This window comes from Methylophaga lonarensis MPL (assembly GCF_000349205.1).
GTDB classification, from domain to species: Bacteria; Pseudomonadota; Gammaproteobacteria; order Nitrosococcales; family Methylophagaceae; genus Methylophaga; species Methylophaga lonarensis.
The window spans coordinates 1-46,380 of sequence record NZ_APHR01000005.1; the positions used below are offsets into that span (position 1 = coordinate 1).

General features: G+C 49.7%; 44 protein-coding genes, 1 tRNA gene, 1 rRNA gene and 4 pseudogenes. 28 read left to right on the plus strand and 22 right to left on the minus strand.

The annotated features are described in order from the left end of the window. From MPL1_RS00990 to pilG, 5 genes and pseudogenes are all read right to left on the minus strand, one after another. Positions 1 to 2,053, minus strand: a pseudogene (locus tag MPL1_RS00990) (hypothetical protein); the annotation flags it as partial. Positions 2,054 to 2,086: 33 nt separating this feature from the next. Beyond that, the gene (locus MPL1_RS00995) at positions 2,087 to 3,349 is read right to left on the minus strand and encodes a methyl-accepting chemotaxis protein (RefSeq protein ID WP_009725269.1); all 1,263 of its coding nucleotides are present in this window, start codon (positions 3,347 to 3,349) and stop codon (positions 2,087 to 2,089) included. 24 nt (positions 3,350 to 3,373) lie between these two features. Next, the gene (locus tag MPL1_RS01000) at positions 3,374 to 3,922 is read right to left on the minus strand and encodes a chemotaxis protein CheW (RefSeq protein ID WP_009725270.1); all 549 of its coding nucleotides are present in this window, start codon (positions 3,920 to 3,922) and stop codon (positions 3,374 to 3,376) included. 4 nt (positions 3,923 to 3,926) lie between these two features. Then, positions 3,927 to 4,289 (minus strand): twitching motility response regulator PilH, encoded by a 363-nt coding sequence (gene pilH / locus MPL1_RS01005; protein WP_009725271.1) that lies wholly within the window; start codon positions 4,287 to 4,289, stop codon positions 3,927 to 3,929. A 6-nt stretch (positions 4,290 to 4,295) separates the two neighbouring features. Further along, positions 4,296 to 4,706 (minus strand): twitching motility response regulator PilG, encoded by a 411-nt coding sequence (gene pilG, locus MPL1_RS01010; RefSeq protein WP_009725272.1) that lies wholly within the window; start codon positions 4,704 to 4,706, stop codon positions 4,296 to 4,298. A 362-nt stretch (positions 4,707 to 5,068) separates the two neighbouring features. Between pilG and gshA the strand changes: the two are divergent. Further along, positions 5,069 to 6,345 (plus strand): annotated as a pseudogene (gene gshA / locus MPL1_RS01015) (glutamate--cysteine ligase). Positions 6,346 to 6,355: 10 nt separating this feature from the next. Here gshA and MPL1_RS13980 read toward each other — a convergent pair. From MPL1_RS13980 to MPL1_RS01030, 4 genes are all read right to left on the minus strand, one after another. Continuing rightward, positions 6,356 to 6,763 carry an FIST C-terminal domain-containing protein gene (locus tag MPL1_RS13980; RefSeq protein ID WP_235045489.1) on the minus strand — a complete coding sequence of 136 codons (408 nt, stop codon included), beginning with the start codon at positions 6,761 to 6,763 and terminating at the stop codon, positions 6,356 to 6,358. A gap of 17 nt (positions 6,764 to 6,780) precedes the next feature. Beyond that, entirely contained in the window at positions 6,781 to 7,494 is a 714-nt protein-coding gene (locus MPL1_RS13985) for an FIST signal transduction protein (protein ID WP_235045490.1), read from the minus strand. 447 nt (positions 7,495 to 7,941) lie between these two features. Beyond that, positions 7,942 to 9,384 carry an Asp-tRNA(Asn)/Glu-tRNA(Gln) amidotransferase subunit GatB gene (gatB, locus tag MPL1_RS01025; RefSeq protein ID WP_009725273.1) on the minus strand — a complete coding sequence of 481 codons (1,443 nt, stop codon included), beginning with the start codon at positions 9,382 to 9,384 and terminating at the stop codon, positions 7,942 to 7,944. Between the two features lie 47 nt (positions 9,385 to 9,431). Then, entirely contained in the window at positions 9,432 to 10,088 is a 657-nt protein-coding gene (locus tag MPL1_RS01030) for a histidinol-phosphatase (protein ID WP_009725274.1), read from the minus strand. A 101-nt stretch (positions 10,089 to 10,189) separates the two neighbouring features. On the opposite strand from MPL1_RS01030, the gene MPL1_RS01035 reads away from it, so the two are divergent. Further along, a complete protein-coding gene (locus MPL1_RS01035; RefSeq protein ID WP_009725275.1) occupies positions 10,190 to 10,741 on the plus strand; it encodes an RNA pyrophosphohydrolase in 552 nt (183 codons plus the stop codon). 72 nt (positions 10,742 to 10,813) lie between these two features. On the opposite strand, the gene argA is transcribed toward MPL1_RS01035, so the two are convergent. After that, positions 10,814 to 12,112: an amino-acid N-acetyltransferase gene (argA, locus tag MPL1_RS01040; protein ID WP_009725276.1), complete on the minus strand. Its 1,299-nt coding sequence runs from the start codon at positions 12,110 to 12,112 to the stop codon at positions 10,814 to 10,816. A gap of 183 nt (positions 12,113 to 12,295) precedes the next feature. Between argA and ilvD the strand changes: the two genes are divergently transcribed. Continuing rightward, positions 12,296 to 14,149, plus strand: coding sequence for a dihydroxy-acid dehydratase (gene ilvD, locus MPL1_RS01045; RefSeq protein ID WP_009725277.1), 1,854 nt, complete (start codon positions 12,296 to 12,298; stop codon positions 14,147 to 14,149). A 42-nt stretch (positions 14,150 to 14,191) separates the two neighbouring features. Here ilvD and MPL1_RS01050 read toward each other — a convergent pair whose 3' ends face one another. The 5 genes from MPL1_RS01050 to MPL1_RS01065 all read right to left on the minus strand — a co-directional run bounded on the left by MPL1_RS01050 (position 14,192) and on the right by MPL1_RS01065 (position 18,744). Next, positions 14,192 to 15,604 (minus strand): ABC transporter ATP-binding protein, encoded by a 1,413-nt coding sequence (locus tag MPL1_RS01050; RefSeq protein ID WP_327036627.1) that lies wholly within the window; start codon positions 15,602 to 15,604, stop codon positions 14,192 to 14,194. Beyond that, the gene (locus MPL1_RS13990) at positions 15,532 to 15,972 is read right to left on the minus strand and encodes a hypothetical protein (RefSeq protein ID WP_009725279.1); all 441 of its coding nucleotides are present in this window, start codon (positions 15,970 to 15,972) and stop codon (positions 15,532 to 15,534) included. Before MPL1_RS13990 ends, MPL1_RS01050 begins: the two co-directional genes overlap by 73 nt. Before the next feature lie 62 nt (positions 15,973 to 16,034). Continuing rightward, on the minus strand, positions 16,035 to 16,802 hold the full coding sequence (locus MPL1_RS01055) for a heme ABC transporter ATP-binding protein (RefSeq protein WP_009725280.1): 768 nt from the start codon (positions 16,800 to 16,802) through the stop codon (positions 16,035 to 16,037). Then, complete coding sequence (locus MPL1_RS01060) at positions 16,799 to 17,830, minus strand: FecCD family ABC transporter permease (RefSeq protein WP_009725281.1); 1,032 nt, start codon at positions 17,828 to 17,830, stop codon at positions 16,799 to 16,801. Before MPL1_RS01060 ends, MPL1_RS01055 begins: the two co-directional genes overlap by 4 nt. Positions 17,831 to 17,841: 11 nt before the next feature. Then, positions 17,842 to 18,744, minus strand: a complete 903-nt coding sequence (locus tag MPL1_RS01065; RefSeq protein ID WP_009725282.1) for a heme/hemin ABC transporter substrate-binding protein — start codon at positions 18,742 to 18,744, stop codon at positions 17,842 to 17,844. Between the two features lie 149 nt (positions 18,745 to 18,893). Here MPL1_RS01065 and MPL1_RS13150 point away from each other — a divergent pair, with 149 nt between their 5' ends. Genes MPL1_RS13150 through MPL1_RS01080 form a run of 4 tightly spaced genes read left to right on the plus strand, consistent with a single transcriptional unit; the run spans position 18,894 to position 21,864 of the window. Beyond that, positions 18,894 to 19,760: a TonB-dependent receptor plug domain-containing protein gene (locus MPL1_RS13150; protein ID WP_083859185.1), complete on the plus strand. Its 867-nt coding sequence runs from the start codon at positions 18,894 to 18,896 to the stop codon at positions 19,758 to 19,760. A 38-nt stretch (positions 19,761 to 19,798) separates the two neighbouring features. Then, positions 19,799 to 20,914: a TonB-dependent receptor domain-containing protein gene (locus tag MPL1_RS13155; protein ID WP_051056954.1), complete on the plus strand. Its 1,116-nt coding sequence runs from the start codon at positions 19,799 to 19,801 to the stop codon at positions 20,912 to 20,914. Positions 20,915 to 20,931: 17 nt separating this feature from the next. Continuing rightward, positions 20,932 to 21,330, plus strand: coding sequence for a heme utilization cystosolic carrier protein HutX (gene hutX, locus MPL1_RS01075; protein WP_009725283.1), 399 nt, complete (start codon positions 20,932 to 20,934; stop codon positions 21,328 to 21,330). Between the two features lie 9 nt (positions 21,331 to 21,339). Further along, complete coding sequence (locus tag MPL1_RS01080) at positions 21,340 to 21,864, plus strand: HugZ family pyridoxamine 5'-phosphate oxidase (protein WP_009725284.1); 525 nt, start codon at positions 21,340 to 21,342, stop codon at positions 21,862 to 21,864. Between the two features lie 35 nt (positions 21,865 to 21,899). Here MPL1_RS01080 and MPL1_RS01085 read toward each other — a convergent pair whose 3' ends face one another. After that, complete coding sequence (locus MPL1_RS01085; RefSeq protein WP_152417538.1) at positions 21,900 to 22,544, minus strand: TIGR04211 family SH3 domain-containing protein; 645 nt, start codon at positions 22,542 to 22,544, stop codon at positions 21,900 to 21,902. Between the two features lie 172 nt (positions 22,545 to 22,716). Between MPL1_RS01085 and MPL1_RS01090 the strand changes: the two genes are divergently transcribed. After that, positions 22,717 to 23,160: an arsenate reductase ArsC gene (locus MPL1_RS01090; protein ID WP_040576742.1), complete on the plus strand. Its 444-nt coding sequence runs from the start codon at positions 22,717 to 22,719 to the stop codon at positions 23,158 to 23,160. Positions 23,161 to 23,185: 25 nt separating this feature from the next. Here the strand turns inward: MPL1_RS01090 and MPL1_RS01095 are convergent, their stop codons facing one another. The 3 genes from MPL1_RS01095 to MPL1_RS01105 all read right to left on the minus strand — a co-directional run bounded on the left by MPL1_RS01095 (position 23,186) and on the right by MPL1_RS01105 (position 27,543). Next, a complete protein-coding gene (locus MPL1_RS01095) occupies positions 23,186 to 24,979 on the minus strand; it encodes a GGDEF domain-containing protein (RefSeq protein ID WP_009725287.1) in 1,794 nt (597 codons plus the stop codon). An 87-nt stretch (positions 24,980 to 25,066) separates the two neighbouring features. After that, positions 25,067 to 26,032 (minus strand): ParB/Srx family N-terminal domain-containing protein, encoded by a 966-nt coding sequence (locus MPL1_RS01100; protein ID WP_009725288.1) that lies wholly within the window; start codon positions 26,030 to 26,032, stop codon positions 25,067 to 25,069. A gap of 98 nt (positions 26,033 to 26,130) precedes the next feature. Next, complete coding sequence (locus tag MPL1_RS01105; protein WP_009725289.1) at positions 26,131 to 27,543, minus strand: OprO/OprP family phosphate-selective porin; 1,413 nt, start codon at positions 27,541 to 27,543, stop codon at positions 26,131 to 26,133. A gap of 286 nt (positions 27,544 to 27,829) precedes the next feature. Here MPL1_RS01105 and MPL1_RS01110 point away from each other — a divergent pair, with 286 nt between their 5' ends. From MPL1_RS01110 to groL, 3 genes and pseudogenes are all read left to right on the plus strand, one after another. Then, entirely contained in the window at positions 27,830 to 28,288 is a 459-nt protein-coding gene (locus MPL1_RS01110; RefSeq protein ID WP_009725290.1) for an FxsA family protein, read from the plus strand. 123 nt (positions 28,289 to 28,411) lie between these two features. Next, positions 28,412 to 28,702 carry a co-chaperone GroES gene (gene groES, locus MPL1_RS01115; protein ID WP_009725291.1) on the plus strand — a complete coding sequence of 97 codons (291 nt, stop codon included), beginning with the start codon at positions 28,412 to 28,414 and terminating at the stop codon, positions 28,700 to 28,702. 48 nt (positions 28,703 to 28,750) lie between these two features. After that, positions 28,751 to 30,380 (plus strand): annotated as a pseudogene (groL, locus tag MPL1_RS01120) (chaperonin GroEL). A gap of 117 nt (positions 30,381 to 30,497) precedes the next feature. Here groL and MPL1_RS01125 read toward each other — a convergent pair. The 3 genes from MPL1_RS01125 to MPL1_RS13160 form a co-directional block, all read right to left on the minus strand. Continuing rightward, the gene (locus MPL1_RS01125) at positions 30,498 to 30,860 is read right to left on the minus strand and encodes a DUF6164 family protein (RefSeq protein ID WP_009725292.1); all 363 of its coding nucleotides are present in this window, start codon (positions 30,858 to 30,860) and stop codon (positions 30,498 to 30,500) included. Beyond that, complete coding sequence (locus MPL1_RS01130; RefSeq protein ID WP_009725293.1) at positions 30,860 to 31,492, minus strand: alternative oxidase; 633 nt, start codon at positions 31,490 to 31,492, stop codon at positions 30,860 to 30,862. The genes MPL1_RS01125 and MPL1_RS01130 overlap by 1 nt, the downstream gene beginning before the upstream one ends. Before the next feature lie 161 nt (positions 31,493 to 31,653). Further along, complete coding sequence (locus tag MPL1_RS13160; protein WP_009725294.1) at positions 31,654 to 32,115, minus strand: PepSY domain-containing protein; 462 nt, start codon at positions 32,113 to 32,115, stop codon at positions 31,654 to 31,656. A gap of 170 nt (positions 32,116 to 32,285) precedes the next feature. Between MPL1_RS13160 and glnE the strand changes: the two genes are divergently transcribed. The 17 genes and pseudogenes from glnE to MPL1_RS01225 form a co-directional block, all read left to right on the plus strand. Further along, positions 32,286 to 35,108 (plus strand): bifunctional [glutamate--ammonia ligase]-adenylyl-L-tyrosine phosphorylase/[glutamate--ammonia-ligase] adenylyltransferase, encoded by a 2,823-nt coding sequence (gene glnE, locus MPL1_RS01145; RefSeq protein ID WP_009725295.1) that lies wholly within the window; start codon positions 32,286 to 32,288, stop codon positions 35,106 to 35,108. Positions 35,109 to 35,131: 23 nt separating this feature from the next. Further along, entirely contained in the window at positions 35,132 to 36,067 is a 936-nt protein-coding gene (locus tag MPL1_RS01150) for a branched-chain amino acid transaminase (RefSeq protein ID WP_040576744.1), read from the plus strand. A 40-nt stretch (positions 36,068 to 36,107) separates the two neighbouring features. After that, a complete protein-coding gene (locus MPL1_RS01155; protein ID WP_009725297.1) occupies positions 36,108 to 36,851 on the plus strand; it encodes a YebC/PmpR family DNA-binding transcriptional regulator in 744 nt (247 codons plus the stop codon). A 15-nt stretch (positions 36,852 to 36,866) separates the two neighbouring features. After that, positions 36,867 to 37,404, plus strand: a pseudogene (gene ruvC / locus MPL1_RS01160) (crossover junction endodeoxyribonuclease RuvC). Continuing rightward, positions 37,401 to 37,997, plus strand: coding sequence for a Holliday junction branch migration protein RuvA (gene ruvA / locus MPL1_RS01165; protein ID WP_009725300.1), 597 nt, complete (start codon positions 37,401 to 37,403; stop codon positions 37,995 to 37,997). Before ruvC ends, ruvA begins: the two are co-directional and overlap by 4 nt. Before the next feature lie 2 nt (positions 37,998 to 37,999). Beyond that, on the plus strand, positions 38,000 to 39,013 hold the full coding sequence (gene ruvB, locus MPL1_RS01170) for a Holliday junction branch migration DNA helicase RuvB (protein ID WP_009725301.1): 1,014 nt from the start codon (positions 38,000 to 38,002) through the stop codon (positions 39,011 to 39,013). A 3-nt stretch (positions 39,014 to 39,016) separates the two neighbouring features. Beyond that, positions 39,017 to 39,421 carry a tol-pal system-associated acyl-CoA thioesterase gene (ybgC, locus tag MPL1_RS01175; RefSeq protein ID WP_009725302.1) on the plus strand — a complete coding sequence of 135 codons (405 nt, stop codon included), beginning with the start codon at positions 39,017 to 39,019 and terminating at the stop codon, positions 39,419 to 39,421. After that, a complete protein-coding gene (gene tolQ / locus MPL1_RS01180) occupies positions 39,411 to 40,079 on the plus strand; it encodes a protein TolQ (protein ID WP_009725303.1) in 669 nt (222 codons plus the stop codon). The genes ybgC and tolQ overlap by 11 nt, the downstream gene beginning before the upstream one ends. Before the next feature lie 14 nt (positions 40,080 to 40,093). Then, positions 40,094 to 40,543: a protein TolR gene (gene tolR, locus MPL1_RS01185; RefSeq protein ID WP_009725304.1), complete on the plus strand. Its 450-nt coding sequence runs from the start codon at positions 40,094 to 40,096 to the stop codon at positions 40,541 to 40,543. Positions 40,544 to 40,547: 4 nt separating this feature from the next. Next, positions 40,548 to 41,720, plus strand: a complete 1,173-nt coding sequence (tolA, locus tag MPL1_RS01190) for a cell envelope integrity protein TolA (protein ID WP_009725305.1) — start codon at positions 40,548 to 40,550, stop codon at positions 41,718 to 41,720. A gap of 11 nt (positions 41,721 to 41,731) precedes the next feature. Continuing rightward, positions 41,732 to 43,030: a Tol-Pal system beta propeller repeat protein TolB gene (tolB, locus tag MPL1_RS01195; RefSeq protein WP_009725306.1), complete on the plus strand. Its 1,299-nt coding sequence runs from the start codon at positions 41,732 to 41,734 to the stop codon at positions 43,028 to 43,030. A 29-nt stretch (positions 43,031 to 43,059) separates the two neighbouring features. After that, on the plus strand, positions 43,060 to 43,635 hold the full coding sequence (pal, locus tag MPL1_RS01200; RefSeq protein WP_009725307.1) for a peptidoglycan-associated lipoprotein Pal: 576 nt from the start codon (positions 43,060 to 43,062) through the stop codon (positions 43,633 to 43,635). Position 43,636: 1 nt separating this feature from the next. Next, positions 43,637 to 44,470, plus strand: coding sequence for a tol-pal system protein YbgF (gene ybgF / locus MPL1_RS01205; protein ID WP_009725308.1), 834 nt, complete (start codon positions 43,637 to 43,639; stop codon positions 44,468 to 44,470). Between the two features lie 34 nt (positions 44,471 to 44,504). Next, on the plus strand, positions 44,505 to 45,137 hold the full coding sequence (gene queE, locus MPL1_RS01210; RefSeq protein ID WP_009725309.1) for a 7-carboxy-7-deazaguanine synthase QueE: 633 nt from the start codon (positions 44,505 to 44,507) through the stop codon (positions 45,135 to 45,137). A gap of 6 nt (positions 45,138 to 45,143) precedes the next feature. Then, positions 45,144 to 45,821, plus strand: a complete 678-nt coding sequence (gene queC, locus MPL1_RS01215; protein ID WP_009725310.1) for a 7-cyano-7-deazaguanine synthase QueC — start codon at positions 45,144 to 45,146, stop codon at positions 45,819 to 45,821. Positions 45,822 to 45,978: 157 nt separating this feature from the next. After that, positions 45,979 to 46,054, plus strand: a tRNA-Lys gene (locus MPL1_RS01220). A gap of 254 nt (positions 46,055 to 46,308) precedes the next feature. Beyond that, positions 46,309 to 46,380: ribosomal RNA gene (locus MPL1_RS01225) — 16S ribosomal RNA — on the plus strand; the annotation flags it as partial.

A 46,380-nucleotide genomic window follows, 5' to 3' on the forward strand; every position in this document is an offset into this window, starting at 1 on the left:
CTTCCGCGATGTCAGGTCTATGCCTCCTGCGAAGCCTTGCGATGGCGGTGTTTGAATCAGATTCCGTATCAACAGTGAGGACGGTCTCTGATTCGTCAACGCTTAGTACTGCCGGTTCAGTGGGTGCTTCGTTTGGCTGTTCTAGATCAATCTGGAAATCAGTCAGCTCATCAGAAGCCGATGGCGTTTCAAAGTCGATAGAGAATTCTGGCAATTCAGAAAAGTCATCCTCATCATCAGTGATTACCAGCAGCTCATTTTCTTCATTGTTGTCTTCACTCGCTGACGCCAGCCAGTCAAGTGACAGCGATTCTTCGTCAGCTTCCCCGGCTGGCAGCTCAGGGAGTTGCTGTTCAATATCAATTTCCAGTGAGTCGTTAGTTATCTCTGAGGATTGTTGATATGAACTATCCTCTAGCGTGGTGGTGTTTTGCACCATAGCAGGGCGTTCAGCGCCGAAGTTTTGCAGGATCTGTTGCGCTTGCAGGACAAGTTCAGATTCGGTCTGACCATGCTGGCGCAGTCCATCCATGAATATTTCCATGCAGGCGAAGATTTCAGCCAGATCTTCTACTTCCTGTTCGGAAAGCGGGCGGTGAATTTGCATCAGTGTATTGGCAGTTGATTGCAGTAGAGACTGAGCCTCAGACTGATTCAACATGTCCAGGCTGCCCGCTATTTTGCCAATTCTGTGGGCAATCTCCTGATTGAGATCAGACTCAAGCGCCTGCTGACTGGCGATGGTAATTTGTTCCTTGATGTCTGATAACTCGATCAGGCTTTCAGTGAGCACCTTGTTTTGCAGCTCAAGCAGAATGACGTGTGACTGGCCGGGTTTGTCATGCAGCTTTTGCTCAATATTCAAAAGAGCATCGGCCAGTGCATTCAATTCTTCGGCATCAAGTTCCTGTTCATTCAGCAGCGCGGACTGAAGCTTTTGATGATGTTCACGAAGCAGGCCTGCAGTATCGTCTTCTGACAGCAGACTGAGCGTGTCAGCCATCTGTCCAATCTGCGAATTGATGAATTCAAGCTGCTCGCTGGCGGTCTCAGCGTGGGGCTGGTACTCGTCGATCTGACCTTTAAGTTCTTGTAACTGATCCAACAAGGCATGATGCGCATCTTGCAAGGCATTGTCGCTCATGCTGTAAATCTTGCGTTGCTGATCAAAGAAATGAAGATTGAAGTGCTGTTTGAGCAGGCTGACTTTTGGACCCTGACTGTTGGAGCGGGCAACACACAACAGCAGTTTATCGAGCAATTCATCTGGGAATTGTCCCAGCAGTGCTTGCTCATCCTGTTCGGTCATCAGTCGTAGTGGATGTGCCAGTCGTCCCAGTAACACATTCGCTTCGTGAGCTGATGCGAGGCCTTTGTGGGCAAGCGCTTCCAGCAAGGCATCGGCCGCCCACCATAACAGCGTAGTTTTTTCCTGTTGGCAGCTGAGTCTCAGAAAGTGTGTGATGCCACGCAGCTTTCTTAACGAAACAATTTCCTGGTCACGTAACCAGCTGAGTAGCAGTACCTGAAATACATGAGCAATTCTTGATTTTTCCAGCCCGATATCGGGAGCCGCCCGGTGGGGATCCGGGTTGATCAGATCCGGTAGCGGAATGGACTGTCGCGTTTTGAAAAGATCCGACTCATCAAGCGGGGTTTTCTGCTGTTGTTGACGAAGCTCATTAATCGTATCGATGAGACATAAGGGGTGATCAGGAAATTGTTGGCTGAGCATGCCAAGGTAATTGGGAAGTAACAGCAGGGCTCTAACCAGGGTATCTTCCGCCGCTTGTTCATCGCTGAGCTTTTGTTCCCGGAGCATGACTGTCAAGCCTTGCATTTCCTGCCCCAGTTTTTGTGCGCCAGCAAGATTGAGCATTTCAAGCGTGCCGTTGACTTGCTGCAGGGCGTCGATCACTTGATTCAGTTGTGGATAGTCCCTATCGGAGTCGATAAAGCTTTCCATGGCTTTCAACGCGCCCTCTAAAGCCTTCTGGAGTTCATCCTGAACCCAGGTGAGCGCGTTGTAATTGCCTTTTGCTTGTTCTGCCATGCGGAAACTCCGGCTAGTTGCAGCTATTCAGAATCAAGGCAGTTTGAAGCCGGATACTGACTTACGAAGCTCGTTGGTTAAATCCAGCAGCCGCCCGATAGCTGCGGCACTTTCATTGGTACCTGTCGAAGTTTGCATGGTAATTTCCTCAATGACACTCATACTTTGTGAGGTACTTACCGCAGCCGTTGCCTGTTGCTTGGCATTTTCGGAAATATTGTTGATGAGTTCTGCCAGTTGCTGTGAAACCGTTTCAATCTGCTCCAGCGATGCCCCGGCATCCTGAGACAGTCGGGCACCAGAAACAACCTCCGAGGTACTCTGTTCCATAGAGCTGATGGCTTCACCGGTATCACTTTGAATCGTTTTCACCAGCGCGTCGATCTGGCGGGTTGCGTTACTTGAGCGTTCTGCCAGTCGTTGTACTTCGTCAGCAACCACCGCAAAGCCGCGTCCTGCCTCACCCGCCATGGCCGCCTGAATGGCAGCGTTGAGGGACAGGATGTTGGTTTGTTCGGCGATGTCGTTAATCAGTTCAACAATCTCACCGATTTGTTGTGAGCTTTCACCGAGACGTTTCATCCGTTTTGAGGTTTCCTGGATTTGCTCACGGATGGTGTCCATACCATTGATGGCTTTTTTCACCGCGCTGTTACCTTGAACGGCGAGTTGCACCGATTGACGTGCTACTTCAGAAGACTGGCTGGCGCTGTTTGATACTTGTTCGATGGACGCCGCCATTTGGTTGATCGCAGCGGATACGTCTGTGATCTGTTGCGCCTGATGGTCACTGGCATCGGTCAGATGCAATGCAGTAGCCTGTGTTTCCTGGGCAGCAGAGGCGACCTGCAAGGTAGTCGAGTTGATTTGTTCAACCAGGCTGCGCAGTGCATCAATGGTGTAGTTAACCGAGTCGGCAATTGCACCGGTAATGTCTTCAGTGACTGTTGCAGAAACAGTCAGATCACCATCGGCAAGGTCGCCCATTTCATCAAGCAGACGCAGAATTGCATCCTGGTTATGTCGATTTTGCAGCTCCATATCATCAAGCGACTGCTTGAGTTTTTTCACCGGGGCATAGGCTATTCTGAAAGCCATGATCAGTGACAGCAAGAACAACACCCCTGTGCCAGCGGCAATCATCAAGATATCAGGATGTATCATGCTGTACTGGCCTGTCACCATCAGGAAAACCCCGGCAATGGTCAGCCCCGTAAACAGCAGGCCTACTATCAGATTGGCCAGGTTTTGTCTGGCAAAAATCGAGGCTAAAAAGAGTTTACTGGTGGCATTCATATCGTCTGTCCTGACAAAAAAATTCTATGCGGCTGCGTTGATAAATCTCGGATCTTCGGCGAGCTTTTGAAAGCTCATGACCAGCCATTGCGTTCCTTGCTGAAAAACACTGCCGGTCAAGTAGGGTATTAAATTCAAATGTTGGGTCGGATCATGTGTTTCTGGTTGACGACCATAATGTTTCAGGCCAAACACCTCATCAACCAGCAATCCAGTGAAATATTCTGGGTGGTTCAGCACCAGAATTCTGCTGCGTTTATCGAGTTTACTGGGCTTTTCCATCAGGAAGTGCTGCAGATCGACAATCGGTAGTAAATCACCCCTGAGATTGGCGATGCCGAATACCCAGGCTTGTGACTTGGGAACGCGAGTGATTTCCTCGGGCACTGGAAACATTTCACGAGCATGATCAAGCGGGATAAGCATGTGATGTTTGCCAATGCGAAAACCAATCGCACTCCATGCCCCCTCAGGATTATCTTTCTGACTTAGCCCCGCTGCTCCTTGCTGGCTCCTTCGCTCGATGTCCTGGAGCAGGGTGATGATTTCAGCGGGACGATGCAGTGTTGCCATCAGCTTAACTCAGGAGTTGGTTGATTTGGTCGAGTAGTTCCTGTTCGCTAACAGGTTTACCCAAATATCCTTTTGCCCCTTGCCGGAGCCCCCACATCTTGTCAGTTTCCTGATTTTTTGATGAGACGATAATGATGGGGATATGGGCCGACGCGGGATCCTTGCTAAGTTTGCGTGTGGCCTGAAAACCATTGAGGCCGGGCATGACAACGTCCATAAGTATCAAATCCGGTTTTTCGGCAAAGGTCATCGCAACGGCTTGTTCACCATCTTCAGCAATGATGACTTGGTGCTGGTGTTTTTCCAGCATTTTTCGAAGTACAAACACCTCTGTCGGCGAGTCGTCTGCGATCAGAATTCTGGCCATGGCGAGTTAACTGTCCTTGTTGTTATGAGTGTTGCGATGTGTGCGAATGGCGCCAAGCAAGTCTTCTCTGGTGAAAGGTTTGGTCAGATATTGTTCTGCACCGACGACACGTCCCTTGGCGCGGTCAAAAAGCCCATCTTTGCTCGAAAGCATAATCACGGGAATATCACGATATTTAGCATTCTGTTTCACTAAAGCGCAGGTCTGGTAACCATCCAGCCTCGGCATCATGATATCGATAAACAGGATATCGGGATGCTCAGCGCTGATAATTGGTAACGCCTCAAAACCATTGTCCGCCGTCAGCACCTCGCAGCCCGCCTTCTTTAGCAGGGATTCTGCGCTGCGTCTGATGGTGTTGCTGTCATCAATCACCATGACCTTTAGACCTGAAAATTCTGTACTGCTGTCACTCACAATGATGCGTTACCTGAAGTTGAAGTTATCGATTTCAATCATGCAGCGAAGATAACGCATTTTTTTCACTCAGGCTAGTCAGCTACGTCCCTGTCGCTACAACGATTACCTTGGTAATTTCTCACAGTGCTGAGTATGGAGGACTTGAAAAGCTCAATCTGTGTCCCATATCACACAATAACGGCTTACCAAGGGCTGTTGTTCTTTCACCAGCACACGCATGATGCCGATGAAAGATCAATACACCCTGGGGCAGGCGATGCTGATTTCAGCTAAGCTGTTCGATACTACAAATCCATAACTATTGTTTGGATGCGTTTTGAGTGCGAATCCACCAATCCATCTCTATTAAAGAGGCACCTATGACCGCAGGCGTTCCCCATCTTACAACCGCATTGACAGGACCACTGCTCAAACTAGAAGCCCATCTATTGGAGCGTCAGGCTGAGGTGGAGTGCTGGTTCAGGGAGCAATGGCTTCAGACGCCCGCGCCTTTTTATGCTTCGGTGGATTTACGCAATGCCGGTTTCAAGCTTGCGCCGGTCGATACTAATTTGTTTCCTGCTGGATTTAACAATCTCAATCCGGCATTTATGCCTTATGTATCCAGGCCGCGCAGGCAGCAGTGGAGCGGCATTGTCCGCGCGCCCGACGCATTTTGATCATCGCTGAAAACCACACGCGTAATCTGTTTTATCTTGAAAGTCTCGAAACGCTCAGAATGATTTTTGAAAAGGCGGGCCTTGAAGCTCGCCTTGGCAGTTTGCGTGACGACATTACCGAAAACCTCTCGGTTGAATTACCTTCTGGCAGGGTGACTCAGCTCTCGCCATTGCGGCGTGAGGGTGTCAGGGTCAGTCTGGATGATGATTTTTCACCCTGCCTGGTATTGCTCAATAACGATCTCTCTGCCGGGATTCCCGCCATTTTGCAGGGCATCGAACAACAATTGGTGCCTCCTTTGAAGGCAGGCTGGTCAACCCGCAAGAAGTCAGATCACTTCAATCATTATCATGCTGTTGCCAAGGATTTCGCCTCTCGAGTAGATATTGACCCTTGGCTGGTGTCACCTTTGTCTTTGCAATGTGGTCAAGTGAATTTCATGGAAAAGTCAGGCGGAGAATGTCTGGCCAGAAACGTCACCAGCTTGTTGGGCATGATTCAGCGCAAGTATGACGAGTATGGTATCGATCGTGAACCTTTCGCGGTAGTCAAGGCAGACTCAGGCACCTACGGCATGGGTATCATGATGGTTAAAAGTGCTGACGAGGTTTTGAATCTTAATCGCAAACAACGCAACAAAATGGCTTCAGCTAAAGAGGGGCTGGTCGTAGATAATGTATTGATTCAGGAGGGTGTTTATACCTTTGAAACCATCGGCCCGGATCAGGCGGTCGCCGAGCCAGTGATATACATGATGGATCACTATGTGGTTGGCGGTTTCTATCGGGTGCACACCGGACGTGGCGTCAATGAAAATCTCAATGCCCCAGGCATGCACTTCGAGCCATTGGCATTTGCACAATCCTGCATCAGCCCTGAAAAATGTGAAAACCCAGATGCTGAGCCCAACCGTTTTTATGCCTACGGTGTCATAGCAAGACTGGCCTTGTTAGCCGCTGCTAGAGAATTGGCCTGAGTCTATGCTGCTAAAGGTGTTCACTCAGATAGGCAATGGTCATGGTCTGGTTATGAAGCAGGCTGTGACTGTCGTCTTCACCGGAGCAGATCTCGCCATTTGAATAAAAACCGGTAATGCCAGTCTGCATGCCCAACAGTCGTTGCACGGCATAGACTTCATCTGAAACCTGGTTTTCCATGACCAGCTTGCGGCCTACACAGCTCACACAAATCGCCAGCGCCTTGTCATTGAGATCGACATTTTTATTAAGGATCTGCCGCGCGGCCTCGCTGGCACCTGCTACCAGTTCATCGTGATCAGATTTGAGGAATCGAACGGTTGTGCCCTGTGCAATATTGCCGGCGAAGGTGAGACTGTTGTCTTTTTCGTTGATGGCCAGCAGAGTTCGAATGACGTTAACGTTCTTGTCATCCATGATGGCAAATGGAAAATTTAGACCTGAGGCGGGCAGTTGATTGGCATAATAGCAATGTACATTTTATAGAGTGGCAGGGCGGGCTTATTGTCCAGTTCATACACTACATTCTTAATCGCCTTGGTGATCCTTCTCGGGGGACCATATGGCTTCCAGCCGCCCAGAGCGCCACTGGTTACGATGGCTTTGTCGCCATAAATACCAACTGCGATGACACTACGGTCCTGAATCTTGTCATTATTCAGTAACAATGTCTTGCTAAATTTGGCATCGTCGCCGGCCAGTCCGCCGGTAATTGGCACGTTAGTTAAAACTTCCTGTAAGCCCTCGACCAGCTCCGAGCCATTGACATTCAATCCGTCGCTCAGCACAAACACACCTTTCAAATCATCCGCCATCAGCTCCTTGGCCAGTTGCGCCCCAACGGCATGTGACTGCTCCATGCTGCTGATAGGTTTTGTGATGAACTTGAGTGTGCTTTGCTCCCACTGCATTGCCGTAATGTGAACACTGTCATCAAACACACCATCGCCGGTTATTTCTCCGGAGGTAGTACAGCCAATGATATGGGCTTGCGGGTAGCGTTTTTGAATCTGACTGGCAAAATTGCGCTCGCTGAAGCGATTGACTGAGCCAAACACTAGAACCCAGTTGGCATCCTTCAATGGAGACTCATTGCTGAGTTTGTTGAAACCTGTTTTGGCGGGTAAATGTTCTTGAGCAAACTTCATTGTATTGTTCCGGCATCCTGTTTAATTGCATGGTCTTGACATCCATGTAGTCAATCTCTGCTTCGAGACTACCGCCCGATAGTACATCAGCGAATCACATGTAGGAAAGCGCAACACACAAAATGTGAATGACTTGGCAAAAACTCGTGCAAAAGCATCAGGCTGTACCGAGGGCATTATTAATGCTTTATTTGCAGTATTGCTGTCGATTATTTTTCTGTGTGGTTAGGTGGAAATGGTGAGTTCAAGTGAGGTGACAAGTGCCAGTTGTTGTGCCGATGGCATGTTATGAAGTCGGCCTGATACTGCCGCCGTTCAAGTTGATAGTTGAGAAGAGTCTGCCTTTACGAGGCTTCAACATGGACATGCTTTGCCTTGGCAAAGCATGTCTGTGCAGTATGGTTTCGAATGGTTTGCTATTGACGCCGGAGTTTGACGCAAGCGTTTTTAACCGTTGATTTTATTCTTCAGTAATTCGTTCACTTGTGCTGGATTGGCTTTACCTTTTGAGGCTTTCATCACCTGACCCACAAAGAAGCCTAACAACTGTTCTTTGCCTTCACGAAATTGTTGAAATTGTTCTGGATGATTGGCGATGACCTCATCCACCATGGCTTCAATCGCACCAGTATCGGTGACTTGTTTGAGTCCTTTGGCTTCAATAATCGCGTCGGCATCATCGCCTTCTCCGTTCCAAAGTGCTTCGAAGACAGTTTTGGCAATCTTGCCTGAAATAGTGTTATCGCTGATACGCAACAAGACACTGGCCAGCTGCTTGGCGGAGACAGGCGACTCTGTGATTTCAAGACCTGCCCGGTTCAATGCGCCGGACAGTTCAACTGTTACCCAGTTGGCACACTGTTTGGGATCCTTGTTGCCTGTTGCGGCAACAACCGCCTCGTAATAATCGGCTAATTCACGGCTGCTGGTGAGTATTGACGCATCATAAAGCGACAAGCCCAGCTCATTGATAAAGCGATCTCGTTTCTGATTAGGCAGCTCCGGCAGGGTTTCACGGATTGCATTGATCAACTCGGCATCAATGACCAGCGGCAATAAATCCGGATCCGGGAAGTAGCGGTAGTCATTGGCTTCTTCCTTGCTGCGCATGGAACGTGTTTCGTTCTTGTCAGCATCGTATAAGCGGGTTTCCTGGATCACTTCGCCACCTGATTCGAGCACGTCAATTTGTCGTTCAATCTCAATGTTGATAGCTCGCTCGACATTACGGAAAGAGTTGATGTTTTTCAGCTCAGTACGGGTGCCGAATTTTTCCTGGCCTTTGGGACGAATCGACACGTTGGCATCACATCGGAAAGAGCCTTCCTGCATGTTGCCATCGCATATTTCCAGGTAGCGAACCAGAGAGTGGATTTTTTTCATGTAGGCCACCGCTTCCTTGGCGCTACGCATATCCGGTTCAGAGACAATTTCCAGCAACGGTGTGCCCGCACGATTTAGATCGATACCGGTTTGGCCATGAAAATCCTCATGTAGTGACTTGCCGGCGTCTTCCTCAAGGTGGGCTCGGGTGATACCAATGCGTCTTTCAGTGCCGTCTTCGAGCTCGATATCAATATGGCCTTTGCCGACAACCGGTAACTCAAACTGACTGATTTGGTAGCCTTTGGGTAAGTCTGGGTAAAAGTAATTTTTTCGGGCAAAGACGCTTCGTTCTGCGACCTCAGCATCCACGGCCAGTCCAAATTTGACCGCCATGCGAACAGCTTCCTGATTTAATACCGGCAACACGCCAGGCAGACCAAGATCAACTGCACAGGCTTGAGTGTTGGGCTCTGCGCCATAGGCTGTGGCGGCGCCAGAGAAAATTTTACTTTTGGTTGCAAGCTGGGTGTGAATTTCCAACCCGATAACAACTTCCCATTCCATAATTAGCTGGCCTGAATTTGAGGTGTAAAAAGCGTGGATTGTAGCAATTATTCGCGCAGACTGAGAATTTTCCAGCCGCGTTGCTCAGCGGTGGTCTTGAGGATATCGTCTGGATCGACAGCGACAGGGGTCTCCACTTGCTCAAGTAGCGGCAGATCATTGTGTGAATCACTATAAAAAAAGCTGCCCTCTAAGTCATAGTGATGTTGCTGCAACCAGTCACCCAGCCGAGTGACTTTGCCTTGCTGAAATGAGGGGACGCCATGCACTTCGCCGGTATATCGACCATTGATGAAAGCCGGTTCAGTTGCGATCAGATGCTCAATGCCTAGCAATTCCGCTATTGGGGTGGTGATGAAGCTGTTGGTGGCGGTAATAATCAGTGGTACATCGCCCTGCGCGCGGTGGTGGGCAATCAGCTGTAAACCTTTTTCCAGGATGATGGGTTTGATTTTCTGTTCCAGATAATCAGCACGCCAACGCAGTAAATCATCCATTGAGTTATCAGCGAGCGGTTGAAAGACAAAACGCAGAAAAGCATCAATATCAAGTTTGCCGGCCTGGTAGTCATGATAAAAAGCCAGATTGGTGTCGTGATAGACCTCGGGGTCAACGATATGATTTTCCGCCAGATAGCGGCCCCACAAATAATCGCTGTCGCCAGCAAGTAAGGTATTGTCCAGATCAAATATTGCTAAAGCCATCGTTTCACTAAGATTCCCGTTAAAAGCAGCGCTTATTGTATGACAAAATCCGTTGCAAGCTCAGATGGCTTTGACTAATCTTAGCCTAACGATGAATTAACATGCCGACAGCTCACGATGGGGTTGCTCGGACAGAGACCAATACTGTGATCGATAAAGATGGCTTCAGAGCCAACGTAGGTATCATTCTCTGCAATGATCAGAATCAAGTGCTATGGGCGCAGCGCGCGCAACACGATTCCTGGCAGTTTCCGCAGGGAGGGATCAAGCCTGATGAGACTGCAAAACAGGCAGCCTACCGTGAGCTCATGGAGGAAGTAGGCCTGCTTCCCAAACACGTAGAAATTCTGGCGGTCAGCCGAGGCTGGCTCAGATATCGTTTGCCTAAACGATATCTTCGCTACGGTAACAAACCGCTATGTATTGGCCAGAAACAACGCTGGTTTTTGATGCGGTTTACTGGCCAGGAAGAAGATGTTCGACTGGATCTGCATGACAAACCGGAGTTCGATGACTGGCGCTGGGTGGACTACTGGACCCCGGTAGAAGAAATTGTCTTTTTCAAGCGTCGGGTTTATGAGCGCGCCTTACACGAGTTTGCGCCGATTTTGTTTCCTGAATATCGAAAAAAGAATACCAGCAATGTCGGTTGAGCCTGGCTGACCGTGGCTGCGGTGAAAGCCAGGTAGTGCCGGACACTCGGTAATTACCCTAAATAACCGAGATTACAGTTGTTTGCGAAACACTCGCGAGTTTCGCTGGTAGTTGTACATGGCCTGTTTCTCGACTGGTAATTGTCCGATTTCAGTCTGGACAAAACCGTGTTCCAGAAACCAGTGTGCGGTCTGTGTGGTGAGCACATAAAGTGCATTTAATCCCATTTGTCTGGCTTGCTGTTCGATATTGGCTAACAGTTCTTTGCCGCGTCCTTTGTTCCGATAATCCTGTGACACTGCCATGCAGGCCAGTTCACCCACCTGATTACTACGATAGGGATAGAGTGCAGCGCAGGCGATCACCGTGCCATCTCGCTCCATCACGGTGAAGTGATCAATTTCTCGTTCCAGTAATTCGCGGGAGCGTTTGACCACAGTGCCGTTTTGTTCCAGCGGTTGGATCAATTCCAGAATGCCGACCACATCTTCGATAGTGGCCCGCCGTGTGGTTTCGAACGATGAAGCACTCACCAAGGTGCCAGCACCATCACGACTGAACAGTTCCTGTAGCAACGCGCCATCTATGTTGCGATCCAACAGGTGAACCCGATCAATGCCCGCCAGACAGGCATTGATTGCGGCGGGCAAGGCTGGGTGTTTGTTTTGCATGGCTTGAGCTTCGTTGATGGTCAGCTCTCTGGGCAGGCCATCGTTGCTTTCGCCAATAAAAATCAATTTATCCGCCTGCAATGTAATCGCGGCTGCGGTGGCAATCGCTTCTGCAGACAAGTTAAAGATTTCGCCGGTCAGTGAATATCCCAGTGGTGGCAGGAGGACCAGATTGCCAAGTGATAATTGCTGGCGGATGCCTTGTTCATCAATACGTCTGACTTCACCAGTGTGCCCCAGATCCACGCCGTCAAGAATACCGGCAGGACGGGCGGTGACCAGATTGCCACTGGTGCAGCGAATTCTTGAATCTGCCATCGGGGTGTGCGGCAGACCAAATGATAGCTTGGATTCAATTTCAATGCGTAACTCGCCAATCACGCGACGCGCGACGACCAGAGTGGCTTCATCGGTGACTCTGAGTCCCTGATGAAATTGCTGCGGAATGTTGAGTTGTTGGCATTGCTGTTCAATTTGCATGCGGGCCCCGTAGACCAGCACAAGCTGAATGCCAAGGCTGTTTAGCAGCGCAAGATCGTGGAGCAAATTGTCAAAACCGGCACTGGCGATTGACTCGCCATCAAAAGCCACGACGAAAGTGGCACCCCCGTGTGCGTGAATGTACGGGGCCGCTGCCCTAAACCAACTGGTCGTGGTTTTGAAATGCTGGTCAAGTTCGTTGTTTTGCAGATCGCTCATATGCGCCTTTTTATCGCAGCTCGGCACGCTTGCCAAGTTAAGTGTAAAATTATGCGGATAACGTGTCCCTTTGGCCTGTTGATCTTTTCATATTCACTGCTGTTACGACGGCGGTGTAAAGATCAAAAGACCCTGGTTTGTTAAGGACAGACCCTAGCATACTGAATTATCCGGAGTGTCATCATGCCTGAATATCGTTCAAAAACCTCAACTGCTGGCCGTAACATGGCCGGAGCTCGCGCGCTTTGGCGAGCGACGGGTATGAAAGATGAAGATTTCAGCAAACCGATTATTGCTATCGCCAACTCGTTCACTCAGTTTGTACCGGGCCATGTTCACCTCAAGGACCTTGGTCAACTGGTTGCGCGGGAAATTGAAAAAGCTGGCGGCGTTGCCAAGGAATTTAACACTATCGCGGTCGATGACGGTATTGCCATGGGGCATGGCGGCATGCTCTACAGTTTGCCCTCACGCGACATTATCGCGGATTCAGTTGAATACATGGTCAATGCGCACTGCGCGGATGCCTTGGTGTGTATATCTAACTGCGACAAAATTACCCCCGGCATGTTGATGGCGGCATTGCGGCTGAACATTCCGGTGATTTTTGTCTCTGGCGGTCCGATGGAAGCAGGCAAGACCAAACTGGCAGGAAAGGATGTCAAACTGGATCTGGTTGATGCCATGGTTCAGGCGGCCGATGAAAATGTCAGTGATGAAGATGTTGCACAGGTTGAACGCAGTGCCTGTCCGACCTGTGGTAGTTGTTCCGGCATGTTTACCGCTAACTCAATGAACTGCTTGACCGAAGCATTGGGTTTGTCGCTGCCTGGCAATGGTTCACTTCTGGCGACACATGCCGATCGCAAGGAACTGTTTCTGGAAGCAGGCCGTAGAATCGTCAGCATCACCAAACGCTACTACGAGCAGGGTGACAGCAGTGTCCTGCCTCGCTCGATTGCCTGCAAGGCGGCTTTTGAAAATGCTATTGCGCTGGATATCGCCATGGGTGGTTCAACCAACACCGTGCTGCATTTGCTGGCCGCGGCTCATGAAGGACAAGTGGATTTCACAATGAGCGACATTGACAGAATGTCTCGCAAGATTCCCAACTTGTGCAAAGTGGCACCGGCGACCGCGCTCTATCACATGGAAGATGTGCATCGTGCCGGTGGCGTAGTGGCAATTCTGTCAGAACTGGCTGCGGCGGGTTTGTTGCATACCGATGTTTCGACGGTACACAGCCTAACGCTGGCGGATGCCTTAGCTGAATGGGATGTCAAACGAAGCAATAGCGAACAGGCAAAACTGCGTTACATGGCTGGCCCAGCGGGCATTCCGACTCAGCAGGCTTTCAGTCAGGATTGTCGTTGGCCAGATCTGGATCTTGACCGGGAAGCGGGTTGTATCCGCGATATTGAACATGCCTACAGTCAAGATGGTGGCTTGGCAGTGTTGTTCGGCAATTTGGCTCAGGACGGTTGTATTGTAAAAACAGCCGGGGTCGATGAATCGATTCTCAAGTTTTCCGGTCCGGCAAGAATTTACGAATCTCAAGATGCTGCGGTGACGGCAATTTTGACCGAGCAGGTACAAGCGGGCGATGTCGTGTTAATTCGCTATGAAGGTCCAAAAGGTGGTCCGGGCATGCAGGAAATGCTCTACCCGACCAGCTACCTGAAATCAAAAGGGCTGGGCAAAGCCTGTGCTTTGCTGACTGATGGTCGTTTTTCTGGTGGCACATCCGGCTTGTCGATTGGTCACGTATCACCGGAAGCCGCCGAGGGTGGCAACATTGGCCTGATCGAAGAGGGCGATATCATCGACATTGATATTCCGAATCGTACCATCAATGTCAGACTGACGGATTCGGAACTGGCTGAGCGACGTCAAGCTATGGAAGCCCGTGGTGACAAAGCCTGGCAACCAGTGAACCGCCAGCGTCAGGTAAGCCTCGCTTTACAGGCCTATGCCGCATTGACAACCTCTGCTGCCAAAGGCGCCGTACGCGATTTGGAACAGCTCAAAACCAAATAATCTATCCGCAACAGGCTGTTGCCAGTGATTGGTAACAGCCTGCTATATCTGCTTGGCGTAGAGTTTTTGATAGATACCTTGCTGGCTGATCAGGCTGTCATGATCGCCATCCGCGATAATCTCGCCACCATCAAACACGATAATACGATCTGCCTGTCGCACGGCACTGAGTCGGTGGGCAATAATGATCGTGGTTTTGTTGGCCAGGAATGCGTTCAAAGCTTCATGCAGTTGATATTCAGTGTCACTGTCCAGTGCTGAGGTGGCCTCATCAAGCACTACGATACAAGGATTGATCAGCGCCATTCTCGCGACGGCAAGACGCTGCCGCTGACCACCAGAGAGTTTGACACCTGAGCGACCAATTACCGTATCCAGTCCTTCGGCCATGTCTCTAACAACTTGATCAAGCTGAGCGATTTTCAGCGCCTGCCAGATGTTCTCGTCTGGATAAACCCGCCCCATAGTGATATTTTGCCGCACGCTATCATTGAACAGCGCCGGGTGTTGCAGCACGGTAGCCACATGCTCTCGGACTTCTGCCAATCCGATTTCGCTGACTGGAATATCGTCAAAATAAACCATGCCCTGATCAGCCGGGTACAAGCCGAGCAAGACATTAACCAATGTCGATTTACCTGCACCACTGGCACCCACCAGTGCCACTTTTTCTCCAGCCTTGATATCAAGTGATACGCCGTTGAGAATCTTGCTGTCGGGACCATAGGAAAAGTGCAGATCACGAATACTGATGCTGACGGGATCGCCGTTTTTGAATGGCGTTTTCAGTGCGGGATAAGCAGTTTCTTTCTTGAGCGAGAACAGGCTGTTGATACGGTTTACGGCAGCTGCCGCTGAATAATAGGCGTACTGGATGTTTAACACTTCCTGTACGGGTCCCATCATGAACCACAGGTAACCATAGACAGCAAACATTTGACCGATAGTCAGATCGGAAAATACCACCATCAGCATGCTGACAGCACGGAACAAGTCAAAACCAAACAGAAAAATCACAAAGGAGATGCGGTTAGCCGCGTCGCTTTTCCAGGCGTACTCGCCTGCATGGTTGCGCACGTTGCGTGCGGCATCCATCACCCGCAAAAAATAATGGCGTTCACGATTGGCTGCACGTATCTGCTGAATGGCATCCAGCGTTTCAGTCAGGCTCTGCTGAAAGATTTCGACCGCCTGATTTTCATTTTTTTTGAGATGTTTGACCTTGCTGCCCACCTTCATGGTGAAGTAAATCACCAGAGGATTCATGAACAGAATCAGCAGCGCCAGTTGCCAGTGCAACCATAGCAAAATAACGGCGGTGCCGATAATGCTCAGCACTGCGACGATAAACCGGCTGATGGTATTGGAAATAAAGTTGTCGATCACCTCGATGTCGGTGACAAAGTGTGACGCGATACCACCGCTGCCACGGGTTTCGTATTCACTGATGGTGATCTGCCTAACTGTTTAAGCAGCCTTTGCCGGATGCGATAGGTCAGTCGTTTGGCGATCAGCGTGAAATAGCGGGTTTGCGCGACGTTAAGCACCAGAGACGCCAGTCGCAGCAGTAAGGTCAGCAACAGCATCACACTGATGAAAAGCACCGGTCCATGCCAGCTTGTCGGAGTTAGACTGGCGATAAAATTCACCGAGGCACCGGGCTGATCCAGCAGTACTTCGTCTACCATGATGGGTAACAGCAAGGGCACGGGGACTGCACACAAGGTGGCAATCAAGGCCAGCATGTTAGCCTTGAGCAAATGACTTTTGTAAGCCATTGCCTGTCGCAGTAGATCTTTCAGTTGATGGTGGTCGAATTGCATGGTCTGCATCAGTAAGCAAGCAGGGGACAAAAGTTCATGTCCGAATGTAAATGGATCAAGTTTCAGTACAACACGGCTGAATGATGTTCACCCGTTAACAACTGAGGTCGATAGCCCCACAATTCAGCAATTTTGTCTGGTTGCAGAATATCGGATGGAGCGCCATCAGCACACAGGTGTCCTGAATTCATCAACCAGATTCTATCAGCGTAGCGAAGCGCGTGGTTAAGATCATGTAATACCACGAGGATAGTGGCTTGTTGTTGATGTGCGAGCTGCTGCATCAGTGACATCAACTGATGCTGTTGACTGAGATCCTGCGCTGACAAGGGTTCGTCAAGTAATAAAACCGGTGCAGACTGCGCCTGAGATAATTGCAACAGCACCCTGGCAAGCTGAACTCGTTGACGTTCACCACCCGATAAGCTGGTGTAAAGACGATCTGCAAACTGTGAAGTGTCCGTTGTCTGCATCAATTGTTGAGCTTTAATTCGCGCTTCTTGTCTGCTCAATGCCAGTGGTATTGCTCCCATCAACACCACCTCTTCAACAGTAAACGGGAAGTTGAGGCTACTGCTCTGTGGCAACACGCCCAAATGCCCGGCAAGTTGATTTCTGGCCCATTGCTGTCTGCTGCGACCATGAATCAGAATATCCGCTGCCTGTGCGTGCCATTCGCCACTGATGACTTTTAGCAAACTGGACTTGCCAGCTCCGTTGGGACCGAGAATAGCGATAAGCTCACCAGAGTGTGTCGCAAGGTTGGAGACATCCAGTAGCTGTCTATTGGCGCGTACCAGTTTGATGTGCTTGATCTGCAGTGTGTTCATATCAGACTCAATCGACGACGCTGTTGCAATAGCAACGCAGCAAAAAAGGGTGCACCAATCAGTGCGGTCAGCAAACCGACCGGTAATTCTGCCGGGGCGAGCACTTGCCTTGCGACAATATCTGCGATGAGCAGTAACGCGGCACCGGTTAACGCCGAAAGTGGTAGCAGATAACGATGGTCAGGACCTAAGGTCAGCCGAATCAGATGCGGAACCACCAGCCCTATAAAGCCAATCATACCGGCCATTGACACGGCGATGCCGATACCCGCCGCTGTGAGCAGAATCAGTCGTAACTTGACCCGTTCAACATCAATGCCCAGGTGGTGCGCTTCAGCTTCTCCCAACAACAAAGCATTTAAAGCACTGGCATGTTTCATATAAAAAAACAGCAAAATAATGCAGCTGATACCGGTAAGTGCCACATGGCGAAAGTTTGCACCTGATAACGAGCCCATCCCCCACAAGGTCAAATCACGTAAAGCCTGATCATTGGCAATAAAACTCAAAAAGCCCACAACCGCGCCGGTAAAGGCAGAAATAGCAATGCCGGCGAGCAATAAAATCAGCACCGAGGTGCCCTCTGATGACTGGGCCAGCCGATAGACCAGTAGAGTTGTCAGCAAACCACCAACGAAAGCAGCCAAAGGTGTGCTGATAAAGGCAAGACTGGTGGGAAACACCACGATAGCCAGTGCTGCGCCCAGGCCAGCACCAGAGCTGACGCCGATCACGCCGGGATCCGCAAGCGGATTTCTGAATACGCCCTGTGTCACAGCTCCGCACACTGCCAACAAGGCTCCCAAAAATAAGGCCAGCAATGTTCTGGGTAAACGCAATTCCTGAACCACGATCGTCTGGTGTGCATTCAGGCTGTTTAGCTGACCACCGCTTATCAAGTCCAGTACAGCCAGAAGCGACTGAACCGCTGGTATTGCCATGGGGCCTGAAATAAGAGATGAGATGCTGGCGATGATAATCACCAAACAGGCCAACAAGCCCGCCAGTATTTTTTTATTTTGGATCATGACGGCTGGCTTCAGGGCTGGCTGGAAGCTGATGGCAGTTTGGCTGAAATGTCCACAGCTGCCTTCACTGCCGAGACGCTTAAGCCAGCGATCAACAGTGAAGGTGGCACCACATAGACCTGAGCATTCTGAAATGCTTCGCCATGAATAAATATTGGGTGTTGTCGAAGTAACTCAGCTTGTGCCTGTTGCTCAGGAAGCTCACTTCCCAGCACGATTACTTGAGGGTTTTCATTGATGAGTGCTTCAGTTGAAACAGGTTTGTAGTTGGCAAAGCGACTAATGTTTTGTCCACCAAGCAGCTTGATCAGTGCATCTCCAGCCGTACCCACACCGGCCTGAGACAGACCACGTTCGTTCAGTTGAAGCAGGAAAGTCATGGCTATTGAAGTGTGCTGGTGCCGGGTGTCATTTAACTCCCGGTGGTAGGCCGCTACCTGTTGGTGAATCCTGTCAAACTCAGCCTTGTTGTCGAAATGATTTGCCAGCGTGTTGATATTGTCCATCAGTTGCGTGGTATCCAGCGGTATCGGCAATACAATCATCTCAATGCCTGAACGCCTGAGGATCTCAAGGGTGCTTTCTGGCCCCATGTGCTGGCTGCCAATCAGAAGATCGGGTTCAAGACTCAGGATGGCTTCTGCAGATAAATTTCTGTGATAGCCCAGATCCGCCACTTGTCGATTGTCCAGAAGCGAATGACTGGTCATGTCGACGGCCACCAGATAATCCGCCAAGCCACCCTCAGCCAGCAGTTCTGTTGCATTGGCATCGACACTGATAATGCGAATTTCCCTGTCAGCCAGTGCTGCCGACTGCGGCCAAATCAGCAGGCAGCAAAGCCCTGCCCATTTCCACCAAATTCCTTTTCGAGCCTCGTTTTCACCAAACAGTTTTCGTTGCGCAATTCGCATGTAAACAACCTAAAAAATTATTGCAAATAAAAATAATTATGATTTAGATTAAAAAGGCAGGTCAAGAGAAAACATCTTGAGTCATCACCATAACCATCACGATTGAGGATGCCTGATCCGATGAACACAGATTCGAAAAAGGAGCTTCAATGAAGCCAACTGGAATAAGACTGAAAACAAGCGCGGCCATGCTATCTGCTGTGATGTTTAGCCCGGCCTTTGCCGAGCCGGTTACGTTTGAGCCGATTCATATTACGGCCAGCAGAACACAGACCGATGTGACGGAATTGTCCCGTAACATTGAGTTTTTATCGAGCGCAGACATAGAGCAGCAACAGGCGGCGTCGATACCTGAATTATTGCGATACTCGCCCAATATCGACCTGGTTGGAGGGCCTCGTTCCAGCGTGCAATCGGTCAATATTCGTGGTTTGGGTGGAGATAGAGTGTTGCAACTAGTTGACGGTGTGAGACAAAACTTCGTTTCTGGTCATCGCCCCAGCTATTTCCTTGAGCCAGAGATGCTCAAGAGTGTCGAGGTAATAAGAGGTCCGGCCAGTTCGCTTTGGGGATCTGGCGCTGTCGGTGGCGTGGTGTCACAAAACACCAAGACGGCATCGGATTTGTTGGCGGGTCGAACGTTTGGAGGTTTTATCAAACAGGGCTGGCGCAGTAATGATGACCGAAGCGTAACAACGATGGCGCTGGCCACACAGCAGGAAGATATCGGTGTTTTGGTTTCTGGTTATTATCGCGATGGTAATGATATCAAGCTCGGCAACAATGACCGTTTGAGCGGCTCAAGCATGCGTGACAAGGGCGTGATGGGCAAATTTGACTGGCAGCTTGATGACAATCAGCACCTGACCCTGAATGTCCGAAGCTCGCGCGATGAAGGCAATGTTCCGAGTAATGGGGCGGCCCCCTTCAATGACACCTCGAATTTCCTGATCCGTCGAAGAAATGATACCGATCATGTCTCTCTGGATTATCGGCTAACCCGCACTCTGATCTGATTAACAGTCAGTTGCTGGCATACTGGAATCAGACAGAAATGCAGGAGTACCGGCTCTCTGACCTGCGAGCGGACAAAACCAGAATTCAGACTTTGGGGATGAGTTTGAATAATCAATCAACATGGCAGACGGTTCGCTGGCTATATGGTGTTGATGCTTATCAGGACAAGCTCAGCAGTTCCAGAGAAGGTGATAATCGTCCGACGCCCCCTGATGCAACTACCACAATTTGGGGAGTGTATAGTGAAGTTCATTTGCCCTTTGCTGAACGTTGGCAATTAGAACTGGGTGGCCGATATGACCATTTCAGAACACGCGCCAGTAATCTGGGTGACAGTCGCAATGATGATGCTTTTTCACCTTCAGCGGCCCTGGTTTGGAAGACTACCGAACAGTGGACCATGACCTTACGTTACGATGAGGCTTTCCGCGCGCCGACAGCAGAAGAGCTATACACAACGGGTACACATTTCTGCATCACATCTACTGCCTGTAACACCTTTTTGCCAGACGCGAGTCTCAAGCCTGAGCAAGCGCACAATATCGAGCTGATGACCGAATTCACTGACAATGATTTCTGGCAGCAGGGTGACAAACTCACCTTCAATGCGGCTATTTTTAGAAATCATGTCGATAACTTTATCGAGCAACAAGTGGATGATCCGATTTTCACATCATTGCCGTTTCCACCGTTTTTCAGTGTCGATGCTGGACATACTCGCTATCGCAATGTTGATAAGGCACGTTTGACGGGGGGAGAACTTGGGCTTAATTATCAGTGGGCAGGATATGATATCGGCCTGTCTTATGGTCGAACCCGTGCAGAAAACCGCAAGACAGGTGAGAGCTTGAGTGGTATTCCAGCTGACAAGTGGGTCTTCAACTTTGCACATACCTGGGCGCCAACTCAATTGACTGCTGGATTAAGATTGACCCATGCAGAAGCCCAGCGTCGTTTGCCGGACAATATTGACCAGCAATATGACAGCTATACCGTCACCGATCTCTACGCAAGCTGGCAGCCTCGACAGTTAGATGGTCTGAAGCTGGATCTGACGGTAAACAACCTGACCAACCGGCATTATCGAATGGCATTTCAGGCATTGCACATGCAGGGACGGGATGTCCGTCTGACAGCCAGTTATGCTTTCTAAACAGGGGGAGTTTTGTGATGACCAGTCATTTAGAACCGATGGCAAAATTACCTGCCGGTGAGGCGCAATCACTACTTGAAGCGCTGGCTGATTGGGGGCCATTAACCACCATTATCATCCATGCAGGCTCGGTGTTTGAGTTCAAAGGCCCGTTTCCGAGAGGGACAATGGCAGAAGGTTTTTACAATCTCAAAGGTGACACTGGCTTTGAAGGCCATTTGAACTTGTCACTGATTGATGAGATTCGACTCGAAAGCAAACAACACCGAGGCCGGGACAGTTATTCCTTTGTCTTTGTTAACGCTCAGGCCGATGTGATTTTTAAGGTCTTTCTTGGTCGAGACAGTAAGGGCAATATTTTTGAAGATCAATTGCAACGCTTTTGCGAGATGCAGCTTGCGTCAGGAACAATATGAGGAAGTAAGATGAACAACAAAAAGCTTGAAGCTGCATTGAGCGATGAGATACAGGCGCTATTGGCAGACAGAAAAAGTCTGATGCTATCGACACTTGATGCCGAAGGGGAGCCTTATGCCTCTTATGCTCCTTTTGCAGTGGAGGATCAGAACATTTATCTGTTGATCAGTGAAATCGCCTTGCATGCACTGAACCTGCAACGTCATCCAAGAGCCGCGGTATTGATCATGGAAGACGAGGACACGGCTGAAGAGTTATTTGCCAGACGGCGTCTGGCATTTCAGGTGTCAGCAACACTGATTGAAACTGACAGTGAGCAATGGCAGGCAGGCATTAATGTGCTTTCCCAGCGACATGGTGAACGGATAAACAGTCTTAGCCAGCTGGCGGATTTTAAATTATTCAGGCTTGCGTCACTGGGTGGTCGTTATGTGAAAGGCTTTGGTAAGGCCTACACCATCGAGGCTGGCAGTTTTGATGGTCGGGATCTGACACATCTCAGAGATGGGCACCAGCAACGAGTGGTGAGTTAGCGCAGTAACGGCAAAGCTGGGGTGAAGTCTAAGACCTATAGACTGCCCCAGCTGCTTTTTTTGCGAACACGCAGGCTTGGCATGATCAAGCCCAGCAACAAGCCGGCAAATAATACGGCCGCACCAATCAAGAACCAGCTTTTGGCACTGCTGTCGCGCAGTGCATTGACTTCCATTTGAGCTGCCTGAATTTGATAGTCCATTTCCTGAAGTTTTTCTTTGAGCTGACGGTTCTCATTGTCCAGTGCAATGGCGTTTGATGCGGTGCGACGCAGTTCGTCCAGCTCTTTACTTAAACGCTGCGCGGTTTCGCGAAGGCCGAGGTTCTGATCATCAACATCACTATGCTGAGCAGATAGCGAGGCTAACTCTTCTTTATAACCGGCAATTTCCAGCTCCAATGTGGCAATGGTCTGGGCTTTTTCTGCCAGTCTGTCTCTGGCGACAGGTTGATTAGCGAGATAGCGGCTCAGCACCCAGCCTTCAACACCGTCGCTGGTGCGGACTTTTGAGTAGCCAGTCGGGTCAGTTTCAACGACCACGACTTCAGTACCCGAGCGCAGCATTTTGCGGATGGAATATTGAACCCCTTGTCCGGTGCGCATGGTGATTTCCAGTTGATCTGATACATAGCGAACGGTTTCTGCTGCCAGCATGGAGGGGAACAGCAGAGGCATCATCAAAAATGCAAGGGATTGAATGAATTTTCTCACGGTAATCTTCGCTGACTAAAATCGGCATTCTAACAGATGCCCGTGATCGATCTCCAAGCAAGCTTTGCTGAGTAATCTGCGTCATCTGACTGTCATACGTGACTGTTACAGTGGATGCGTCTTAAATTCAGAGTTTGTCATGGAAAAAATAAGAGTAATGTTTTTGTGTACCGGTAACTCCTGTCGATCACAAATGGCTGAGGGCTGGACCAGGCAATTGGCGAGTGACTGGATAGAGGTTCGTTCTGCCGGAATTGAAGCGCATGGTCAAAATATGTTGGCGATTCGGGTTATGAGTGAGGTGGGCATTGATATCTCCAGCCAGGAGTCCATTCGCGTCAATGCCGAAATGCTGGAGTGGGCCGATGTATTGGTGACCTTATGTGACAATGCTGAAGAGCAGTGTCCGGTGCCCTCGGCGCACACTTCAAGATTACACTTGCCGTTGAGTGATCCGGCCAAGATCCGCGGTGATGAGGCGACATTGTTAACAGAATTCCGACAGTGTCGTGATCGTGTGCGACAACGCGTCGAATATGTTTTGCAGCAACTGGAAGGAAAACTATCGGTAAATGGCCGCTGATTAGACAGGGCCCATGTGTCGATTGCTAGGCTTCTGTCGCAGGGATCCGTGGCGCTAATTTATTGGTCAGTATATAGAGACTATTGCCGCTGATTTTCTTGGCGGCGGATTTTGCTGACGATGCATACTCGGCTAAATCGGCCTCACTTTGAATCGTGGCAAAGTCACTGATTGTCACGGCGCCCGTTGACAAGGCAAGTAGTGGATAAAACATCGGATTCCCGTAACGATCCTGAGCTGTGATGCCGCCGGCATCCAGATGCTCCTGATTGTAGAGCTCGGGATACAAGCCTTCAAAGTCACGCAATATTCGCTCAACTCGAAGCCGCCAGTCAGCGCTTTCAAACACCACAATAAAATCATCGCCGCCCACATGGCCGACAAAATCCAACTCTGGATTAACGTGCTGAGTTAATAAGGCTGCCGTTTTGCCAATTACCTTGTCACCTTTGCTGTAGCCATAGATATCGTTATAGGGCTTGAAATTGTCCAGATCGAAATAACACACAGTGACATCACGCTGTTTTTTTAATGCATCGTTGATTTGTTCGCTGAGCGGAACATTGCCGGGTAAACCACTCAAGGGATTGGCATGACGCGCCATGGTGATCTGCATTTCGGTGATCTGCCTGAGCAAGTCCAGCAGGCTGCCCACACCCCGATATAAACCATCTTCAGTGATAATGAACATGCTCTGTTGCTGCTGATTTTCCTGGCTGGTAATTAATTGACTGAGGGTTTTCAGTGGCAGATTAATATCGGCCATCAAGGGTGAGTGATCCATGAACAGCTGTATCGGTTTACGGCCATGCAAATCTCGACCGTAGCGACTTGCATAAAGTGTCATGAACTCATCGCGCCACACTAATCCGCAGACTTGATTTTGATCATTAACAACCGGCAGTGCGACCAGCTTGACTGCGTTTTGAAAACGTTCACCCACGTGATTGACGCTGTGCCAGGTTCTGACCGGTGGTAATTGTTTGAGCAGGCTGCTCACCAGCGTATCGGAGCGAGGTTTTCCGGTGGAAACGATGGTGCGTTGGCTGCGCTGGGCAAACAGGGCTGCATCAAGTTCTCGTTTGGGACGTTGATTGGGGCGGGCAAAGTAGTAGCCTTGAGCAAAATGCAGATCCATGCTTTGAGCCGCCAGATATTCCTCACGCACTTCAATGCCTTCACCAATAATTCGACAATGACTGCTGTTGGCAATATCAATCATTGACTGAACAAATTGTCGTTTTTGCCGATCTTCATGAATATTCTGCATGAAGTGTCGGTCAAGTTTGACAAAGTCAGGCTTGAGTTCAGACCAGCTGCGCAGGCCAGAATAGCCCGCGCCCAAATCATCAATAGCGATCGAAAATCCCATATCCCGATAGTGGGTGGTGGCTTCTCGCATCAACTCATAATCATCAATCGGATATTGTTCAGTCAGTTCAATGACAATATTGTCTGCGGATAGCCCGGCTTGTTTGAGAAATTGCAGCGTCAGACCGTGAGGATAATCAGGGCTGAGCAGGGCGGCAGGAATGGTGTTGATAAACAACTTCGCGTTGAGTCCCAGTTGGCCAAACTGACGAATGGCAACTTCCCGGCACAGCAAATCCAATTCTGCCAGCAGTCCATGCCGACTGGCAGCATCAAACAGATTGATAGGCGAATGAAGCGGACTGTCTGATGGACCGCGAATTAAAGCTTCATAGCCGAAAATTTCATGTGTTTTCAATGACACAATCGGCTGAAACAAAGGTGTCAGAGCCGCTGTGGCAATAATGCTTTCCAGGCTCTGGTATTGTTGGAGTTCTTCCTTTGTCATGAAGCTTTTGTCCTGACTGTGGAGGGCAGGACAAGCACCGATGTTCAGGTGCTTGTTCTGTCTAATGCTAAAAAGAACAGACAAAAATCAAGATGCTTTTCGGTGCTCGATGCCTTGCTGATTAAGCTGTTTTTTGTAGCGCAGCATGTAGTCGATTTTCTGATTCTTGCGGAACAGTTTCTCGAACTCTTTTTTATCAAAGCCTTTGAACTGGCCCAGTCGTTCTGCGGAGCGCATGGTGCCACCGACATTATTGGTATCCACAGAGAGAATGACCTGAGCCGTATCCTCAACCGCTTTTTTGTAGCCCTGTTCCGAATTCAGGTCGTATTTGCTTAAATCGATTTTGTCGAAAATTTCCTTGCCCCAATAAAACTCAACATAGTTGAATGCGGGCTTTGGCTTTTCCCAGGCGATCTTGCGGGTGTAGTACATCAGAGCGCGATAGGGGTTGTTATAGAAGTTATTCAGGCCCAGTGATGTTGGTAATTGGTTGTGCTCAATCGGTTGGAATTTATCGTCTAACAATAAGAGATTGTTATCGTCTTTCATCTGAGACCAGAAGGCTTCCATGTCCGACAGGTGTCGGTAATCATCAGCAACCACCACATGCACTTTAAAGTCTGGACCGCCGTTTTCCATGTGCCACAACACATTGAAAGTGTGATGTCCATCGGTCAGATACAGCCCATTATCCGGTCCGATAACCACGGTTTTCATATCAGTAGGCTTGGCGCCAATTTCATCTGTGCATTGGTAGCTCGACATATCGGCAGGGTTTGAACTTCTGGAAAACTTGCTGATAGCCTTTTGGCCATTGTTTTCACACATTTCATCAAACAGTTTTTCAGTGTCGAACTGATAGCGGCCCAGTTTGTAATAAATCTGGTCATATCCAACTGAAGCCTGGGTAGGTTTGAGTTGTTTTAAGGTAACTGGAATCACATCACCTTTTTTGACGTTTTCAAGGGAATGATGGTCGGCAAAGGCTGCCTGACTCAGCAGACTAAGGCCGCCGAGCGTGACAATAAAAAATTTAATCAAGTTATTCATGAATCATAACTCCAAAATACGCATTGCATGACTGTTAAAAAAAAGCCCCGCCCAAAAGGGCAGGGCTAAAGTCACGAGAGTGAGCAACTATCCAGGATTTAGAACGCTACCTGACCACGCAATGTGAAGGCTTTGATCTTGCCGGTATTGTCGTTAGGTGAGCTGTCCTTGATTTTCGAATCAACATAGTTCGCCATAAAGCGAATGTTGTCGTTTACATACCAGTTAAGACCCAGGGTCCAGTTTTCGGCTTTAGTGCCACGCAGTCCAGAAACACTTCCAGCTTCACGAGCTGCACTGCTGTCCCAGAGATCCAGTTCGTCATAACGAGCTACCAGTTCCCATGCACCAGCACCGCCTTGACCCACAGGGTTGCGTGGAGAGATGGTACGCATTCTGCCATCACGGTAACCACGGGTTTCACCGGTCAGGGTGTAGGTTCCCAAAATGTACCAGCCATCTATATCGGCATCTTTAAAGTCTTTACGGTCTAAAGTGCGGTAGAAATATTCACCTTGCAGAGAGAATGGACCCTGAATAGTCGCCAATTCCAGACCGTAGGTATTGGCGCTCTTGGTGTCGTTGTACGTTACCTGAACAGGACGTTCATTCACGAAACGATTGGCACGTTGGCGTACACGAATGTTTTGGTTGTCACCACCGACCTTTTCAAAGTCGATGTAGCTGATGCTGGCACCCAAGTGAACAACAGAGTTGCGTTCCTGGATTGGTGCAAAGGTAAAACGACCTGCTGCTCCCCAATCACTGTCTTTATTGTTGTTATCGGTATCGCCGTTGCCTTCACCCATCCAGGTGCCACCCATCACGGTCCAGTTAGAGCCTTTGCGCTCTACGCTCAGACCATTGAAGCGGCTCAGTGCAAAGGTATTGGTAGCCATAGAACGTTCCATGGTCGAAATACGGTTCGAGCTGGTCAGCTCTTCCAGACCGGCAGGCATTTTATGACGGCCCAGTTTGATGGTGGTGCTGTCAAAGCCTTTGTAGCCAATGATGGCATCAGTAAAACCAGTATCACCATCAGCACCGCCGTAGTTGATTTCCAATTCGTAAATCCAGTCGGTGAACATGGTGCCGTTCATACCCAGACGAGCACGACGGAATTGTGAGCCGTTACCAAATTCGTTACCGATGCCTGTGTTGTTGGCACCAAAATAATCATCATCAACAAAGCCGTAATCTGCATGAATACGACCACCAATGTTGACAGTGAAGGCTTTGTCAGCCGATTGGAAGTTCAGACCTTTGCTGTCAACCGTGACTGAAGAGGAAGATTTGCTTTCCACTTTGGCCATGATTTCTTCTTTTTCAGCAGCAGTTTGCTCGCCTTTAGCTTTGGCGGCGTTAGACAGCAAGCTGTAGTCTTCAGCGCTGATAGTGCCTTTATCACGCAGAACCTGCAGCAGGTCGAGCATGGGGTCAGCTTGAACAGGCATCACTGCTGCACCCAGCAGAACACCCGCAACCATTAATGATGTGGATTTGAGTTTCAAGGGACTTTCCTCTCTAAAGTTGTTGAAATATCGGCTCAGTGCTACCGAGACCTGCACACCTTAGCCCCGCTCCATGTCAACCTGATGACGCTTCCATGACAATTTGATGACAACGCAACAAAACAGTGTTTTTGTGGTATGAATGCAACAACTATTACAAGGCAGTGCATTGAAAAACGGCAGGCCAGCCTCCATCTCAACACAGAGTCTGAGGATCTTCCATCGCTGAACAGCAGAGATCAGTAGACCCTCAAACCGAAACGGCTACCTCGTTCTGGAGTTTTTGATGTTCAAGATTCTTTTCCTGGCATTTTTGCTGGTACCCCTCCTAGAGCTGTATGTATTAATTAAGGTGGGTGGAGAGATTGGCGCAGGTTGGACACTGTTGCTGGTTCTGTTCACGGCCGCTGTCGGTGCCTGGCTGGTCAAATTACAAGGTTTGTCGACCATGCAACGCGCGCAACAATCGATGCAACGCGGTGAAGCCCCTGCCCTGGAAGTGCTCGAGGGCGCGATGCTGTTTTTCAGTGGGTTTTTACTGCTGATACCCGGCTTTGTGACCGATATTGCCGGCTTTGTTTTACTGATTCCTGCGGTGCGCAGATATTTGTTGGTCAGACTGTTGCGTAACAGTCAGGTGATTTTCCGCCACAGCTATCAGTCAAGGTCGTATCGCCAACAGGGCGATGACATCATTGAAGGTGAAGTTGTGGAGCCCAAGGATGAACACAACCGGCTTCGATGAGCTGAATATCAAGGCAAGCCCATAAATTTTTTCTGTTAGCCCCTTGAACTCGCTTTTAGCAGCCCCATCTAGTCGGTTCCTGCTTTTATTTAGTCGTTATTTATTTTTTTGGAGGAATTATCGATGAATCTTCGTCCCCTTCATGATCGTGTGATTGTACGTCGCATGGCAGAAGAAACCACCACCGCCAGTGGTATTGTCATTCCTGACAATGCGGCTGAAAAACCTTCACGTGGTGAGATTGTTGCTGCTGGTAACGGCAAGATCACTGACTCAGGTGATGTGCGTCCTTTGGCAGTTAAAGTCGGCGATAAAGTGCTGTTTGGCAAATATGCCGGAACTGAAGTCAAAGTTGATGGCGAAGAGTTGTTGGTGATGCGTGAAGACGACATCGTTGCTGTAATCGAAGCTTGATTACGCCGTTTTGTTCACGTTCGTAGATAGAATTAAAGAGGATTAAAAATGGCTGCTAAAGAAGTCAAATTCGGTGCTGACGCTCGTCAGCTGATGGTTAAAGGTGTTAATACCCTGGCCAACGCAGTAAAAGTTACCTTGGGTCCCAAAGGTCGTAATGTCGTACTCGACAAAAGCTTCGGTGCGCCAACGGTAACAAAAGATGGTGTTTCAGTTGCCAAGGAAATCGAACTGGAAGACAAGTTTGAAAACATGGGTGCCCAGATGGTCAAGGAAGTGGCTTCGCACACTTCTGATGCCGCAGGTGATGGCACCACCACTGCGACTGTGCTGGCGCAAGCGATTCTGCGTGAAGGCATGAAGTCTGTTACTGCCGGCATGAATCCGATGGATTTGAAACGCGGTATTGATAAGGCGGTTGTTGCTGCGGTTGAAGAGCTGAAAAAAATGTCTTCACCCTGTGATGATGACAAAGCGATTGCTCAAGTCGGCACAATTTCTGCCAACTCAGACAAATCAGTCGGTGACATCATTGCCGAAGCGATGAAGAAAGTCGGCAAAGAAGGCGTGATTACCGTTGAAGATGGCCGCGGCTTCGAAAATGAACTGGATGTTGTTGAAGGTATGCAGTTCGACCGTGGTTACCTGTCACCTTATTTCGTCAACGATCAGCAAACAATGTCAGCCAATCTGGATGACCCATACGTTCTGCTCTATGACAAAAAAAATCTCAAACATCCGTGAACTGTTGCCAGCACTGGAAGCAGTTGCGAAATCCAGCCGTCCTTTGCTGATCGTCTCTGAAGATGTTGAAGGCGAAGCACTGGCCACACTGGTGGTGAATAACATGCGCGGTATCGTTAAAGTCTGCGCCGTTAAAGCGCCGGGCTTTGGTGACCGTCGTAAAGCCATGCTGGAAGACATCGCTGTATTGACTGGTGGCACCGTCATTTCTGAAGAAGTCGGTCTAAGCCTTGAAAAAGTCACACTTGATGATCTGGGTCAGGCCAAGAAAATTTCTGTCAGCAAAGAAAACACCACCATTATTGATGGTGCTGGCCGTGCTGATGAAATCATGGCGCGTGTTGAGCAAATTCGTGCTCAAATCGCCGAATCTTCTTCTGACTACGACAAAGAAAAACTGCAAGAGCGTGTGGCCAAACTGGCTGGCGGTGTTGCCGTAATCAAAGTCGGTGCAGCTACCGAAATGGAAATGAAAGAGAAGAAAGCTCGCGTTGAAGATGCGCTTCATGCCACTCGCGCCGCCGTTGAAGAAGGCGTTGTTGCTGGCGGTGGTGTTGCGCTGGTGCGTGCCGAAAGCAGCCTGGGCGACCTGAAAGGTGACAACGCCGATCAGGATATGGGCATTCGTATCGCTCGTCGTGCGATGCAGGAACCGCTGCGTCAAATCGCAACTAACGCTGGCGAAGAAGCATCAGTCATTCTCAACGAAGTGGCAGCAGGTAAAGGTAACTTCGGTTACAACGCTGCAACAGGCGAATATGGCGATATGATTGAGATGGGTATTCTGGATCCGACCAAAGTCACGCGTACAGCATTGCAAAATGCCGGTTCAGTGGCCGGTCTGATGCTGACCACCGAAGCGATGATCGCTGAACTGCCAAAAGATGACGCGCCTGCAATGCCAGATATGGGCGGCATGGGCGGCATGATGTAAAAAATAAACAAACGTTTATTTTGCTTGACCTAAAAACCCCGATCCTTGGATCGGGGTTTTTTTTGGCTGAATATTTCTGAAGTTAATCGGCGGCAGGTGGCCATACTGATTTGAGACTTAAATCAAATACCAGAACGGTAACAACATAATGCTGAGAATAAAGCAGAGCAGAATCAGCAGGCCGACAAAGCGCATAGGCGAGGCTTTGATGTTGTCCCAGAGAGTTGGCTCTTCACCGCGCGCAACTCGGGCTTCATATTCAGCCCGCATTCTGATGGCCCGTTCGGCCTGATAGGCGTCTATGGCTTCCATGGCCAGGGCTTTGTCTGATGCATTGACCAGCCAGATGGCGGCAACGCCCAAGCCAAAAAATCCAGCAGAAGTTTCGTAGGTATGGAAACCCTGCTGTTCGAGTAATTCACGCACTTCTGCGGCTTCATCCTCGGGCACATTGTTAAGCTTAAACAACAGTGTGGCCATCAGTGTTTTTTCTGTTGTAGCTGATTAGCAAAATCGTGGTTTACATCGCGGTGATTGGCTTCGTCATCTCGAACAGCAATGATAATCTCACGCAGCCGGGCATCTGCAGGCAGTTGCCAGTAATCAATGGCGATCTGTGGTGCCGGCACGTTCTCGTACTTGCCGCTGTCAACGCCAGCAAGATATTCCGTATAGCTGTAGACCGCCTCTTCTTCGAGATAACCAACGATGCGATGAGCTACGCGTGACGAGCACATGTACAGCAGGAAAAACAGGTTGTAAAAAACGCCCTGGGCGATGATAACGATGAGCCGTTCAAACCAGCTGGGCTTGGCAATTTGAATGAAAGTCAGCAGATGCATGCGCTCATTTTCTGCTTCTTCCAGCAGTGTGCGAATCCAACCATCGTCATCCTGCATTTTGCGTAATGAACGCAGGTGTTGCAGCGCACCTCCCACCATTCCTGGCACTGCGGCGACGGTTTCAAGCACTACGGCTCTGTGACCATAGCGACCTGAAAAAAACACATCTGCAAAAAAACGCATAAATTTGACCACACGTAATGCGATGCGATCAGAAAGGCATTGAGGTTGGTGATGAACGCCGCGTTGGATGGCTTCGGATTCAGACATGACAGCTACTCTCGTAAAATTATTCTATGAGCATAAACGCAGCTTGACGCATGTCGCAAGCAACGATGGCTGTATGACCGTGATGCAGGTCTGAAATTCGTAACAAATAAAAAAACGGTGAGCCTGTGGAAGCGCTCACCGTTGATGAGAGGATTTGATGATTATCCTGCGGTTTGTTCGCCGGTCATGGGATCGATTTTCAGTTTGGTTTTGATACCCAAACCTCTGATTTCTATTTCCCAAACGCCATCATCCAGCTCTGCTTCGGTGATAGTGCCAAGATCGCGTGCTTCGACGGATTCGATGATGGCTGACAGTGACATGGCATCTGCCGGGGGCAGAATTTCACTGGTATCATCGGCTTTACGACTGATTTCCGTGCCTGTGCGTGGGTTGATATCCAGCTCGTAACAACTGCGCTGACTGCTGCAGACTTTGACTTCAAACACGTCATCATCGAACTCTGCTTCAATGATTTGCCCAAGATCCATCGCTTCAACTGACTTAATCAGTGATGAGAAAGATTGACTGCCGATCGGCGGGTAATCGCCAGCCTGGACGCTGGCACCTGCCATCAGCATGGATGCAGACAGGATTAAGGTACTCAATTTAGTGGTGTTCATGGCTTCTCCTTTAATTTTAAGTTGCCGATGCTCGATGTTCAGGAAGAGCTTAACGTCTTGAAATTAATCAAAGCTTAAACAGTGCAAGGAGCGGATTTTGCCGTGAACATGGTGATTATGCCTGCGCTCGGCTAACATCACGGGCATTAACTGCAAAACAGGTATTTAAAGTGGTGGCCCCGGTAAATACATCAGAACAATGGCAATTCATTCTGCAACAGCTGCCCGAGCTTGCCAGCTCAGCTGATCGGGTACTGGAAGGGAGTGATTATGTGACCCAGTGGGGGCAACGCAACCCTGACGCCGCCGTGGAATGGCTAAAACAGGCGGACATTGAGTCAGTCTATTCGCAGCAGATGATTGCTGAATTACTGCAATCAAGATTGGCTGAGGTCACAGAAGAAGCGACATTGCACCGAGTGCTCAGAGTGTTTCGACAACAGCAGATGGTGCGCATTATCTGGAGAGATTTAGCCGGTTGGGCCGATCTCGCCGAAACGACTCGTGACCTGTCTCTAATGGCAGATGCCTGCATTGAGCAAACACTGAAACTGTTGCATCAGTGGCATTCACAACAATTTGGCGAGCCTTGTAATGCAGATGGACATCAACAGGAGCTGATTGTGCTGGGCATGGGTAAGCTCGGTGCTGGTGAACTCAATCTGTCTTCCGATATTGATCTCATTTTCACTTATCCAGAGGATGGCACCACTAACTATCCTCAGCGCAGTCTGAGTAATGAGGAGTTCTTCACCCGGCTAGGACGAAAACTGATTCAAGCGCTTGATAATACAACGGTCGATGGCTTTGTGTTTCGAGTGGATATGCGACTGAGGCCATTTGGTGATGCCGGTGCATTGGCGGCGAGTTTTGACGCATTGGAAGATTATTACCAGACCCAAGGGCGTGAGTGGGAACGCTACGCCATGATCAAGGCCAGAGCCATCACCGGATCAGCAGTTAATCGCCAGGCAATCAGTGATTTGCTCAGACCTTTTGTTTACAGACGCTATCTTGATTACGGCATGTTTGACTCGCTCAGGGAAATGAAGTCAATGATTGCCGCACAGCTCCATCGCAAAGGCATGGAAGACAATATCAAACTGGGTGCGGGTGGCATCCGCGAAATCGAGTTTATCGGTCAGGTATTTCAGCTGATCTACGGCGGTAGAGACAAACCTCTGCAACAACGACCGATTCTGACCATTCTTGATTTGCTGGCCGAACGCAAACTGCTGTCGAAATATGCCGTGAATGAGCTTAAGCAAGCCTATGTTTTTCTGCGAAGAGCAGAGCATCGAATCCAGGCATACGCAGATCAGCAGACGCACCTTTTGCCGAAGGAGGATGGGGCAAAACTGCGGCTTGCCATGGCAATGGGCTTTACTGACTGGCAAGCATTCAGTCATCAGCTGTCGCAGCATAGGCGTATGGTGCACAGTCATTTTGAACAGTTGTTGACGGCGCCTCAGGCTGGGCAGGAAAGTGAACTGGCCTCAGATTTACTCTCTGCAGATGAGGGCGAGTTACAGCAATATCTGCAACAGTTAGGTTATGCCGAGTCGGATGTCAGTCAACAGCGCTTGAACCAGTTATTGCAGAGCCATACCTGTCGTAATTTGAGTCAGACCGGGCGGGGACGATTGAAAAACCTGTTGCCATTGCTGATTCAGGCTGCGGCCAATGTTGAAGAGCCGGATGTCTGTCTGGCTCGGCTGATACCGCTGCTCGAGGCCATCATGCGCCGTTCGGCTTATATGGCATTGCTGGTGGAAAATCCTCTGGCCTTGTCTCAGTTGATAAAACTCTGTGCCGCCAGCCCGATGATTAGTCATTTATTGGCTCGATACCCGGTATTGCTGGACGAGTTGCTGGATCCTCGCAGTCTTTATGATGTTCCGGAGCGAGCGGCACAAAGTGCTGCCCTGGATCAGCTGCTTGCTTCTGTAGACGAGCAGGATCTTGAACAGCAAATGAATCGTTTACGCGAGTTCAGGCAAATTTCCACGTTGCATGTGGCTGCGGCAGATGTCACTGGCGTGTTGCCTTTGATGCGGGTGGGCGATCAGCTTACTGAGCTGGCTGAAATTCAACTGGATCGCGTGTTGCGTCTTGCCTGGAAACATCTCGTGCAGCGCCATGGGAGACCCGCAGGAGTCAACAGTGATGAGCCCGAGCAATCTGGCTTTGCAATTCTGGCCTACGGAAAGTTAGGTGGTCTGGAGTTAGGCTATGGTTCTGATCTTGATTTGGTGTTTGTTTATGATGACAGCTCTGCCGGCATGACCGACGGTGACCGTCCAGTAGAGGCCATTGTCTTTTACACCCGGTTGGGGCAGAGGCTTATCCATCTTCTGAATACGCTGACGCCGGGCGGTGTGCTCTATGATGTTGATATGCGCCTGAGACCGGACGGCGCTTCCGGCCTTTTGGTCAGTCCTTTGTCAGGGTTTGCTGAGTATCAATGTTCAGAAGCCTGGACATGGGAGCATCAGGCACTGGTCAGAGCCCGCTGTGTTGCTGGTGACATTTTGTTGTCAGAAAAATTGAAGCAGGTTCGGCATCAGGTGTTATCAAAACCGAGAGACATACAACAGTTGGCTATTGAAGTGCAGGAGATGCGCGACAAGATGCGTCAGCAACTGGATAAGTCTGATGAGCAGTGGTTTGACCTCAAGCAGGGAAAAGGTGGCATTACCGATATCGAATTCCTGGTGCAATTTGCCGTACTTGCCTGGTCGTCAAACTTGCCTGAGTTGCTGGTTTACACTGATAATATAAGGATTTTGGATTCACTGGTCACCGCAGGTAAGTTAACCGAGCAGGAAGGCAGTGCATTAGCCGACGCCTACCGGTTTTACCGGAGTCGCGCTAACCATGCGGTTTTGCAGGAACGGCCAGCGTTGGTACACCCGGAAGAGATCAAGCATCACAGAGAGCAGGTATTAGACATTTGGCGGCGCTGGCTGGATATGCAATCAGACGGCAAATAACACAACAGACAAAGTAGGTGGATATGGCAGTAGTAACAATGGCAGATCGGGATGGCGTTATCTGGTTGGATGGCGAATTTGTGCCTTGGCGTGAAGCCAAAGTTCATGTGCTGACTCACACGCTGCATTACGGTATGGGTGTGTTTGAGGGTGTTAGAGCCTATAAAACTGATCAAGGCACCGCTATTTTTCGTTTGCAGGAGCATACGGACCGTTTGTTCCGCAGCGCCAAGATTCTTGGTATGAAAATGCCGTTTGACAAGCAGACACTGAATGATGCGCAACGAGCTGTGGTGCGTGATAACAAGCTGGAATCTGCCTATATTCGTCCGATGTGTTTTTATGGTTCGGAAGGCATGGGGATTCGCGCTGACAATCTGAATACGCACGTCATGATTGCTGCCTGGCATTGGGGCGCTTACCTGGGTGAAGAGAATATGACCAAGGGGATTCGAATCAAGACATCCTCATTCACGCGTCATCACGTCAATATCACCATGTGTAAGGCTAAAGCCAACGGCAACTACATGAACTCCATGATGGCGCTGCAGGAAGCGGTGAGCTGTGGGTATGACGAAGCGCTGCTATTGGATGCTCAGGGGTTTGTGACCGAGGGCAGCGGTGAAAACTTCTTTATGGTTCGTGACGGCGTTTTGTACACACCTGAACTGACCTCAGCGCTTGAGGGTATTACGCGTGATACGGTCATTCGCCTTGCACATGATATCGGTCTGAAAGTAGTGGAAAAACGTATCACTCGTGATGAAGTTTACATTGCAGATGAGGCCTTCTTTACTGGCACAGCCGCAGAGGTCACACCGATTCGTGAACTGGATAACCGGCCAATCGGCAGTGGTGCACGTGGTCCGATAACTGAGCAGTTGCAAAGCATGTATTTCGACCAGGTGTACGGTCGTAGCGAATACTATCGTGACTGGAACACGCTGGTCAGTGACTGAGTTTAATCAATCCACCAACATCTGAGAGGCAGACAGAGTAATGGCAGGGCACAGTAAATGGGCCAACATCCAGCACCGTAAAGGTGCTCAAGACGCAAAGCGCGGCAAGCTTTTTACCAAGTTGATTCGTGAAATCACCGTGGCGGCCCGCATGGGCGGCAGTGATGCTGCGACCAATCCCCGCTTGCGTGCGGCAATTGATAAGGCTTTGGGCAATAACATGACCAAAGACGTCATCGAGCGGGCAACCAAGCGTGGTGCAGGTGAAGTTGAAGGTGCAAACTACGAGGAAATTCGTTACGAAGGATACGGCCCCAACGGTATTGCCATCATGCTTGACTGCATGACTGATAACAGAAACCGGACAGTGGCTGAAGTCCGCCATGTTTTCAGTAAACGTGGCGGTAACATGGGCACTGATGGCTCAGTCGCCTACCTGTTTAACAAAAAAGGCATTATCAGTTTTGCCGAGGGTGCCGATGAAGACGCCATCATGGAAGTTGCGTTGGAAGCCGGCGCAGAAGACATTGTGACCAACGAGGATGGCTCAGTGGATGTGTTTACATCCCCCGAAGATTACGCAGCGGTGAAAGATGCGATTGATGCCGCAGGCATTGAAGTTCGCTCAGCAGAAGTCACCATGCACCCCGATACAACAGTTAGTCTGGAGCTGGAAGACGCACAAAAAGCCCTGGCAATGATCGAGGCCTTTGAAGATCTCGACGATGTTCAGCAGGTCTACACCAACGCTGACTTCTCGGATGAGGTAATGGCTCAGCTCTAGCTGAATGCCACTGACATGCCACGAATTTTAGGTGTCGACCCAGGTTCACGAAAAACCGGTTTTGGCATTATTGAACTTGATGGCAAACGTATCTCACATGTCGTGAATGGTCGGCTGATGGTGGGAGATGGCGAGTTTGCCGACCGACTGAAACAGATATTCGATGGATTGACGGACCTCATTACTCGTTACCAGCCCGAAATTATGGTGGTCGAACAAGTGTTTTTGCACAAAAATGCTGACTCAGCGCTTAAACTCGGGCAGGCAAGGGGGGGCGGCTATTTGTGCGGCAGTCAATCAGCAACTGCTGGTTCATGAATACACCGCAACACAGATAAAAAAAGCGGTAGTAGGCAATGGTCATGCCAGCAAGGCACAAATTCAGTACATGATGTCTGTGATGTTAAAACTGCCCGAGCCACCGGTTGAGGATGCCGCCGATGCCTTGGCCTGTGCACTGACACATGCCAACCATCAGTCCTTGGGCACAACTATTCAACGTTTGCCGGAAGGCATGCGCACCAGCCGCCGTGGAGGGCGTTATAGCCGATGATTGGTCGCTTGAGAGGTAACATCATAGAAAAGCAGCCACCTGAGCTGGTATTGGATGTGCAGGGTGTCGGCTATGAATTATCTGCGCCGATGTCGACATTTGTGAATTTGCCCGCATTGCATGAAAGCGTCACGCTTTATACTCACATGGTGGTTCGGGAAGATGCCCAGTTACTCTATGGTTTTATCAGCGAGCGTGAGCGATTGTTGTTTCGGAGTCTGCTCAAGGTCAATGGAGTTGGCGCCAAACTGGCATTAACAATATTGTCTGGCAGTGATGTCGACAGTTTTGCCAGAAGCGTGGCTGAGGGGGACACGGCCAGTCTTACTCGTCTACCGGGTGTCGGCAAGAAAACTGCTGAACGACTGATTGTCGAAATGCGTGACAGACTCAAGGAGGTCGGCACTGCGATGGGGCTGGATGCAACCATGACCAGCAATATGCCGGATAACAAAGGTAATCGTAATGATGCCGTTGAGGCACTGGTGGCCTTGGGTTACAAGCCGGCTGAGGCGGACAAAATGATCCGCGCTGTGGCTGCGGATGATTTGAGTACAGAACAGCTAATAAGACAAGCTCTGCAGAGAAGCTGAACATGGATGAACGGTTTATAACAGCCCAATCGATGCCTGAAGAAGAACGTCAGGATCGAGCCATTCGTCCGGTCAAACTTAGCGATTACATCGGGCAACCGGTTGTTCGTGAGCAGATGGAATTGTTTGTCTCCGCGGCACGAAATCGTTCAGAAGCGCTTGATCATACATTGATTTTTGGCCCCCCCGGATTGGGTAAAACGACCCTGGCCCACATCATCGCCAATGAGATGGGTGTCAATCTCAAACAAACCTCAGGGCCGGTACTTGAACGTCCGGGAGATTTGGCCGCCTTGCTGACCAATCTTGAACCCAACGATGTCTTGTTTGTCGACGAGATTCATCGGCTTAGCCCGGTGGTTGAAGAAGTGCTTTATCCGGCGATGGAAGACTATCAGATCGACATCATGATCGGTGAGGGGCCTGCTGCGCGGTCCATCAAGCTCGATCTGGAACCTTTCACGCTGGTCGGGGCAACGACACGAGCAGGTTCATTGACTTCGCCGCTGCGAGATCGATTTGGAATCGTGCAGCGGCTTGAGTTTTACAACACCGAAGATCTCAGTACCATCGTTCAGCGAAGCGCTCGTATTCTGGGCGTCAGCCTTGAAGTGGGCGGCAGTCATGAAATTGCCCGACGCTCTCGTGGAACGCCGCGCATCGCCAACAGATTGCTACGTCGCGTGCGCGATTTTGCCGAAGTCAGATTTGATGGTGCCGTCACAGCTGAGGTGGCACGCCAGGCACTTGATTTACTTGACGTAGATAACTACGGCTTTGATATGCTAGACCGCAAATTATTGCTGGCTATCATCGAAAAGTTTTCCGGTGGTCCGGTGGGACTGGATAACCTTGCGGCAGCTATCGGTGAAGAGCGAGGCACGATAGAAGATGTCATTGAACCCTTCCTGATTCAGGAGGGGTTTATTATGCGAACGCCACGGGGTCGAGTTGCGACACGACGCGCGTGGTTGCATTTGGGATTAACACCGACACTTGAGCTGGATGGCCAGTAACAGATGAATTTGTTTGAATGGCCAGTGCGTGTCTACTACGAAGATACCGACAGCGGTGGTGTGGTCTATCACTCGAATTACCTCCGGTTTATGGAGCGGGCACGAACAGAGTGGCTTCGGGCGCTGGGTTTTGAACAGGACGCCCTGTTGATGGAGCATGATTGCCTGTTTGCTGTGCATTCAATGCAGTTGAATTTTCGCCGTCCGGCCCGATTTAACGATGCCTTGACAGTGAAGTCTGAATTATTAGCCGCTGGTGGTGCCAGCTTGCAGTTTGAGCAGTTGATTTATCGCAAGGATGAACTGTTGTGTCAGGCAACAGTCAGAATTGCTTGTCTGGATGCGCAAAGGTTTCGGCCAAAACCGATTCCTTCTTTTATATTGACGGAGATGCAACGTGGGTGGTGATTTATCTGTAATTAGCCTGATTGCCGAAGCCAGTCTACTGGTCCAGCTTGTCATGCTGTGTCTGGTCCTGATTTCAATTTATTCATGGACGATTATCTTCAAAAAGCGTGCAGAGTTGGCTCAGGCCAAACGTGATGCAGATGAATTTGAGGATAAGTTCTGGTCGGGCAATGAGCTGAACAAACTCTACGAGGAGATCAGTGCAAAGCCACATGCCAGTCGTGGGATGGAAGGTATTTTTGAGGTCGGTTTCAAGGAGTTTGTCCGACTGAAAAAAACGTCCTCTGATTCAAATTATGTTCTGGATGGTTCTCAACGTGTGATGCGGATCGCGCTGGCTCGTGAAATTGACCAACTTGAAGTTTCCTTACCCTTCCTGGCAACAGCCGGTTCTACCAGCCCTTATATCGGCTTGTTCGGAACAGTGTGGGGCATTATGAATTCATTTCGTGCTCTCGGAAACGTGCAACAAGCAACATTGGCGATGGTCGCGCCGGGTATTGCCGAGGCGCTGATTGCAACAGCGATGGGTCTTTTTGCGGCAATTCCCGCGGTTATCGCCTACAACCGATACTCGCACGAAGTGGAGCGATTGATTAATCGTTACGACACTTTCCTCGAAGAGTTTTCGTCGATCCTGCAACGTCAACACGGCTAGGTCGAGGTTTTCAAATGGCGCTGTCAAAATCCAGCAGACAAAGACGCAAGCCAATGGCAGAGATGAATGTTGTGCCATACATCGATGTCATGCTCGTGTTGTTAATCATCTTCATGGTGGCTGCTCCAATGCTGACGCAGGGGGTGCAGGTTGATTTACCACAAGCCTCAGCTGAACCTATCAGTGATAGTGAAAACCGCGAACCGTTAGTGGTATCAATAGACCGTGAAGGTCGCTTCTATGCTTCTATTGGTGAAAATCCGGACGAACCGTTGGCGGCCAGCGAGCTGCAAGCGCGCGTGGCGGCAATTTTGCGTCGCAACCCACAAACACCGGTGATGGTGAAGGGGGACCGTGCCGCTAATTACGGGCAGGTAGTCGGTTTAATGGCCTTATTGCAAAGTTCTGGTGCACCCTCAGTGGGGTTGATAACTCAGCAACCCGAAACAGGCACGGCTGAGTAGCGCCATGAAGTATCCATTACTGCAAAATTTGCTGGCAGGTGGTTATTCACTTCTGCTGCATTTGTTGCTGGTTGTTGTCTTACTGGTCGGATTGGAGATGCCAACAAAGCCTTTGGTTGTGGGGCAGCAGGATGTGGAAATTGTCCAGGCGACCATGGTGGATGAAATGCAGATCGAAGCTGAAATGCAGCGACTGCAAGAGCAGGAGCAGGCGCGTCTTGACGCAGAACAGGAACGTCAGCGGCTGATTGAAGAACAGTTGCAAATGACTCAGGATGAGCTTGCACGTAAAGAGCAAGAATATCTTGATATGCAGGAGCGTGCGCAGCTTGAAGCTGAGCAACGTCAAAGAGAGGCAGAGCAAGAACAGCAGCGAATTGCTGAACTCGAGCAACAGCGACGTGAGCAAGAGGAAGCCAGTCGTAGAGCTGAGCAGGAACGACTTGCACAAGAAGAAGCAAAACGCCAGGCCGAACAGGAGCGCCAACAAGCAGAACAGGCACGCTTACAAGCTGAAACCGAGCGAAAGGCTGCTGAAGAAGCCAGACAAAAGGCTGAGCAAGAACGTCTAGCAGCTCAAAAAGCTGAAGAGGAAGCCAGACAAAAAGCTGAACAAGAGCGTCAACGACTGGCAGAGGAGCAACGCAAGGCTGAGGAAGAACGTCAGCGACTCGAGCAGGAGAGGCGTGAAGCTGAAGCCGAGCGTAAGCGTATTGAGGAAGAAAAACGACGCGCAGAAGAAGAGCGTAAGCGGGTTGAAGAAGAGCAACGCCGTGCCGAGGAAGCCAGACGCAAGGCAGCGGAGGAAGAAGAGCGGCGACGTATAGCAGAAGCTGAGGCAGAATTGCAGCGGCAATTGCAGGCTGAGGAAGAGCAGCGAACGGCTAGACGTGTCGCCGGTGTTGTAGATCAATACTCGATTATGATCCAACAGCGAGTAAAGCGTTTCTGGATTCGCCCATCGATTACCGAGCAGGGATTGCAGGTGACGTTGAGAGTGCGAGTATTGCCAGGTGGTGAAGTTGGGCAGGTATCTGTGGTCAGAAGTAGTGGCAATGCTTTGTTTGACCGTAGTGCAGAAAATGCCGTTTTTGCGGCATCGCCATTACCACAGCCCAGCGACCCGCAAGCAGCCGCTGCGTTTCGCGATTTTCAGTTCATATTTAAACCAGAATAGAGGATCTAGTGATGGCCAGAAGATGGTTGAAATTTATCGGCTTCATGCTGATGTTGTTGCCCTGGCATGCTCACGCCTTACTGACAATTGAAATTACCGGTGGCTCTGAGGCTGCATTGCCAATTGCCATCGTACCTTTTGGCGAGGAAGGTGTGATTCCACCAGAGGATATTTCCGAAATCATTCGAAACAATCTGCAGAGCAGTGGTCGATTTGCACCACTGGCCAAAAGCGACTTGATATCTCAGCCCCATGAGCAATCACAGGTCAACTTTGCGGATTGGCGCTTGTTGCGTTCTGAAGGCTTGGTGATTGGCAAAGTCACCAGCCAGGATGGTGAAAACTATCAGGTGCAGTTTCAGTTGTTTGATGTCTATCGAGGCACCCAAATGGCTGGAAAACGATACCAGGTTCCAGTGTCTGGACTACGCAATCTGGGCCATCAAATTTCAGATCTCATCTATGAAGCCTTGACCGGTGAAGTGGGTGTTTTCTCGACAAGACTGGCTTTTGTGACTGTGCAGAGGACAGCCGATGGCGCCAGACGCTTCGCGCTGCAAATTTCTGATGCTGATGGCGCAAACCCGCGTACAATTCTGCAATCAGCGCAACCTATCATGTCGCCAAGATGGTCTCCAGACGGAGAACAACTTGCTTATGTCTCATTTGAAAACGGTAACTCAGAAGTGTTTGTTCAACAACTTCGAAGTGGTGACAGACGATCGATTGCTGCTTTTGATGGTGTAAACAGTGCGCCTTCGTGGTCACCAGATGGTAAGCGCTTGGCGTTGACACTGTCTCGAACAGGTTCGCCGGAGCTTTACATTCTGGAACTGTCGAATGGTGAGTTAACACGGGTAACCCACAACTCCCAGTCAATTGATACTGAACCAGTCTGGATGCCAAACGGCCGTGAGCTGGTCTTCACCTCTGATCGTGGTGGCAGACCTCAGATATACAAAATCCCTGTTGAAGGCGGGCGAGCAACTCGTCTCACTTTTGAAGGAAACTACAACGCCTCTCCAGATATTTCACCTGATGGCCGAAAAATGGCCATGGTGCATGCGGTGGGTGGTCGTTACTACATTGCTGTTCAGGATCTGCGAAGTGGCGCAGTACAGGTCCTTACCGAACAAGGCCGCGATGAGTCGCCGAGTTTTGCGCCCAACGGTCGTATGATACTGTATGCTACCGAACAAAACGGCAGAGGCGTGCTTGCTGCTGTGTCTGTCGATGGCAGAATTCATCAACGACTGGCTGAGTCAGGAATTCAGGTTCGAGAACCAGCGTGGTCTCCACTGAGAAAATAATCAAGTTCAACTTCAGGAGAGTTGTGTCGATGAAATTACTTAAATTGAGTGCAATGATGCTAGCCGCTGTTTGGGTGGCTGGTTGTAGTTCGACTGCCAAAAAAGATGGTGAAGTCGATGGTGCGGATCGTGTTGCTGTTGAAGATAGAAGCATTACATCCGGGGTTTCCGGAGATGGTGTGGATGGCAGTGATTTTGGCACGGAAGCGAGCGTTATCGCTGGAGATGGAAGTTTTCGTGGTCGTGGTTTTGATGATCCTTCCAGCCCGTTGTCACAGCGCGTGGTCTATTTTGAATTCGACAGCTCTGCTGTTCGTGCAGAAGATCAACACATTCTGGAAGCACATGCGGCATATCTGGGAGCCAACCCAAATGTCACCGTACGTCTTGAAGGTCATACCGACGAACGTGGTTCACGCGAGTATAACCTTGCCCTGGGTGAGAGACGTGCGATGTCTATCCGTCAGGCACTTATGTTGCAAGGGGCAGGCATGAACCAGTTCCGTGTGGTCAGTTTTGGTGAAGAACGTCCTGCTGTTGAAGGTTCTGGTGAGGGTGTCTGGCAGCAAAATCGCCGCGTAGAAATTATTTATACAGGACGTTAACATGAAGTTTTGCTACAGAAGAAAATGGCTTGCTGTCGCGGTTGCGGCGTGTCTGTTACCGACCGCAACCATGGCCGAAAGCCAAAGTCTGGAGCAACGAATAGAACGTCTGGAGCGTATCGTCCAGGGGCAGGGCTTAACAGCCCTGCTTTCTCGCGTTGATCAGTTGCAAAACGAAATCCAACGCCTCAATGGTGATAACGAGGCTTTAAATCACCAACTGCAACAACTACAGAACAGCCAGCGTGAAATGTACATGGATCTTGAGCAAAGGCTTGAATCCCGTCCAGCAGCTCCCGCTGAAAGTGAGAGTCCTTCGACTCTCGCCCCGACAATTCCAACATTGTCGCCTGACGCTGATTCGGATGCTGATTTTTTAACGGATCCTCCGCCCAGTTTTGAAGACGAATCTGCAGACGGTCAAGCACCGGCAGCCCCCGTTTCAGAAGAGGATGGCGAGGCTTCCTACCAGGCAGCATTACAGACCTTGAGAAGTGGTCAGTATGATGAGGCGATTCAGATTCTGAATGCGTTCCCTGAGCAGTACCCCAACAGTGAATATTTACCAAACGTCTATTACTGGCGTGGTGAAGCGTATTACGTGACTCGAAATTTCGAACAAGCTATTGCTTCATTTCAGGTAGTGCTTGATCAATACAGCGCCAGCGACAAAGTGGGTGACGCATTGCTCAAACGTGGCTTTAGCGAATACGAGCTGGGTGAGATCGACAAGGCAAGAACTACGCTGAATCAAGTGATCGCTAGCTATCCAGATACCTCAGTAGCGCGGCTGGCCAGAGTTCGTCTTGACCGTATTCAGCAGGAAAGTCGCTGATATACAGAGCGATTGCAGGTAGCTAAATGGCGCAGTGTCGCATCACGGAAATCTTTACTCACTGCAAGGTGAGTCGCGCACAGTGGGGTTGCCCACCGTTTTTGTCAGGCTGACAGGCTGCCCGTTGCGCTGTGGTTACTGTGATACGGAATATGCGTTTCATGGTGGTCAGAAAATGGACATTTCAGACATTGTTGCCGAAGTCGCCGCATACCAACCGCGATATGTCACCGTGACAGGGGGAGAACCTCTGGCACAGTCGACCTGTCTGGAGTTGCTTACTGAGCTGTGTGATTTGGGGCTTGAGGTTTCATTGGAAACCAGCGGTGCCATGGACATCAGTAAAGTGGATAGCCGGGTTTCAAGGGTCATGGACCTCAAGACCCCTGGTTCGGGAGAAGTGTCAAAAAACCGCTACAGCAACATTGAACTTCTAAATACTCATGATCAATTAAAATTTGTCATATGTGACCGGTCAGATTACGAATGGGCTGTGGGCAAAATCAATGAATATGATCTTGCCCAGCGATGTGAGCTGTTGTTTTCACCAGAGCATGGAAATTTGGCAGCCACCGACTTGGCGGAATGGATCATTGCTGACAACCTGCCGGTCAGAATGCAAATCCAGTTACACAAATATCTATGGAACGATGCGCAGGGACACTAACAGACCATGACTGACAAGCGTGCCGTTGTGATGCTCTCCGGTGGCCTTGACTCGGCGACTGCCTTGGCGATAGCGAAATCTCAAGGCTATGATTGTCACACCATCAGCTTTGATTATGGACAGCGCCATCGTGCTGAACTTGAAGCTGCAGCAAAACTGTCTAAAGCACTTTCAGCAAGCAGCCATAAAGTCATCACGATCGATCTCCAAACCATCGGCGGATCGGCACTTACCGATACTGATATTGATGTGCCAGAACAGCATCAAGAAGGTATTCCTGTTACCTACGTTCCAGCTCGTAACACAGTATTTCTATCAATTGCGCTCGGATGGGCTGAGGTTTTACAAGCTGATGCCATTTTTTTGGGGGTTAACGCCGTAGATTATTCGGGTTACCCGGATTGTCGACCTGAATACATAAAAGCTTTTGAGACCATGGCAAACCTTGCAACAAAACGCGGGGTTGAAGGTGACAGACTATATATATATGCGCCATTGATGCACATGACCAAGGCTGAGATTATTCAAGCGGGTATCCAGTTGGGCATTGATTACAGCCAGACAATATCCTGCTACCAAGCCGATGCCAGCGGGCGTGCCTGTGGACAATGTGATTCATGCCGATTTCGTAAAGAGGGATTTGAACAAGCTGGTGTGAGTGACCCCACTCACTATCAGATATAGAATCCGTCTCAAGCGAGCCGCATCAAGTTTCACGAGTTTTGCTTTATCGGCTGGCTTCAGCCAGCAATGCTAAACGGGTATTCGCAGTAATTCACAAAAAATATTGTTTTTGGGCTTGCCATCTTCGACAAATATAGTATGATGTCGGGCTTGGTTTGGGCCGTTAGCTCAGTTGGTAGAGCACCGGACTTTTAATCCGATGGTCCTGCGTTCGAGTCGCAGACGGCCCACCAATTTCTTCAAGATTTTTCAGATTTATTCATTGTCATAAAGCTGTAATATTTTGATTGACACCCAAGCGAGTGTCTGTATAATTCTCGCTTCTTTGCTGGCACGAGTCAGCAGCTCTTTAAAAAATCAGAATCAAGTAATTTGTGTGGGTGCTTGCGTGGGATTTGTTTCGATAAATCAGACGTGAGTAATTCGCAAGAATGCAAACGTCAATCAAGTTATTGTCTCTGACTTATAGAGACTACAAGTCAAAATTAAACTGAAGAGTTTGATCATGGCTCAGATTGAACGCTGGCGGCATGCCTAACACATGCAAGTCGAACGCTGA

Excerpts from the sequence above, each read along its gene's own strand:
- hutX (WP_009725283.1), top strand. The coding sequence starts at position 20,932 with ATGACCAGTCATTTAGAACCGATGGCAAAATTACCTGCCGGTGAGGCG.
- gatB (WP_009725273.1), bottom strand. The coding sequence starts at position 9,384 with ATGGAATGGGAAGTTGTTATCGGGTTGGAAATTCACACCCAGCTTGCA.
- MPL1_RS13150 (WP_083859185.1), top strand. The coding sequence starts at position 18,894 with ATGAAGCCAACTGGAATAAGACTGAAAACAAGCGCGGCCATGCTATCT.
- argA (WP_009725276.1), bottom strand. The coding sequence starts at position 12,112 with ATGAGCGATCTGCAAAACAACGAACTTGACCAGCATTTCAAAACCACG.
- MPL1_RS01030 (WP_009725274.1), bottom strand. The coding sequence starts at position 10,088 with ATGGCTTTAGCAATATTTGATCTGGACAATACCTTACTTGCTGGCGAC.
- ruvA (WP_009725300.1), top strand. The coding sequence starts at position 37,401 with ATGATTGGTCGCTTGAGAGGTAACATCATAGAAAAGCAGCCACCTGAG.
- MPL1_RS01000 (WP_009725270.1), bottom strand. The coding sequence starts at position 3,922 with ATGGCAACACTGCATCGTCCCGCTGAAATCATCACCCTGCTCCAGGAC.
- MPL1_RS01095 (WP_009725287.1), bottom strand. The coding sequence starts at position 24,979 with ATGACAAAGGAAGAACTCCAACAATACCAGAGCCTGGAAAGCATTATT.
- tolR (WP_009725304.1), top strand. The coding sequence starts at position 40,094 with ATGGCGCTGTCAAAATCCAGCAGACAAAGACGCAAGCCAATGGCAGAG.
- MPL1_RS13160 (WP_009725294.1), bottom strand. The coding sequence starts at position 32,115 with ATGAACACCACTAAATTGAGTACCTTAATCCTGTCTGCATCCATGCTG.
- tolB (WP_009725306.1), top strand. The coding sequence starts at position 41,732 with ATGGCCAGAAGATGGTTGAAATTTATCGGCTTCATGCTGATGTTGTTG.
- MPL1_RS01035 (WP_009725275.1), top strand. The coding sequence starts at position 10,190 with ATGCCGACAGCTCACGATGGGGTTGCTCGGACAGAGACCAATACTGTG.
- MPL1_RS01090 (WP_040576742.1), top strand. The coding sequence starts at position 22,717 with ATGGAAAAAATAAGAGTAATGTTTTTGTGTACCGGTAACTCCTGTCGA.
- MPL1_RS01155 (WP_009725297.1), top strand. The coding sequence starts at position 36,108 with ATGGCAGGGCACAGTAAATGGGCCAACATCCAGCACCGTAAAGGTGCT.
- groES (WP_009725291.1), top strand. The coding sequence starts at position 28,412 with ATGAATCTTCGTCCCCTTCATGATCGTGTGATTGTACGTCGCATGGCA.
- ybgC (WP_009725302.1), top strand. The coding sequence starts at position 39,017 with ATGAATTTGTTTGAATGGCCAGTGCGTGTCTACTACGAAGATACCGAC.
- ilvD (WP_009725277.1), top strand. The coding sequence starts at position 12,296 with ATGCCTGAATATCGTTCAAAAACCTCAACTGCTGGCCGTAACATGGCC.
- MPL1_RS01065 (WP_009725282.1), bottom strand. The coding sequence starts at position 18,744 with ATGCGAATTGCGCAACGAAAACTGTTTGGTGAAAACGAGGCTCGAAAA.
- MPL1_RS13990 (WP_009725279.1), bottom strand. The coding sequence starts at position 15,972 with ATGCAATTCGACCACCATCAACTGAAAGATCTACTGCGACAGGCAATG.
- MPL1_RS01085 (WP_152417538.1), bottom strand. The coding sequence starts at position 22,544 with ATGATGCCTCTGCTGTTCCCCTCCATGCTGGCAGCAGAAACCGTTCGC.
- MPL1_RS01125 (WP_009725292.1), bottom strand. The coding sequence starts at position 30,860 with ATGGCCACACTGTTGTTTAAGCTTAACAATGTGCCCGAGGATGAAGCC.
- MPL1_RS01080 (WP_009725284.1), top strand. The coding sequence starts at position 21,340 with ATGAACAACAAAAAGCTTGAAGCTGCATTGAGCGATGAGATACAGGCG.
- queC (WP_009725310.1), top strand. The coding sequence starts at position 45,144 with ATGACTGACAAGCGTGCCGTTGTGATGCTCTCCGGTGGCCTTGACTCG.
- ruvB (WP_009725301.1), top strand. The coding sequence starts at position 38,000 with ATGGATGAACGGTTTATAACAGCCCAATCGATGCCTGAAGAAGAACGT.
- MPL1_RS01150 (WP_040576744.1), top strand. The coding sequence starts at position 35,132 with ATGGCAGTAGTAACAATGGCAGATCGGGATGGCGTTATCTGGTTGGAT.
- MPL1_RS01060 (WP_009725281.1), bottom strand. The coding sequence starts at position 17,830 with ATGATCCAAAATAAAAAAATACTGGCGGGCTTGTTGGCCTGTTTGGTG.
- pilH (WP_009725271.1), bottom strand. The coding sequence starts at position 4,289 with ATGGCCAGAATTCTGATCGCAGACGACTCGCCGACAGAGGTGTTTGTA.
- MPL1_RS13155 (WP_051056954.1), top strand. The coding sequence starts at position 19,799 with ATGCAGGAGTACCGGCTCTCTGACCTGCGAGCGGACAAAACCAGAATT.
- tolA (WP_009725305.1), top strand. The coding sequence starts at position 40,548 with ATGAAGTATCCATTACTGCAAAATTTGCTGGCAGGTGGTTATTCACTT.
- MPL1_RS01130 (WP_009725293.1), bottom strand. The coding sequence starts at position 31,492 with ATGTCTGAATCCGAAGCCATCCAACGCGGCGTTCATCACCAACCTCAA.
- MPL1_RS00995 (WP_009725269.1), bottom strand. The coding sequence starts at position 3,349 with ATGAATGCCACCAGTAAACTCTTTTTAGCCTCGATTTTTGCCAGACAA.
- MPL1_RS13980 (WP_235045489.1), bottom strand. The coding sequence starts at position 6,763 with ATGGATGACAAGAACGTTAACGTCATTCGAACTCTGCTGGCCATCAAC.
- pal (WP_009725307.1), top strand. The coding sequence starts at position 43,060 with ATGAAATTACTTAAATTGAGTGCAATGATGCTAGCCGCTGTTTGGGTG.
- MPL1_RS01110 (WP_009725290.1), top strand. The coding sequence starts at position 27,830 with ATGTTCAAGATTCTTTTCCTGGCATTTTTGCTGGTACCCCTCCTAGAG.
- ybgF (WP_009725308.1), top strand. The coding sequence starts at position 43,637 with ATGAAGTTTTGCTACAGAAGAAAATGGCTTGCTGTCGCGGTTGCGGCG.
- MPL1_RS01055 (WP_009725280.1), bottom strand. The coding sequence starts at position 16,802 with ATGAACACACTGCAGATCAAGCACATCAAACTGGTACGCGCCAATAGA.
- MPL1_RS01100 (WP_009725288.1), bottom strand. The coding sequence starts at position 26,032 with ATGAATAACTTGATTAAATTTTTTATTGTCACGCTCGGCGGCCTTAGT.
- MPL1_RS13985 (WP_235045490.1), bottom strand. The coding sequence starts at position 7,494 with ATGAAGTTTGCTCAAGAACATTTACCCGCCAAAACAGGTTTCAACAAA.